At 45.1% G+C, this 57671-nt stretch carries 48 protein-coding genes and 1 other annotated feature (2 of these 49 cut by a window edge); of the genes, 23 read left to right on the top strand and 25 right to left on the bottom strand.

Annotated elements, in window-relative coordinates; genetic code table 11:
* From C1X04_RS12080 to C1X04_RS12070, 3 genes are all read right to left on the bottom strand, one after another.
* On the bottom strand, positions 1–684 hold the 5' portion of the coding sequence (locus C1X04_RS12080) for an ABC transporter ATP-binding protein (protein WP_137170056.1). The gene continues 171 nt to the left of window position 1, outside the view; 684 of the gene's 855 nt are visible here — the first part of the coding sequence; the start codon lies at positions 682–684; its stop codon lies off the left edge, out of view.
* 3 nt (positions 685–687) lie between these two features.
* Positions 688–1740, bottom strand: coding sequence for an iron ABC transporter permease (locus C1X04_RS12075; RefSeq protein ID WP_110573643.1), 1053 nt, complete (start codon positions 1738–1740; stop codon positions 688–690).
* A 354-nt stretch (positions 1741–2094) separates the two neighbouring features.
* Positions 2095–3195 carry an ABC transporter substrate-binding protein gene (locus C1X04_RS12070; protein WP_137170055.1) on the bottom strand — a complete coding sequence of 367 codons (1101 nt, stop codon included), beginning with the start codon at positions 3193–3195 and terminating at the stop codon, positions 2095–2097.
* Between the two features lie 347 nt (positions 3196–3542).
* Between C1X04_RS12070 and C1X04_RS12065 the strand changes: the two genes are divergently transcribed.
* Entirely contained in the window at positions 3543–4262 is a 720-nt protein-coding gene (locus C1X04_RS12065; RefSeq protein ID WP_175404939.1) for a 4'-phosphopantetheinyl transferase, read from the top strand.
* A gap of 4 nt (positions 4263–4266) precedes the next feature.
* Here the strand turns inward: C1X04_RS12065 and C1X04_RS12060 are convergent, their stop codons facing one another.
* Positions 4267–5742: a glycoside hydrolase gene (locus C1X04_RS12060; RefSeq protein ID WP_254682254.1), complete on the bottom strand. Its 1476-nt coding sequence runs from the start codon at positions 5740–5742 to the stop codon at positions 4267–4269.
* 106 nt (positions 5743–5848) lie between these two features.
* On the opposite strand from C1X04_RS12060, the gene C1X04_RS12055 reads away from it, so the two are divergent.
* Positions 5849–6373 carry a lipocalin family protein gene (locus C1X04_RS12055; protein WP_137170053.1) on the top strand — a complete coding sequence of 175 codons (525 nt, stop codon included), beginning with the start codon at positions 5849–5851 and terminating at the stop codon, positions 6371–6373.
* A gap of 2 nt (positions 6374–6375) precedes the next feature.
* On the opposite strand, the gene C1X04_RS12050 is transcribed toward C1X04_RS12055, so the two are convergent.
* Entirely contained in the window at positions 6376–6927 is a 552-nt protein-coding gene (locus C1X04_RS12050) for a hypothetical protein (protein WP_137170052.1), read from the bottom strand.
* A 274-nt stretch (positions 6928–7201) separates the two neighbouring features.
* Here C1X04_RS12050 and C1X04_RS12045 point away from each other — a divergent pair, with 274 nt between their 5' ends.
* On the top strand, positions 7202–8530 hold the full coding sequence (locus C1X04_RS12045; protein ID WP_137170051.1) for a DUF3422 family protein: 1329 nt from the start codon (positions 7202–7204) through the stop codon (positions 8528–8530).
* A 90-nt stretch (positions 8531–8620) separates the two neighbouring features.
* Here C1X04_RS12045 and C1X04_RS12040 read toward each other — a convergent pair whose 3' ends face one another.
* From C1X04_RS12040 to C1X04_RS12020, 5 genes are all read right to left on the bottom strand, one after another.
* Positions 8621–9376 carry a GntR family transcriptional regulator gene (locus C1X04_RS12040; protein ID WP_110573631.1) on the bottom strand — a complete coding sequence of 252 codons (756 nt, stop codon included), beginning with the start codon at positions 9374–9376 and terminating at the stop codon, positions 8621–8623.
* Positions 9377–9441: 65 nt separating this feature from the next.
* Entirely contained in the window at positions 9442–10557 is a 1116-nt protein-coding gene (locus C1X04_RS12035; RefSeq protein ID WP_137170050.1) for an ABC transporter ATP-binding protein, read from the bottom strand.
* A gap of 34 nt (positions 10558–10591) precedes the next feature.
* Complete coding sequence (locus C1X04_RS12030; RefSeq protein WP_110573627.1) at positions 10592–11455, bottom strand: carbohydrate ABC transporter permease; 864 nt, start codon at positions 11453–11455, stop codon at positions 10592–10594.
* Between the two features lie 10 nt (positions 11456–11465).
* The gene (locus tag C1X04_RS12025; protein ID WP_110573625.1) at positions 11466–12401 is read right to left on the bottom strand and encodes a carbohydrate ABC transporter permease; all 936 of its coding nucleotides are present in this window, start codon (positions 12399–12401) and stop codon (positions 11466–11468) included.
* Between the two features lie 116 nt (positions 12402–12517).
* Complete coding sequence (locus tag C1X04_RS12020; RefSeq protein ID WP_110573623.1) at positions 12518–13813, bottom strand: ABC transporter substrate-binding protein; 1296 nt, start codon at positions 13811–13813, stop codon at positions 12518–12520.
* 216 nt (positions 13814–14029) lie between these two features.
* On the opposite strand from C1X04_RS12020, the gene nagB reads away from it, so the two are divergent.
* The 6 genes from nagB to C1X04_RS11990 all read left to right on the top strand — a co-directional run bounded on the left by nagB (position 14030) and on the right by C1X04_RS11990 (position 18678).
* A complete protein-coding gene (gene nagB / locus C1X04_RS12015; RefSeq protein ID WP_110573621.1) occupies positions 14030–14830 on the top strand; it encodes a glucosamine-6-phosphate deaminase in 801 nt (266 codons plus the stop codon).
* Entirely contained in the window at positions 14827–15708 is an 882-nt protein-coding gene (locus C1X04_RS12010; protein WP_110573619.1) for a BadF/BadG/BcrA/BcrD ATPase family protein, read from the top strand. The genes nagB and C1X04_RS12010 overlap by 4 nt, the downstream gene beginning before the upstream one ends.
* Positions 15705–16868: an N-acetylglucosamine-6-phosphate deacetylase gene (gene nagA / locus C1X04_RS12005; RefSeq protein ID WP_137170049.1), complete on the top strand. Its 1164-nt coding sequence runs from the start codon at positions 15705–15707 to the stop codon at positions 16866–16868. The genes C1X04_RS12010 and nagA overlap by 4 nt, the downstream gene beginning before the upstream one ends.
* 215 nt (positions 16869–17083) lie before the next feature.
* Positions 17084–17293, top strand: coding sequence for a cold-shock protein (locus C1X04_RS12000; RefSeq protein WP_110573614.1), 210 nt, complete (start codon positions 17084–17086; stop codon positions 17291–17293).
* A 215-nt stretch (positions 17294–17508) separates the two neighbouring features.
* On the top strand, positions 17509–17997 hold the full coding sequence (gene msrB, locus C1X04_RS11995) for a peptide-methionine (R)-S-oxide reductase MsrB (protein WP_110573612.1): 489 nt from the start codon (positions 17509–17511) through the stop codon (positions 17995–17997).
* 108 nt (positions 17998–18105) lie between these two features.
* Positions 18106–18678 carry a fasciclin domain-containing protein gene (locus C1X04_RS11990; protein ID WP_110573610.1) on the top strand — a complete coding sequence of 191 codons (573 nt, stop codon included), beginning with the start codon at positions 18106–18108 and terminating at the stop codon, positions 18676–18678.
* 90 nt (positions 18679–18768) lie between these two features.
* On the opposite strand, the gene map is transcribed toward C1X04_RS11990, so the two are convergent.
* The 4 genes from map to trpB all read right to left on the bottom strand — a co-directional run bounded on the left by map (position 18769) and on the right by trpB (position 21876).
* Positions 18769–19542, bottom strand: coding sequence for a type I methionyl aminopeptidase (gene map / locus C1X04_RS11985; protein WP_110573608.1), 774 nt, complete (start codon positions 19540–19542; stop codon positions 18769–18771).
* Position 19543: 1 nt separating this feature from the next.
* Positions 19544–19750 carry a ParD-like family protein gene (locus C1X04_RS11980; protein WP_137170048.1) on the bottom strand — a complete coding sequence of 69 codons (207 nt, stop codon included), beginning with the start codon at positions 19748–19750 and terminating at the stop codon, positions 19544–19546.
* A gap of 81 nt (positions 19751–19831) precedes the next feature.
* Positions 19832–20617, bottom strand: coding sequence for a tryptophan synthase subunit alpha (trpA, locus tag C1X04_RS11975; protein WP_137170047.1), 786 nt, complete (start codon positions 20615–20617; stop codon positions 19832–19834).
* A complete protein-coding gene (gene trpB, locus C1X04_RS11970) occupies positions 20614–21876 on the bottom strand; it encodes a tryptophan synthase subunit beta (protein WP_137170046.1) in 1263 nt (420 codons plus the stop codon). The genes trpA and trpB overlap by 4 nt, the downstream gene beginning before the upstream one ends.
* 265 nt (positions 21877–22141) lie before the next feature.
* Positions 22142–22258 (top strand) — a sequence feature (His leader region).
* Between the two features lie 69 nt (positions 22259–22327).
* Between trpB and hisG the strand changes: the two genes are divergently transcribed.
* The 3 genes from hisG to C1X04_RS11955 all read left to right on the top strand — a co-directional run bounded on the left by hisG (position 22328) and on the right by C1X04_RS11955 (position 25061).
* A complete protein-coding gene (hisG, locus tag C1X04_RS11965) occupies positions 22328–23227 on the top strand; it encodes an ATP phosphoribosyltransferase (RefSeq protein ID WP_137170045.1) in 900 nt (299 codons plus the stop codon).
* Between the two features lie 193 nt (positions 23228–23420).
* On the top strand, positions 23421–24377 hold the full coding sequence (locus C1X04_RS11960; protein WP_137170044.1) for a diguanylate cyclase: 957 nt from the start codon (positions 23421–23423) through the stop codon (positions 24375–24377).
* A 123-nt stretch (positions 24378–24500) separates the two neighbouring features.
* Complete coding sequence (locus C1X04_RS11955) at positions 24501–25061, top strand: TetR/AcrR family transcriptional regulator (protein ID WP_137170043.1); 561 nt, start codon at positions 24501–24503, stop codon at positions 25059–25061.
* A 57-nt stretch (positions 25062–25118) separates the two neighbouring features.
* Here the strand turns inward: C1X04_RS11955 and C1X04_RS11950 are convergent, their stop codons facing one another.
* Positions 25119–26345, bottom strand: a complete 1227-nt coding sequence (locus tag C1X04_RS11950; protein ID WP_110573595.1) for a multidrug effflux MFS transporter — start codon at positions 26343–26345, stop codon at positions 25119–25121.
* A gap of 252 nt (positions 26346–26597) precedes the next feature.
* Between C1X04_RS11950 and C1X04_RS18890 the strand changes: the two genes are divergently transcribed.
* The 8 genes from C1X04_RS18890 to C1X04_RS11910 all read left to right on the top strand — a co-directional run bounded on the left by C1X04_RS18890 (position 26598) and on the right by C1X04_RS11910 (position 44883).
* Positions 26598–26954 (top strand): tail fiber protein, encoded by a 357-nt coding sequence (locus C1X04_RS18890; RefSeq protein ID WP_137170042.1) that lies wholly within the window; start codon positions 26598–26600, stop codon positions 26952–26954.
* Positions 26955–26962: 8 nt separating this feature from the next.
* The gene (locus tag C1X04_RS11940; protein ID WP_137170041.1) at positions 26963–27382 is read left to right on the top strand and encodes a hypothetical protein; all 420 of its coding nucleotides are present in this window, start codon (positions 26963–26965) and stop codon (positions 27380–27382) included.
* Positions 27383–27676: 294 nt separating this feature from the next.
* The gene (locus C1X04_RS11935; protein ID WP_110573591.1) at positions 27677–29257 is read left to right on the top strand and encodes a TolC family protein; all 1581 of its coding nucleotides are present in this window, start codon (positions 27677–27679) and stop codon (positions 29255–29257) included.
* 50 nt (positions 29258–29307) lie between these two features.
* Positions 29308–29988 carry an efflux RND transporter periplasmic adaptor subunit gene (locus C1X04_RS11930; RefSeq protein WP_217494969.1) on the top strand — a complete coding sequence of 227 codons (681 nt, stop codon included), beginning with the start codon at positions 29308–29310 and terminating at the stop codon, positions 29986–29988.
* Positions 29989–30102: 114 nt separating this feature from the next.
* Entirely contained in the window at positions 30103–40695 is a 10593-nt protein-coding gene (locus tag C1X04_RS11925) for a DUF4347 domain-containing protein (RefSeq protein ID WP_137170039.1), read from the top strand.
* 3 nt (positions 40696–40698) lie between these two features.
* Positions 40699–42051, top strand: a complete 1353-nt coding sequence (locus tag C1X04_RS11920) for an efflux RND transporter periplasmic adaptor subunit (RefSeq protein ID WP_137170038.1) — start codon at positions 40699–40701, stop codon at positions 42049–42051.
* Positions 42052–44163 (top strand): site-2 protease family protein, encoded by a 2112-nt coding sequence (locus tag C1X04_RS11915; RefSeq protein WP_137170037.1) that lies wholly within the window; start codon positions 42052–42054, stop codon positions 44161–44163.
* A gap of 216 nt (positions 44164–44379) precedes the next feature.
* Positions 44380–44883, top strand: a complete 504-nt coding sequence (locus tag C1X04_RS11910; protein ID WP_175404937.1) for a hypothetical protein — start codon at positions 44380–44382, stop codon at positions 44881–44883.
* On the opposite strand, the gene C1X04_RS18490 is transcribed toward C1X04_RS11910, so the two are convergent.
* The 4 genes from C1X04_RS18490 to dbpA all read right to left on the bottom strand — a co-directional run bounded on the left by C1X04_RS18490 (position 44880) and on the right by dbpA (position 48262).
* Positions 44880–45035 (bottom strand): hypothetical protein, encoded by a 156-nt coding sequence (locus C1X04_RS18490; RefSeq protein WP_175404936.1) that lies wholly within the window; start codon positions 45033–45035, stop codon positions 44880–44882. The genes C1X04_RS11910 and C1X04_RS18490 overlap by 4 nt on opposite strands.
* Positions 45036–45131: 96 nt before the next feature.
* A complete protein-coding gene (guaD, locus tag C1X04_RS11905; protein WP_137170036.1) occupies positions 45132–46433 on the bottom strand; it encodes a guanine deaminase in 1302 nt (433 codons plus the stop codon).
* 87 nt (positions 46434–46520) lie between these two features.
* The gene (locus tag C1X04_RS11900; RefSeq protein WP_137170035.1) at positions 46521–46883 is read right to left on the bottom strand and encodes a hypothetical protein; all 363 of its coding nucleotides are present in this window, start codon (positions 46881–46883) and stop codon (positions 46521–46523) included.
* Positions 46880–48262 carry an ATP-dependent RNA helicase DbpA gene (dbpA, locus tag C1X04_RS11895; RefSeq protein ID WP_137170034.1) on the bottom strand — a complete coding sequence of 461 codons (1383 nt, stop codon included), beginning with the start codon at positions 48260–48262 and terminating at the stop codon, positions 46880–46882. Before dbpA ends, C1X04_RS11900 begins: the two co-directional genes overlap by 4 nt.
* A gap of 195 nt (positions 48263–48457) precedes the next feature.
* On the opposite strand from dbpA, the gene C1X04_RS11890 reads away from it, so the two are divergent.
* Positions 48458–49942 carry a bifunctional diguanylate cyclase/phosphodiesterase gene (locus C1X04_RS11890; protein WP_175404935.1) on the top strand — a complete coding sequence of 495 codons (1485 nt, stop codon included), beginning with the start codon at positions 48458–48460 and terminating at the stop codon, positions 49940–49942.
* Positions 49943–49989: 47 nt separating this feature from the next.
* Here C1X04_RS11890 and C1X04_RS11885 read toward each other — a convergent pair whose 3' ends face one another.
* The 6 genes from C1X04_RS11885 to C1X04_RS11860 all read right to left on the bottom strand — a co-directional run bounded on the left by C1X04_RS11885 (position 49990) and on the right by C1X04_RS11860 (position 56505).
* Entirely contained in the window at positions 49990–50925 is a 936-nt protein-coding gene (locus C1X04_RS11885; protein WP_137170032.1) for a LysR family transcriptional regulator, read from the bottom strand.
* A gap of 49 nt (positions 50926–50974) precedes the next feature.
* Positions 50975–51985 carry an ABC transporter ATP-binding protein gene (locus tag C1X04_RS11880; RefSeq protein ID WP_137170031.1) on the bottom strand — a complete coding sequence of 337 codons (1011 nt, stop codon included), beginning with the start codon at positions 51983–51985 and terminating at the stop codon, positions 50975–50977.
* A complete protein-coding gene (locus C1X04_RS11875; RefSeq protein ID WP_137170030.1) occupies positions 51985–52983 on the bottom strand; it encodes an ABC transporter ATP-binding protein in 999 nt (332 codons plus the stop codon). The genes C1X04_RS11880 and C1X04_RS11875 overlap by 1 nt, the downstream gene beginning before the upstream one ends.
* A gap of 1 nt (position 52984) precedes the next feature.
* Positions 52985–53923 carry an ABC transporter permease gene (locus C1X04_RS11870; protein WP_110573562.1) on the bottom strand — a complete coding sequence of 313 codons (939 nt, stop codon included), beginning with the start codon at positions 53921–53923 and terminating at the stop codon, positions 52985–52987.
* Positions 53920–54900 (bottom strand): ABC transporter permease, encoded by a 981-nt coding sequence (locus C1X04_RS11865; RefSeq protein ID WP_110573560.1) that lies wholly within the window; start codon positions 54898–54900, stop codon positions 53920–53922. Before C1X04_RS11865 ends, C1X04_RS11870 begins: the two co-directional genes overlap by 4 nt.
* A 75-nt stretch (positions 54901–54975) precedes the next feature.
* Entirely contained in the window at positions 54976–56505 is a 1530-nt protein-coding gene (locus C1X04_RS11860) for an ABC transporter substrate-binding protein (protein ID WP_110573558.1), read from the bottom strand.
* A 234-nt stretch (positions 56506–56739) separates the two neighbouring features.
* On the opposite strand from C1X04_RS11860, the gene C1X04_RS11855 reads away from it, so the two are divergent.
* Both C1X04_RS11855 and ylqF read left to right on the top strand, forming a co-directional pair.
* Complete coding sequence (locus C1X04_RS11855) at positions 56740–57360, top strand: ACP phosphodiesterase (RefSeq protein WP_137170029.1); 621 nt, start codon at positions 56740–56742, stop codon at positions 57358–57360.
* A gap of 262 nt (positions 57361–57622) precedes the next feature.
* Positions 57623–57671: the beginning of a ribosome biogenesis GTPase YlqF gene (gene ylqF, locus C1X04_RS11850; RefSeq protein WP_137170028.1), read on the top strand. It continues 968 nt past the right edge of the window; only the first 49 of its 1017 coding nucleotides appear in the window; the start codon lies at positions 57623–57625; its stop codon lies off the right edge, out of view.

The following is a 57671-nucleotide window of genomic DNA, read 5'->3' as shown; positions in this document are numbered from 1 at the left end:
CAAAGAAGGTGTGAGAATATCACTTGGGTAACCATTGGCAACGAGCTTACCATCTTTGAGAACTAAGAGGTTGTCAGCATATTGCGCGGCAAGATTTAGATCGTGAAGCACCATGATGGTAACCCAGCCTTGTTCTTTGGTTTGCGCATCTAGATGATCAAGAAGAACGTGCTGAAAGTGCAGATCCAATGCGCTGACAGGCTCGTCTAGCATGAGGATTTTGGGTTTACGCATCAAAGCTTGAGCGAATAAGATCATCTGGCATTGGCCACCACTCAGCTTATTGACCTGTCGATCGGCAAGATGCAGCAGGCCAATTTTATCTAAGGCAGAGAGCGCTTCTTCGATAACGCTGTCATCCAAGCGAAACCCTAGAGTATTTAATTGTCCCAGTAACACCACTTCTAAAACGCTTAACTCAACATCAAGACGAATGTCTTGGGGCATATAGCCAAATTGTTTGCGCCATCGAGACAGCTGCTTGCGCTGAAGTGTTTCGTTTTCAAAAGACACCACACCGGATTTAGCTTGAATGTCGCCAAACAACGTTTTTAGAAGTGTGCTTTTGCCTGTACCGTTTGGTCCGATAATCACGTTTACTTTACCTGGCTCTAAAGCAAAGGACATATCATTTGCTAGAACGAGGGTGTCTAAAGTGACGTTAAGGTTATTTACTGTCAGCATAGTTTAGCGCCTTTTACCTAAAATCAGCCAAAAGAAGAAGGGCACACCAATGATGGCAGTGACAATGCCGATTGGGAAGAGTGCGCCAGGCACGATTACTTTAGACAACACTGATGCACTAGAGAGTAAAAACGCCCCTATAATAAATGACAAAGGCAAAAAGAAGCGTTGATCTTCTCCTACTAACATCTTCGCGATGTTAGGCGCCACAATGCCGACAAATCCAATAATGCCTACAAAGCTGGTCACTGTTGCCGTCATAACGGCAACGATTATTAAAGTACGTAACCTAAGTTGAGTGATGTTCACTCCAAGGCTTTTGGCTCTTTCTTCACCTAAGCGCAATGCGGTTAGCTTCCACGCATCTCGTATTAAAAAGAACATACAGATGACCGTCACGCTGATAATAATGACAAGATTAGACCAAGAAGCTTTTGATAAGCTGCCGAACAGCCAAAATAGGATTTGTTGGCTTAATTCTGGAGAAGAGACAAATTGTACAAGTGATAGCAGTGACTGGAATAAAAACAACAATGCGATACCAGCCAAGATAAGTTGGCCTGAGCTGATGTGTCTCATGGTTGCTAGGGCAAATAAAAACGCGGCCGCTAGCATACAGCAAATGAAGGCCCCTAATGGAACGGCAATATTTGTATTGATGCCTAAAGAGCCGAAATACAACATCATCGCAGCACCAAAGCCCGCCGCGGCCGCCATTCCTAAGGTGTAGGGGCTCGCCATGGAGTTATTAAGTAGAGTTTGCATTTCAGCGCCACCCACACCTAATACGCCACCCACAACGATCGCCATAATCGCGATTGGTAGGCGTAAGCTGGAGACAATGACTTGTGTTGTTGCATCTACTTCGACAGGAAAACCAATAAGATTCAATAGCGCTTTAGCCACATCTTTAACGTTTAGCAAAGAAGGGCCTGTTGCGATATCTAATACAAAAGAAAAGGCAAGAACGGCGAGTAAGATGCTGATGACTGTCCAACGACGTTTTTCACTGTGTCGTTGCTTTGATACGGCATCAGAGATTAGGGCTGATTGCATTATTATTTACCAAGAATATGTGTGCTTTTGGTGTATCGCTCTAGTTGGGCTATGTGATTAATAGCGTTATTTGAAGCATCTGCTGCTTCTAGATGTTGAACATTTGTATAAAGCCCTATCGATGGCTAATCTCATGGTTATACGCAGATCCATTAATGAGCCTTTTTTATTGAGAATTATTTCTGTTTGGAATCTTACGGATAGATGAGAATTAATCAAGAACTTTATTACGATTTAAAGTGCATTTAAGAGTCATTTCAATATAGAGCAAAAGCTGGGCCTAAAAAGGGCCTGAACAGGCCTATAGAGGAGAGAGCGTATGCTCCTCCTTTATAGGCTGAGTTGAGGCATATTTTACTCTGATATTTGGGCGGTAAAGGTGCCTGTTGGCATGATGGGTAAATACTTCTTATAAAAGTTTAAGTATTCCTGCTCTGGGTCTATGTCCTTGAATAAACTAGGGTACATAGATTTAGCGATAAACTGAACCATAGAGGCATCTAAAATAGAACGGGAAGCACCTTGGTAAATACCGTATACGCGGTTGTTTTTTACTGCTGGCATTTGGTCCCAGCCAGTGCGAGCTTTATAACCCGCGAGACGAGATTCAGCCAGTTTTCTATCGACACCTTGTCCCATGGCTATTGCATCGCCTGCCATACCTGATTCTGTGCCTGCTAGAAATACAACTTCAGGTCGAGAAGCCAGAACCTGCTCCGGGTTCATTGGTCCCCACCACTCTACAAATGGTGCAGCAATATTATCGCCTTCCATCATGGTAATCACTGCCCCCCACATATTTTTACCATAAGTGAAACTATATTGACTCGGGCCTTTATTGCCAAACTCAACATAAGTGCGTGGTTTTGGTAGTTTAGCGGCTTTTATACGCTGTAAGGTTGATTCTATAGTGTGTTTATAGTCATCTGCGATTTCTTGAGCACGTTTTTCTTGCCCAGTTAATTCACCAATAATTTGTGTGCTCTTGATGTGGCGCTCTAGTGTTTGAGCATTGTAATCGACAACCACAATTGGAATGCCTGCATTTTCTAAGCGTTCGGCATCCGTACCAAGGCCTTTATATTGCCAATCAGCTAGAAGAACAACACTCGGCTTAAGACTGATGACTTTTTCAATAGAGAAAGTTTGAGCTTCTACTTCTCCAACATCAGGGATGCTCTTTAACGAAGGACGATAATTCGTATAAAGGCTCCAGCTTGAAGGGCGCCATCCTTCCCACGTGTCACGAGAAATTCCAACTACATTATCTAATGCGTTTTCAGTACCTATGGCCATGTAATCTTCAGCGTAAAAACCTAAGATGACACGCTTGGCAGGTAAGTCTAGTTCAACTTTTCTACCCAAAACGTCGTTAATGACCGTCATTTTTGCTTGAACGGAACCAGCAAAAATAGAGATGCCTAACGCTAAAATAAGCAGTACACGTGGATTCATTAAAGAATGTCCTTTTATTGAGAATGATTTTTGTTTGAGATATTACGGATAGGCGAAAATTTAGCAAGATTTTTCAAGATATTAATAAGATTTAAGATGTTTTTAAGAATCATTATCATATTTAGGGTGTGGGGAAGCTTGCATAGCGCTAAAAAAACTTATAATTAATGGGGGACATTGCTCAGCAGGCTGGTATTCAAGTGATATTGTTCTTTGACTCCGATATGCCGAACCATGTCACTACGCAGGATATCGTTGTAGACAGTGGAGTTACGTTAAACACCTAGTAAGGTTGTTATAGGATGAATCAAGCGTTTTTCTCGCTTGGTAAGGGAAATTTGCTCCGTATGATCTTCATATTGAGCTTTTATATGGATGTTAAAGTGAATTGCTATTCCCAAACGCAAATACTGTTGTTTGGTACTCATGTTTTATATGCGAGCCATCTTATTTTTAAAGAAGAGTCTTTGGTTGCGACAGACTATGAAGCCTCTATTGCAAAGCCGTCAGGCTATAGCAATTGGAGAGCTAAGCGTAAAACAAGCTTTTTAGCCGGGCGGCTTGCTGTTCGTCATCGGCAAAGCTGTTTAAATTTGCCTCTGACAGATATTCCAAAGGCTAAAGACGGCTCACCAGTTTGGCCAGAAGACTACATAGGCAGTATTTCTCATACTGAGAAGCAAGCCGTTGCGGTGATATTGCCAAGATCAAAACAAGCGATTCAACACATTGGCATTGATCTAGAGTTGCTTGATGATGCGGATAAGCTTGATGCGGCTAATCTAATAGGTTTAGCGTCTGAGTTTGAAATACTAGAAGCAATGGGCGTGGAGAAAAAACGATCGACCTTATTGTTATTCTCGCTCAAAGAAAGTGTTTACAAAGCCTTATTTCCTCTGGTTGGTGAGTTTTTTGACTTTCTGGACGTCGCTTTGGTTGCCACTGATGATGAGGCGTTCGAATTTCGGGTTAGGCGTCAATTAAGCTTCGTTGTCGGATCCGGTTTTACTTTACATGCTCGCTATAAAATACAGGATGACCATATTATGACTTGGGCCTATTGTTGACAGCTTATACGGTAAAACACCAAAAATTAATGCTGTATGGGCTGACGAGATTGAGCTTAGATAATTTAGGGAAGTCTTTGAGTTTCACTTTGCCATTTCTGAATTTTGGTTTTAGGCCGTTGATGCGTATCTTTTTTGACGTAAGTGAATCTGCGGTAATCTCAAAGCGTTTCTTTTTCGATCCAAAGCCATTGCATTGTAGAATTTTTGGGCTGGCCGACATGTTGATAATGAGCAGGGTGCATTTGCCTGCTTTTTTGGCGCTATGGCAATAAACTTGTACATAAGGGTCATCACTTTGCACATCAAAAACATGTTCTCCCATGAGCTTGCCCCATAGCCAGCTTACCCAATAATCTGGGTTGGGGTTGAGAGTTTGTCGGTTGATAAGTGCGTAGTCGCCGCCAATTAAGCTTTGTCTTATCATGACTTTTTGACCGATTTTCGCGCCCCTGCCAAGTTGGTCAGCCCACCAAAAACAAGAAGCAAAGCGATCTGATAATTTTGCTTGTCCGCCACACTGGGCTGAGCCTGTTTCCCCGGTCCATAATTGGGCGTTGGGTTGATGCTGATGGCGAAGTTTCTCTAATTGGCGCGAATATTTTTCATAATCTAAAAGAGAATTTGGCGAAAGAAGGTTGCTGATTGAGGCCGCTCGGGTTTTGACAGGAGAGCGGCTGCTTTGAAATGGGTAATAGTGCCAATCTACAATGTCGAGAGATTCTTCTAGGGACTCTAGAAACGAAGCGGATAGGTTGCTAAATGGCTTTATGGCTTCACCAATTCGGGGCCAGAAAGCACTGCCTGGGCCAGCAATTTTGCTATTGGGGCTATATTGTCGAACACAACGAATAAAGACATCATAATCTTTGGCGAGACTTTTCGCGCTTGGTTGGGATGTGAGGCCATGAAATGCCCAATAAGCATTTAGCTCATTACCCAGCTCACAAATGTCGATGTTTTGCCCGTGAGCTTGGCTGTATTCCAAAAGTGATTTGACTTCGTAGGCTTGCCAGTTGCCTTGTTGACGGCGATCGAATAGGCCATATTTCATGGTAAACATAAGACCCAATTCATTGCGCTGACAAAAGTCATGCAGCTGATGCCACATTTCTTGGGTCACAATAAGCGCCTCAGGGTTGTCTGTTGTAGAGGGGGTTGTGAAGTAATGGATATTGTCGGCTTCCGAACCACCAACGCGCACGTACGCTGCCCCTAAAGCCTGTACTAATAAATCGAGTTTTTCTTGCTGTAAATCGAGAGGCTCGACCCGTTGGGTGCCTAATCCTCGTTGTGTCCCTTGGCTACCTTCCCACCAAAAGCCACCAGCAAGTACCGAGATATCAATAGAGAAAGATAAGTACCTAGGTTCTATAGTGGTAATAGGCGTGGTGCTGTTAAGATGAACAACAAGTGATTTGTTTTGACGAATGTTGCGTCTATTTTGATGCAAAGGTCGTAACAGTCTAGAGCTAAACAAGAGTCTTCTTCTCTATTAAAAGGTTTTCTTTAGACTGCAATAAATATATGACATTTATGTGATGCTACTATTTAGAAGCGCATTTTGATTTTTAAAGGACGCGGTTATGAAACTTTCAATTTGGATTATGACTTTTTTATTAGCTGGCTGTACCAGCGCACCTAAAAATATTGATCCTGTGACGCAGTTTCAGTTAGAGCGCTATTTGGGAACTTGGTATGAAATTGTTCGCCAAGATCATGCTTTTGAAGAGGGTTTGTCAGAGGTTACTGCAACGTATTCTATGCGAGAAGATGGCGGAGTAGCGGTTTTGAATCGAGGTTATTCGGCCGAAGATAAAGCATGGCGAGAAGCTGAAGGGCGGGCTTATTTTGTTAACTCTTCCAATGTAGGGCATCTGAAGGTATCGTTTTTTGGGCCTTTTTATGGCGCTTATGTTATTTTCGAACTGGATCAAAAAGACTATCAATATGCCATGATATCCGGTCCTAGCCGTGATTATTTTTGGTTGTTATCTCGCACACCAACTATGCCTGAAGCCGTGAAACGTCGGTTATTAGCAAAAGCAGAAGCGTTAGGTTTCCCCATGGATAAGTTGGTGACAGTGGTACATACCCCAAAGGGGACGTGAGATCAAAACAATGTGCAGGTGACCGATTGCTTAGCCGCCTCACTTGAGCAAACTTTAGCGTAAGCCTCTGGGGTTTGTATCAGGGTATAATGGGCATTTGAGTCTCTACATAGAGCAAGAAATTCCTCATATTGGTGGTTGAAGTTGTCTTTGGTTATTTCATAATCAATGATGGCATCATTGCCGCCCCAATTACTGCCGACATTTTCCGTTTTCGTACTTTGAATTAAATAGGTGATCTCATTATATCTAAGGCGAACTTGATGACAAAAAGCGCTATTAGGTGTGGTTTCGTTGCATTCAGTCATATCAATCTCTAGCAGCTCTTTTTCTGCTTGATAACGATCTAACTGATCCTGTGATCTATTTTTGCCTCTGTGATTTTGCTCCGCTCTAAGAGACAGCGCTTCTAATCTATTTTTAGCTTTATTGAGGCGGTCTTCTTTCACTAAGCATTTTTTTCCAAACTCTACCAAGTCGCTACTGTGCGAAAGGCCACTCACCATAGCTAAGCTAAGTGTTAAAAGGCTAGACTTTATGATTGGGATCGTCATTAGGGTAGTAACCTGCTTTTTATCTTGAATTCATGTGACTCTAGTATAAGCCTAGGTTTGTTTTGTGTCCTTACCTTGATCAAGCAGCGATGCTGTATAGAATTAAGGTTTAGTATAAATCTTAATGTCTAATGATATGCTAGAGCGATAAGAAGAGGCAAAAGCTCAATACTGAAGATATCGCCCTATAGATTATAGGTTTTATTTCCTAAGCGTTTATCTTACTGGTAATTTTGCTGAACAGACATTAACCAATATTAGTTGGAATAATACAGTGAATCAGGTTAACAACTCGTACGGATTGGATGTGCATCCATTACGGGACTCCTTGTATGCAGAATTGCATTCTCGTCCTTTCCAAGTTCTTCCTAGCCCAGCCAGAGTAAGCTATCTTGCGGTCATTTTGAGGCCGGAGCAAAAGAAAGCTGAGTTCGAACATTTTTGTGCGCTTTATCAATATTTTACTGGCACGCCTCCAAAAGAAGATGGGGCCTGTATTGAAGTGGATTTCGGGCATTGTAAAATACGTCGCGATAAGCATTTAGAGTTTACGTCTTACATCATTACCCGTGGTCAAGTTGATTCCAGTCTTGGCTTTTTTGATCAAAATGCTTTGTCATGTTTGCCTGTGGATTGGCTGTCTGCCATCCCAGGAGCCGTCATTGCCGCTTTTCATATAGCGATTGAAGACGCACGCACAATACCAGAGCCAGATTTAGCCTTGGTAAAAAGTCACTTTGAAGGAATGCGCTTAGTAGGGAGTCGTCCGCAAAATGGCGATGCGCAAGTTTGGACGAGTTTTCAGCTGCACAGCGATGGCTGTGGTCGCTTTTTGATTTATAACAAAAACATGAGCGACAGCCAGTTAGGCCGAATGGTGCAGCGGGTTATTGAGATCGAAACCTACCGATTAATGGCATTATTGGCTCTGCCTATGGCGCGTAAATACAACGCGGAGCTGGTGGCTATGGATCAAGAGCTAGCGAACACCACTGCCAGCTTATCTGATGCAACAGAGACTCTTGATGAGCAGGCTTTGTTGGGTGAGTTAATTGAAATGGCAGCTTGGGTAGAAGCAACTCGAGCGAAGACCTCTTTTCGGTTCAGTGCCACAAGGGCCTATCATGAGCTAGTACTAAAGTGTTTAGCAGAACTAAAAGAGGACGAAGTGTCAGGGCACTTGACCATCACCGAATTTATGACACGCCGACTAACGCCAGCAGTAAGAACTTGTAACACGGCAGGGAACCATTTAGAGAGCCTTTCGACTCGTATCGACCGAGTGTCGGATATGATGCGCACCCAAGTAGAAATGTCGATTCAATCTCAGAACCAGCAGTTGCTAACCTCTATGGATCGTCGCTCTAAAATTCAGCTTGCCATGCAACATACGGTTGAAGGCTTGTCTGTTGCAGCGATTAGTTACTACAGCGTAGGGTTATTGAAGTTTTTGATCGAAGCCGTGTACGACAAAGGCGTTAGTTTTGATAAAAGCCTAGTGATAGGTTTGTCAGTACCTCTTGTGGTTGGCAGTGTGTGGTTTGCGACACGAAAAATCCATAAACGCTTTTTGCTATTAGCGAAAGCAAAAGAGGGAGGCTAGATCTTGCTCTATGTAACAATTTAAAAAGGCTTTCTACAACGCTAATAGAAAGCCTTTTTTATGTGGAACAGTTCACGGCTTTAAAGCTTTTTAGATCGTATTATGAATTTCTGCCACGAAATCATAGGAATCCCCAGGAAACCATGAACGCGTAAATTCAATGGGCGTGCCATCTTGCGTGACGGCGGTACGTTCAATGTAAAGCACAGCGCTAAGCTCTGGGATATCGAGCAACTGGGCTCGCTGTTCATCAATACTTATTGCTCGTAAGCGCTGGAATGCACGAACAGGGCGGCAGCCTTGTTGCTCTAATAAATCGTACAGTGACCCTTCCATCGCAAAAGGGTTAAGAATGTAATTGCTTGGAATCGTTGCTAACTCAAGTGCCATGGGTTTGCCGTCGGCGTAACGCAAACGATAAAAACGCACAACCTCCTGCTCTGCAGATAATTTCAGTGCTTTGCATTCATCTTCATGGGGCATTCCCAAAGATCGATCTAGCCACTTAGACGTAATGGCTTTGCCGCGAGCTTCCATAACTTCGGTAAAGCTGCGTAAGTGGTTCAGTGGTTGCTCAACCCGTTCGCTGACAAAAGTCCCAGCACCTTGACGTTGCGTTAATACATCCTCTTTCACTAACTCGTCGATGGCACGGCGTACAGTAACCCTTGATACATCAAGATATTTAGCCAGATCACGCTCTGGTGGCAGCGTATCACCGCCAAGCACTCGACCTGCAGAAATAGACGCTAAAATGGCTTTTTTAACCTGCACATAGAGAGGAATACCTTTTGCTCTCAGTGCTTCGCCAGCGCCAAATAATTCATTAACGCGATTTTGGTTCATAGTTAGTGTCCTGAACGGGAAGGGGTTCCCGTACTTGTTATTGCTAAGGGCTAAATATTCCAGGGTTAAAGGGGAATAGTCGCAGTCGTATGGGCGTTAACCCTTTTTAACGCCTTGCCTTGATGATCAAATAAATACAAACGATTAGGTTGAATGCCAAATGTGATTTTATCACCCGCTTTGTGTTGATTATCGCCATCGACCTTAAGCACCATTTCGCCTTCCTGACCGATATCGACATACAAATAGGACAGTTCACCTAGGTGCTCTATCAAAGTAACTGTGCCTTCAACGGTATTGTGTTCGCAGTCGAGCGCAATATGTTCTGGTCGTAAGCCAAGTTGCACTATGTCACCTTTGTTTAGCGATGTCGTATCAATGCAAGCCTGAATGGCACGGCCGGATTCTAGCACAAGTTGCGTGTTTTCTGGGGCAGGTTGACTGATTTTGGCTGTTAAAAAGTTCATCTTTGGCGAACCAATAAAAGCAGCAACAAATTGGGTTTTGGGGTGGTGATATAAATCCAAAGGTGCGCCAACTTGTTCTACACGTCCCTTGTTCATGACGACGATTTTATCGCCTAATGTCATGGCTTCAACTTGGTCATGAGTCACATACACTACGGTGGCTTTTAGTTCCTGATGAAGTTTGCCAAGTTCGACACGTGTTTGAACCCGTAAGGAAGCGTCTAAGTTAGATAAAGGTTCATCAAATAAGAAGACTTTCGGGTCTCGTACAATGGCGCGGCCTATGGCGACACGCTGGCGCTGGCCACCAGACAGCTCTCGAGGTAATCGTTCCAGTAGATGATCAATCTTTAGCTTTTTTGCTGCCTCCATTACCTTGTTGTTCACAAAGTGTTTGTCTTTGCCTGAGATTTTTAAGCCAAACGCCATGTTTTTGAACACATTCATGTGCGGATATAAGGCATAGGATTGGAATACCATAGCAATACCACGTTTGGCTGGTGAGCGCCCATTAACGCGCTCTTCGTCGATATATAAGTCGCCTTCTGTGATGTCTTCTAATCCAGACAGTAAACGTAATAAAGTCGATTTTCCGCAACCGGATTCGCCAATCAAAACGACAAATTCGCCGTCTTTTATATCAAGGTCGATGCCATGAAGTACGTCCACATCGCCAAAGCGCTTTTTGATATTGTTTAGTTTTACACTTGCCATGAAATAAACCTCCAACGGTCAAAGATAGAAAGTATTATTTGACCGCTCCGCTGGTTAAGCCGCGGATCAATTGTCTTGAAAAAATGGTGTATAGAATCAGCACAGGAACGATCGCCAAAGTTAACGCTGACAAAACTGAGTTCCAGTCGGTGACGTATTGCCCCACAAATTGCTGTACGCCAAGGGTAATAGTGCGAGTTTCTTCACCTGGCGCGAGTATCAGCGGGAACCATAAATCGTTCCAAATCGGAATCATGGTAAATACAGCCACGGTCGCCATTGCGGGCTTCAGTAGCGGTAAGATGACACAAAAGAAAATTTTGTATTCACTAACGGAATCGCAACGGGCAGCCTCGGTAAGCTCCTTGGGAATAGTGCGCACAAACTCTGACAAAATGTACACAGCAAGCGGTAAGCCTTGGGCTATGTACACCAGCACCAGAGCAGTGAGTGTATTCACAAGGTCCAAGCTCACCATTAGGCTTAAGATACTTACCGTACCCAATCGAATGGGGATCATGATGCCCATGGCAAACAAAAAGGTAATCAGCAAGTTGCCTTTGAATTTGTATTCCGTCAGTGCCCAAGCCGCCATAGCACCCAGTAAAAGTACTAAGCCAACCGCCAAAATTGTGACGACTAAGCTGTTCCACGAATACAAACCGAAGTCAGATCTCAGAAGTACTTGTTGGAAGCCCACCAAGGTAAAGGAGTCACTGTCTGGCAAGCCGAGTGGGTCGCGGAAGATAGCCCGACGCTCTTTGAAGGCATTGATCACAACAACAATAATTGGGAAAAGTGCAATTACGGTATAGGCCAATAAGACTGCATGTATCGTGACGCTTTTTGGGACTTGTCTTATTCCAGAGGCGGGCATTAGCCGATCTAATAGTTTCATCATAGCCTCCTTAAAATTGGAATCGCTGAATGCGACGTTGAATAAAGAATAGGAACAACATAACGCCCACCAAAATGATTAAGAACATCAGTGTAGCCACCGCGGCACCCATGGAAGCGCTGCCTTGTTGTAGCTGGAAACCAAAGAAGGTTCGGTAGAAGAAGGTCCCCATTAAATCCGTTGAAAAGTTAGGTCCAGCAAGAGCGCCTTTCACGGCGTATATCAATTCAAAAGCATTAAAGTTCGCCACAAACGTCAAAATCGAGACCATGGCGATGGTCGGTAAAATCAATGGTAATTTAATGTGCCAAAATGTTTGGAATGAATTGGCGCCATCTACCACGCTGGCATCGACAATATCATCAGGAATATTCAACAAGGTGGCGTAGATCAACATCATCGGAATACCGACAAACTGCCAGACGGAGATAAAGGCTAAAGTAATTAGCGCGCTGCCTTCTTTGCCAAGCCATGCATCGAAGTATTGGCCAAGGCCAATATTATAAAGAAAGTCTTCTGAAATGCCCCAGATAGGGCTTAATAACAACTGCCAAACAAAGCCGATGATAACCACAGATAACATGGTTGGCATAAAAATGAGTGTTCGATAAGTGCCAGAGAGACGTAATTTTGGTGTGCTTAATAATACCGCCAGAAGCAGACCTATCGGATTTTGTACAAGCATATGGATCGCAAAAAATTTAAAGTTATTGCCGAGTGCATTCCAGAAAGCTTGTGACCAAGTATCGTCCGTTATCAAGGTGATAAAGTTTTGCAAACCGACAAAGTTGCTTTGTCCTTGTTGCTCGTTGTACAGGCTTAATACCAGTGTATCGAGCAAGGGGTAAACACTGAAAACAACGTAAATCAGCAATCCTGGCCCAAGGAAAAACACCAAGTGCCATGGGAAAGGTTTCTTTTCGTCATGTTGGTTGGATGGCGTCATAGTTCATCTCAAAAGGTTATTAATCTTAACCCCTTCCCGGCCTCCCTTAGCAAGGGGAGGAGCAGGCTAGTTTTATTCCCTCCCCTTTATCTTCAAGGGGAGGGCTAGGGTTTCACTTATTGCTGAGGTTTGTACCATTGCTCCAAACCGTCCTGTGTTTCTTTGGCGGCTGCTTCTGGTGTCATGGTGCCATTGATAACCTGAGCACTAACATTCCATAGTTGGTTTTCTAAGTTTGGCGTACCACGAGATAGGATTTGATAAGAGTTACGAATGGTCGACTCGCACTGCTGACGCCAGCTCATAAACTCTTGTGCAACAGGGTCTTTGATGTCGATTTGGTGATTAGACAATGGGAAGAAGCCTGGTACCGCATTCGCATAAAGTGTGGCGAATTCTTTGCTAGCCATCCAATTTAAGAAGACTTTAGCGGCTTCTTTATTCGTCGAGTTCGCATTAATGCCAATCCCCATATCGGTATGATCACTGATGTAACAAGTGTCTCCTGATTTCGCCACAGGTGGTGGGAAGGCGCCAAATTCAAAATCCGCCTGATTGTTAAATGTCTGAATGTCCCAAGAGCCCGCTGGGTAAATGGCTGCCCGGCCTAAAGTAAATAGGTTTTGTGAATCAGAATATTTTTGCGCTTCAAAACCTCTGCCCAGATACGGTTTCCACTCGGAAAGTTCTTTCCAAGTGTCCACATAGGCTTTGTCAGTTAACTTTGCTTCGCCTGTTAATAGTGCCTTACGACCTTTTTCGCCTTTCCAATAGTTCGGGCCAATGTTCTGGAACCCCATTGTGGCTGCTTCCCATTGGTCAGCAGTACCCATAGCTAGCGGAATGTAACGGCTTTCAGTCTTGATGGTTTCTAGAGTGCTAAAGAATTCATCGCGTGTTTTGGGAATCGATAAATTGAGCTCTTCAAATATTTCTTTGTTATAAACAAAACCATGTAAAACAGAAGCAACAGGCATACAGAATTGGTCTTTACCATCATCTGTTACCCAAGCACTTTTCGCTACATCGGAGAATTGTTTTAAACCTTCTAAATCATTTAAGTTGGCTAGGTAACCATCTTTATAAAGGTCGAGAGCGGTATCGAATGGACGGCAAGTGATTAAGTCACCAGCAGAACCTGCTTTTAATTTTGCTTGCAGTGCCGAGTTGTATTCAGTTGGAGGGGTTGGTGCGAAGTTAACTTTTGTGTCTGGGTGGCTTTTGTTGAAGGCTGGAATAATAACATCTGACCAGATGTTAGCATCGTCACTACGCCAACTTTCAATAGATAAACCATCTGCCGCTTGCGCGATACCAGTACTGCTAAGCAGTATCGCCGCTAGGCAAGTGAGCTTTGTAACCGTTTTTGCTTCCGGTTTTTTGTGAAGTAAAGCGGAACGAACATTTAACATGAGTACTCTCCGATTGTGTTTTCCAATTGTGATGTGGTTGCTTTTTTATTAGTCTCTAAAGTCTTATTGGTATCTTTTAGGTATTTATTTTTTTAAAAATTAGCACCAATTATTCGTTCAGGCAAATAAATATGACAGAATTGTGGAAAGTAATTTGATCTTGCGTTTTAATTGGTCTTATATTGGTTTGTTTTCGTGGCTGAAAAGAGGGTTCTTATGCAAGTCATCATTCTTCCATCCGCTCATGATGTGGCCTTGTTCGCGGCTGATCGTGTCGTTGATGTGATTAATACCAAAACGAATCCTGTTTTAGGGTTAGCGACTGGGTCTACACCCATTGCTTTGTACAAAGAGCTGGTGGCGCGTTATCAATCCAGGCAAGTATCGTTCCGGCACACCATCAGCTTTAATTTGGATGAATATATTGGTATTGCCGATTCTCATCAGCAGAGCTATCGCACCTTTATGAATCAACACCTGTTTGAATCGATTGATATTGTCGCAACGAATACATATGTTCCATTGGCCGAGAGCCAAAATGCAGACACCTTAAAGAAAAGTGCGCAAGATTATGAAGTGAGTATTCAGCAAGCGGGTGGGATTGATTTACAGATTTTGGGCATTGGTTTAAATGGTCATATTGGCTTTAATGAGCCTACTTCTAGTTTTGCTTCGCGCACGCGCATCAAAACCTTGTCTGAATCGACCGTTGCTGCGAATAAACGTTTTTTTAAAGAAGGCGAGTATCAGCCGCATTTAGCGCTAACCATGGGAATTGGTACTATTTTAGAAAGCAAGTCAGTGCTGTTAATGGCCACTGGTAAAGCGAAAGCAGAGGCGGTTAAAGCCATGGTTGAAGGCCCACTTTCTGCCATGTGTCCAGCGTCAGCACTGCAACTGCATGAATTGGCAACCATAGTATTAGATGAAGAAGCCGCTAGTTTGTTAACGTTAAAAGAATATTACCAATGGTGTGAACAAAAACGTCAACAATTGCACGAGGGAAGTTTGGCATGAGCGGTTTATATATTGGTGTGGACGGCGGTGGTACTTTTTGCCGTGCCCGCTTGGTTGATGGTGATGGCAATGTTTTAGGTGAAGCCGTCGGTGGCTCAGGTAATCCAAGAATCGGTATTGAGGCGGCTTGGCAGAATATTATCAACGCCTGTCTTGAAGCGTGCCATCAAGGCAATATTTCTCCCGAAGTTTATGCAAAAATTACCTTAGGTTTAGGTTTAGCGGGTGCCAATCAGCCACTGGAGCAAGAGTTGGTGATTGCTCAAAAATCACCGTTTGGGCAGCGTTACTTATTGACCGATGCGCACGCGGCTTGTTTGGGGGCCTTTAATGGCGAAGATGGCGCGTTATTGATATTGGGCACAGGCAGCTGTGGGGTTGTTTATCAAAATGAACGATTCAATATTGTTGGTGGCTGGGGTTTTCCCTTATCTGACCAAGGTAGTGGGGCGCGTATTGGTCTTGCTGCTTTAGAGTATTCACTAGCGGCTTTGGATGGAATCTCTCCATCGACACCTTTTACCGACAGCATTAATGCTGAGTTCTCTTTATCGGCAGAGGAATATGTCTTGTATCAAAACAGAGCTCCATTGCCAAAAGAATACGGTGCGTTTGCAGTTCAGGTATTTCAGTTTGCCCAGCAGAAAGACCCAATTGCCCTGAAAATTATCCAGCAACAAGTGGAGTGGGTGAGTCAATACCTAGACGCTTTGATAGCTAAAGGTGCTCAGAAGATTGTTTTAGTAGGCGGCGTATCAGAGGCCATTTTAGAATATTTGCCAGAGCGTTTTTCGCCTTACTTTTGTCAGCCAAAGGGTGACGCTATGGCGGGTGCCATTTTGATGGCTAAAGCTCAAATAGGAAGGAAAGCAATATGATGGAACATAAGTTAACAACCTTGTTTGCCAAGCGTTTGTTCGATGGAGAGAACTGGCTCACGAATCAAAAGGTGACCTTTAAAGGGCAAGTGATTGACTCTATTACATCTGTTGCTGATTTAGCTGTTGAGCAATCCACTGAAAATACAGACGTGGTTGATATTCTGGCGCCAGGGTTTATTGATGTGCATGTCAATGGCGGTGGCGGCGCCTTGTTTAACCATACGCCGACCATTGAAGCATTAGAGCGCATGGTGGCTGTGCATGCTCAATTTGGTACTGTGGCTATGATGCCGACATTGATTTCTGATGATTACGAGATCATGTCGCAAGCACATCAAGCGGTTTGCCAAGCTCTTAAGCAAAATATGGCGGGTATTTTGGGGATGCATTATGAAGGTCCTTACCTTAATCCCATTCGTAAAGGTGTTCATAATGAATCTAAGCTGCGCAAACCCACAGAAGGTAAACTTGCCACGTTATTAGAAGTGAGTCGAAGTGGAAAGCTCATGGTGACATTGGCACCAGAGCAAGTGCCAGAAGGTTTTATTGAATGGTTGGTTTCTGAAGGGGCTATCGTTTGTGTTGGGCATTCTGCAGCGAGTTATGATCAAGCAAGACAAGCGGTGATGAGTGGTGCCCGCGGCTTCACGCATTTGTTTAATGCCATGACGCCTTTAATTAGCCGTGAGCCTGGTGTGGTTGGTGCAGCTTTACAGACCGATATACCAACTTGGTGTGGTTTAATTGCCGATGGGCATCATGTGCATCCTGCAAGTATGCGAGTGGCAATTGCAGCAAAAGGCTGTGAACATATGCTTTTAGTAACAGATGCTATTCAGAGTGTGGGTTCAGATGAAAAAGAAATGCCATTTTTAGGTAAAAAAGTATTGCGCAGTGAGGGCAAAGTCACCACTGAAGATGGTACGTTAGCGGGCTCCGATTTAGATATGGCAACCGCTGTACGTAATGCCGTTAACCTAATAGGCCTGTCACCAACGGAAGCCTTGCAAATGGCGTCCTTAAGGCCTGCTGAGTTTTTAGGGATAGCTGGTGATTTTGGTCGTATTAAAGCGGGATACCGAGCGAGTCTTGTCGGTCTAAGCGAAGATTATTTTGTCAAATCAACATGGATTGATGGGCAAAAGGTGTGGGGGTAGGTAGTAACTTATTTTAATTAAGTTGGAATAAAGCTATCTATCCAAAGTTAATCTCTATAGTATGGCGGCACAAGCTAGAAAGAAGTCTAAAATTATTAACTCTGCAATACGTTGTTTTATTCATAAAATCCTCGTCCTGAAAGTTTCTAAGTACAAGTCTATTTTTTTTGCAAAACCGGCCCCTAAAGGGCTATTTAAAACTCAGGTGATTATTTATGTCTAATACAGTGAAAGGAACCGTTAAGTGGTTCAACGAAACGAAAGGTTTTGGTTTTATCGAGCAAGAGTCTGGCCCAGATGTGTTCGCACATTTCAGCGCTATTGTAAGCGATGGATTCAAAACTTTGGCTGAGGGCCAACAAGTAGAATTCGTTGTGACTGCTGGCCAAAAAGGTCCTCAAGCAGAAAATATTACAGTACGTTAATTAGCGACTAAGAATATTTAAAAAAGGGTAAGTTCTTCGGAGCTTACCCTTTTTTGTGTTTGAAAAATCACGCCTTCTTACGGAAGCGCGAGTACCAATTCGTTGCGCTCTTTACCTATCTAATTGAAACTTTCCTTTAGGTTTTTACGTATTTATATGTATCTGTTGCTTTGTAGTCATATTGCAACAACCTAAGACTAATAAGGAAAGATGCTATGAATCGTCGAAACTTTCTCGTAACAACTGCTTGTGTTATCGGTGGTGCTCATTCGTTCAGTGCGCCTGTCATGGCTGCCAGTTCAACCTCTGATGAAGATTTTGAGGTGGTACTCAGTAAGAAGCAGTGGCAAGCAAAGCTAAGTGATTTTGAATATCAGGTAATGAGAGAAGAAAAAACGGAGCGTGCTGGTAGCAGTCCTTTACTGGGTGAAAAGCGAGAGGGAACCTATCATTGTAAGGGCTGTGATCTTCCTCTTTATCCCAGTAAGACTAAATATGAGAGCGGCACAGGCTGGCCAAGTTTCTATGATAGTTTGCCAAATGCGATAGGAACAAAAGAAGACAATGGTTTCTTTATGAAGCGTACAGAAGTTCATTGCCGTCGATGCGGTAGTCATTTGGGGCATATTTTTGATGATGGCCCGCAACCAACAGGATTACGCCATTGCTTAAATGGTATTTCTTTAGTTTTTAAGCCCGCGTAAATACGATTTCTAAATTATTTTGAAAAAAAATGAAACCTTTTTAAATTTGCTACGTATCTCTTTATAACCATGGCGAATTGTTATGGACAAACAAACTGGAGAATAACAATGAAATTACTAAGTCTTGTTTCCGCTGCAACAATTGTGACGCTTGCTGGCTGCTCTGCTGGTGGCATGAAAACGACTGATGAAAATACAAACCCAATGGTGGGCGGCGCGCCAATGTATGCGAGCAAAAACATCATTGAAAATGCGGTTAATTCTAAAGACCACACGACATTAGTGGCAGCTGTTAAAGCCGCAGGTTTGGTTGAAACACTTCAAGGTCCAGGTCCTTTTACTGTCTTTGCGCCAACCAATGCGGCGTTTGATAAATTACCAGAGGGTGCTGTAGCCGGTTTGTTGAAACCAGAGAATAAAGCCGCCCTAACTAAAGTGTTAGCGTGTCATGTGGTAAAAGCGGATGCTTTGTCTGGCGCTATCAAAACCATGATTGATGATGACATGGGCAAACACCCAGTGCCTACCATTGGCGGCTGTACATTAATGGCTACTTATATGGGTGATAAAATCATGCTGGAAGATGAAAACGGCCGTGTTGCTCACGTAACTATTGCTGACGTTAAACAATCTAACGGTGTGATCCATGTAATTGATACTGTGCTTTTGCCTAAGCAATAAGCCAGTACCAAAACACAGATTTAGCCCAAAAGCCGGTATTTAACTAATAAGGTTGGCAGGCTAAACGATGAAACCAGTATCTTTACCCCTTTAGATGCTGGTTTCTTCGTTTCTTAAGGTCAAAACTTCATAACCTGTTTCTGTGACCAAGATGGTATGTTCCCACTGTGCGGAAAGCTTTTTGTCAGCGGTAACGACGGTCCAGCCATCTTTTTTCGTCTTAGTTTTGGCTTTCCCTTGGTTGATCATGGGTTCGATAGTAAAAGTCATGCCTGCTTCCAGTGTCATTCCTGTTCCTGCTTTGCCGAAATGCAGAACTTGTGGTTCTTCGTGCATTTCTCGGCCAATGCCATGACCACAGTATTCTTTGACCACTGAATAGCCTTTGCTTTCAGCTAAGGTTTGGATGGCTGCGCCGATGTCGCCTAGCGTGGCCCCCGGTTTTACTTTTTTAATCCCAGCCCACATGGCGTCATAAGTCGTTTTGACTAAACGTTTGGCAATAGGATTGGCCTCGCTCATGACATACATTTTGCTGGAATCGGCGATAAAGCCGTTCTTTTCTAGGGTAATGTCTAGATTGATGATGTCTTTTGCTTTGAGTTTATGGCTGTCGTTTGGCACACCATGACAAACGACTTCATTTATTGAAGAGTTTAAGGAAAAGCCATAATCGTATTGTCCAAGGCTTGCCGGCCTGGCGCTCAGTTCATTGCGAATGAAGTCTTCTACTTTATCGTTGATTTCTAAAGTCGATACGCCTTCTTTGACGAAGTCATCGAGCATATGAAATACGCTGGCCAGTAGCTTGCCAGACTCACGCATGAGTTCGATTTCTGTTGCTGTTTTAATATGAACTTGCATGCTACTTCACAGCTTTGAGTGGCGTTTCAGCATTTGCGCTGGCGAGTTCATTGGCGATCAACTCGGAAAAAGTAAGGTCTGGGTTTAGCTCGGCTAAACGTCCCATTTTTATCCAGAATTCGGCCTGTGCATTGATGGAGCGAGACATGACGTGGCTGCTTTTGCGAATGTCGTCATGGAGGTCGTCGGAGATTTTAATAATACCCATGGGATATGATCCATATATAAAGTGTATACGGATCATATATTCATGATTTGATCTTTTCAAGTGCTAATTATAAATGCGCTTTTAGTGAAACAAGTCTTTTATCAGCTTAATGCCTGCTTCTTGTCCGCCTTGGTTGTACGCATCTAAAAGTGCAGAGCCAAGAATCGCGATGTCGGCCTTGCCAATCAGTTGCTCTATTTGCGCACGTTCACGCAGGCCAAAACCGACGCCCATTGGTGCGCTGGCGTGTTGTTTGATTTGTGCTAAATAGTCATCAAGAGATGTCTGCTTGGCTTTGCCTTCATGGCTAGAGTGACCTGTTACTCCAGAGCGCGCCACGCAATATAAGAAACCGCTGGCTTGACTGGCTAGCATAGCTAATCTCTCTGGTGGCGTTACTGGTGTGACCAACCAAACTGGATCGATGTGATTGGTTTTACAAGCGGCTTGATAGGTTGCTGCTTGCTCAATCGGCAAGTCCGGTAGGATCAAGCCTAGAATGTTTTCTTCCGCCGCACGTTTGGCGAGCTTGTCTAAACCAAAGCGGTACATCGGGTTTAGGTAGCTCATCAACACAATGCGGCTGTCAGGGAAATTCTTTGCTAGCTTACCAAGTTGCGACAGGCAAGTGTCTACATTCAGATCTTGCTCTAATGCTTTATGGCAAGCCGCCACAATGCTTGGACCGTCTGCTACTGGGTCGGAAAAAGGAAATTGCACTTCGATAAAGTCGACACCTTCCTGCATTAATCTTTCCATCCAGCTTAAGCTTTCCTCAACACTTGGGTAGCCATACACCACATGAGTCATGGATAGAATAGGTTTTTGTTGGCGCTTTTCTTCAATAAAGGTCGCTAACTGGCTCATGCTTTTTGCTCCTCATTGTCGGCGTGGTTGGTTGGGTAGGCCGCAAGGTAATCGGTTAAAAACTGCGGGAAGGTTTCGTCTTGTACCGCTTTCGCCACGTTAAAGATGTCTTTGTCGCCACGACCTGAGAGGTTAATGACAATTTTTGAATCTTTTGGCAAGTTCGGTGCGTCTTTAAACGCACCTGCCAAGGCATGAGACGATTCTAAAGCAGGGATAATACCTTCTTTTTTCAGTAATAATGTACAAGCAGCGATTACGTCATCGTCCATTGCATAAGTCATTTTCAATCGGCCTGTTTCGGCAAGGTGAGCAATGATTGGGGAAACACCAACGTAATCTAAGCCTGCGGCAATCGAGTGAGTTTCTTGCAGCTGTCCTGCGTTATCTTGCAAGAACATGGTTGCAAAGCCTTGGGCAATACCTGGCTGACCAAGGTTATGAGAAAGGCGAATAGAGTGCTCGCCAAGTTCTAAGCCTTTGCCGCCTGCTTCGACGCCAATCATTTCCACATCTTTGTCATCGAGGAAAGGTAAGAACAGGCCACAAGCATTCGAACCACCGCCAACACAAGCGTATAAGCGATCCGGGAATTGACCGAATTGTGCGACGCTTTGCTCACGTACTTCATTGCCAATAACAGATTGGAAAAACGCCACCATTTCAGGGAAGGGCGCGCAACCACAGGAAGTGCCGATTAAATAATGGCTTTCTTCGTGGCTGGAAGACCAATCGCGTAGTGCTTCATCCAGTGCATCTCGCAAAGTTTGCGCACCCGTGGTAACTGGTACAACCGTTGCACCTAATTGTTTCATCCAGAACACATTTGGGTACTGGCGTTCGATGTCCTTTGCGCCCATGTAAATAGTGCACTCAAGGCCTAAACGCGCTGCAACAAGAGCGGTGGCGATGCCGTGTTGTCCCGCGCCTGTTTCGGCAATCACGCGTTTTTTGCCCATACGTTTAACCAATAACCCTTGGCCAATCACGTTGTTCATTTTGTGTGCGCCACTGTGATTTAAATCTTCACGCTTAAGGTAAATTTGTGCGCCGCCAAAGTGCTCGGTTAAATTTGCACAAAACGTCAGAGGTGTAGGGCGGCCAGAAAACTGCTGCCATTGTTTATTAAGCTCAGCGAGAAACTCTGGATCGTTTTTGGCTTCTTCGAACGCATGTAAAATTTGCTGTTGGCTCGAATAAAGGATTTCAGGAATATAGCTACCGCCGTATTGCCCGTAGAAACCGTTCTCGCTTTGCATGACTTGCTCCTAAATAACTATTTATTTAACTATACCGTTTAGTTAATTTAATACGGCATTGATTAGCCGTCAAGTGATTTGGTTTTAGTTTTTTGTTTGTTCTTATTTTGACTTCAGGAGAATGAGAGATTTGATCTGCTTGCATTTTTGAGATCAATTACTTAGTGTACATCAAGAGTTTTTGTTTCGTCTTGGGAGGCGGCTTAACTCAATTTTGTATCTAACATGTAGGAATCAATATTTTGAAAAATTCTTTGCAATCTATCCATCACCACCATAAAGCTTAACCTTTCAGGTCTAGGCTGGAAGGTTTAATTTACCTTCCAGTGGAGCAGAATTTTTCAATTAACCTCCGGAAGGTAACTTTCGGGGGTTTTTCATTTTAAGCCCCCCATGAAATGACTGACAGGCAACTTTGCCAATGACAATTTGAAAACAAAATGGGGAAAACATGATTGACAATAATCGACTGCGTATTGCGGTACAGAAATCGGGTCGCCTTAGTGATGATAGTATTGCTTTACTAAATGCGATTGGTATTAAGCTACAAATACGAGATCGTTTGCTGATCGCACATTCAACCAATCAACCAATCGATCTTTTGTTGGTGCGTGATGATGATATTCCTGGGTTGGTCATGGATGGGGTAGTGGATCTTGGTTTTATTGGCGAAAACGAGCTAGAAGAAAAAATGCTGGAACGCAAAGCATCAAATAAGCCCTATGACTATCAAGAGCTACGTCGTTTAGATTATGGTGGTTGCGGTTTGTCCATTGCGGTGCCAAACGAGTTAGATTATCGCGGTGTAGAGTCTCTTTCTGGGAAAAAAGTCGCTACGACCTATCCTTATCTCTTAGAGCGATTTTTCAAAGAGAACAATGTTGCTGCGCAAGTTGTGATGCTAACTGGGTCAGTGGAAGTAGCACCAAGGGCTGGAGTGGCCGACGCTATTTGTGATTTGGTGTCCACGGGGGCAACATTGGAAGCCAATGGTTTGCACGAAGAAGACATTGTCTTTCGTTCAAAAGCGACATTTATTCAGCGTTCGGGAGATATGGCGCCAGAAAAGCAGGCATTAATTGATAAACTGTTGCCACGCATTGATGGCGTCACCCAAGCTAAAGAAAGTAAGTACATTATGCTACACGCGCCAAAGGCCAACTTGGAACAGGTAAAAGCTTTGTTGCCAGGTTCGGAAAACCCTACATTGTTGCCCTTGGCTGGTAATGACAATGTCGTTGCTATTCATGTGGTGAGCCCTGAGAACTTGTTTTGGGAAACCATGGAAAATCTAAAAGCGTTAGGTTGTAGCTCAATATTAGTTATGCCTATTGAAAAAATGATGAGCTGATTCCTTGGGTTAATATGTCATTTCCTACAGAACAACACCTTATGTTTTTGATAGGGTGTTGTTCGGTTCTGGTATATTTAGTCTATCAAGAGTGATCGCGAGCTCAATTAATAACCTCATCGTCTAATAACGGGTTAATGCTCAATTTACTGCTACAATTTGAGTGAGCCAATTTTTTATAACAGGACGCCTTATGATTAAGCCTGACATCCCAAAAAATGAAGCTGAGCGATTGCACGCATTAAGAGCATTGCGAATTCTTGACACCTCTCACGAAGAAAGATTTGATCGCATCACTCGGATGGCTAAGCGAATGTTTAATGTTTCTATCTCGTTGATTAGCCTGATAGATGAAAGCCGCCAATGGTTTAAATCACGACAAGGGCTTGAGGTGATTGAAACACCGCGTGATGTTTCATTTTGTGGTCATGCTATTCATCAGGATGGTTTGTTTATCATTACCGATGCGTCAATTGACGAACGATTTTTTGATAACCCACTTGTTACCGATGCGCCGAATATTCGTTTTTATGCAGGCTACCCTTTGAAACTTCGCCAAGGAATTAATATCGGCACTTTGTGTATCATAGATAGCAAGCCAAGGATATTTGATGAAGAAGATCAGTTATTACTGAAGGACTTAGGCACGATCATTGAGCAGGAAATTCAATCGATTCAGCTTGCGACCTTGGATGAATTGACATTGATATCGAATCGACGTGGCTTTATGACCATGGTCAATCATATGCTCAAAGTGTGTCAGCGCGATAAAAAAGCGATGTCTTTTGTTGTCTTTGACCTTAATAAGTTTAAAGCGATAAATGATAACTATGGACACCATGAAGGTGATTTTGTATTGGCTAAATTCGCTCAGATAATGCTTGAGTCATTTAGTGAATACGATGTTATTGGTCGGTTGGGTGGTGATGAATTTGTTGCTATGTTGAGTGACCGTACAGATGAAGAGATTAGTGTCTTTTTAGAGCATTTTGCGGCATGTGTCGATGAAGTGAATGATAGTTTGAAAAAGCCTTATAGGATTCAATACAGCGCAGGTGTTACGCATTTCCCGTATGATACAGACAAATCGATCGAAGAGATGATTCAATGCGCCGATGCCGTCATGTATCAACAGAAGAAAAATAGGTAGCGTCCCTTTCATTTCTATAATTTGTTATTATCCGCTTATGTTGCTTTTTTAGAAATAGAAAGTACCGACACATCAATGGGTTAGAATTCCGTTAGATGAAATAACACTTGTTAAGAGGCTGTAATGGCAAGAGGAAGACCCAGTAAGAAAGCGCATATTGTGAAATCTGCACGCGGATTATTTACTCAGCAGGGGTATCAAAGCACCAGTATTGATCAAGTTGTGGCGACAGCAGGCGTGTCAAAGCCGACTGTGTACAGCAACTTTCCCACTAAGTTAGTGTTATGGGAAGCTGTATTTGCTGAACTGATTGAGGAATCTCAGTATGAAATGCAGGCGGTATTGGATGGGCTTAATACCCATGCTAAACAAGACTTCTTTACTGGTTGGGTGAAGCTGTGGGAGACGTGGCTGGGTTTGCCTGAGCGTGTAAGAGTTTACCGTATTTTATTGGGCGAACAGCACAAGATGATGGCTTCGACTCTTTTGATGTTTGATGAATTTGAAGGCGTATTGGACTCGGCTTTGTTGGCTTGGTTGGGGTATTTTTCGATGTCACCAAATACATTATTTATACTAAAGGCTGTTACGAAAGAAGCGATATTAACACCTGTTTTGATGAATCGAGCTTCAATGAGTGCAACGGAATTAAAACGCCAACTTGATCCGCTACTTGTGTTGTAACAGCTGTCATCAGTTTTAAAAAAGGTCAGATAACAAATTTATCTGACCTTTTTATGTTTAAGCTTCTGTTACTTGCGCATGACCATCTTCAACTCTGAATAAGAGGAAAACGGCAAGCAATCCAAGAATCGAAAAGCCGCCTGAAATTGGCATTAGAGTGTTGTTGTACATTTGACCAATGATGGTACCAATGCCCATTGCCATGATTGAAGATACTGAGCCTATAACGGCGGAAGCAATGCCTGCTACATGCCCCATAGGTTCCATGGCAAGGGAGTTCAAGTTGCCGAATAACAGGCCAAAGCAGAAGAACAGAACTGCTGCATAGATCAGGAACATCCACAGTGAAATACTGACAAAGCTGTGTAGTGCAAAGAAAAGCATAGAAGCCACAACAACTAAGCATGTTGCTCGAAATGCAATGTATTTGGCACCAAACTTTTCAACAATCCGAGAGTTTACCAAAGAAGAAAAACCCAGAACGAGAGCCAGCAAGCCAAAATAAAGAGCGAATAATTCACCCGTTTTGAATTGCACTTGGAAAATCTGCTGAGACGAATTCAAATACCCCATGAAGCTACCAAACATGAGTCCCATGCAAACAGTGTAACTGGCAGTCGCTTTGTTGGTGATGACTTCTTTAAAGCCTTCTACAAAGCCTTTTTTAGAAAATGGAATGCGATGTGCTTTGGGTAATGTCTCTTTAAGACGCAGGCCGATCCAGACGATCAGGATGGCTGCATAGACTAGATACATTTCAAAAATGCCGCGCCAATCGGACACCAATAAAATAGCTTGCCCCAATGTAGGTGCAATGGCAGGTACCAATACGAAGATCATCATCACCAAAGACATGATGCGCGCCATTTTGTCGCCATGGTACAAATCGCGCACTAATGAAATGGCTGAAATATAGGGGCCAGCAACGCCTAAACCTTGTATGAATCGGCCTAACATCAACACTTCTAAGCTATCAGCTTGATAGCACACGACCGTACCAACCAAATACATAGCGAAACCACCAAACAAAATGGGGCGTCGGCCTGACGAATCAGAAAGTGGCCCGCAAATCAGCTGACCCAAAGCCAAACCTAGGAACAGCATGCTAATAAGCAGTTGAGGCTGGTTTTCCGTTACCGCACCCAGTTCGTTGCCAATAATACCAAGAGCAGGCAAAAGAGCATCAATAGAAATGGCGGTGATCGACATTAAAGTGGCGACAAGAAGGGTGAATTCTTTTGACCCCATGCCCGCAGAGGATGTGTTGTTGTGTGCGTTTTCCATAGTTTACCTAGCTAAATGGTTTGAGAGCGAGTCCAGTGCTAACGCTCTTTTTTAGAAGATCTATTATAACTTTTTATAGTGACGAAAAATTGACTATTTCAACATTAATCGAGGAAAAATTATTGCATTTTTACTTTATGGGAAAGGCTACTTTTATTTGCTCCCTCAAATATTTTATGTACTAAACTTGCAAAGGCTGGTTAATGCTTATAGCTGGCTTGATTGAATGGTTAATAATTCTAAGGATTGAATATGAAGAATAAAACTCAGTTATCATTATTTTCTACTGGGACTGTCGCTTTTTTGCTGACTGGTTTTTCCCTTACCTGGTCACCAGAAGCTGAGGCTTGTGGGCCGGAATCGTATATAGGTGAGGTGTGCCTTACTGCTGCGAATTTTTGCCCTGAAAGGACAGTGGAAGCCAATGGAGCGCTTATGGATATATCGGCTAATACCGCCTTGTTCTCATTGCTTAGCTGCCAGTATGGGGGGATTGTCGTACGACTTTCGCCCTGCCTGATTTACGAGGAAGGGCACCAGTTCATTATGGTACTCCTCCAGGTGGCGCCAATCGTCCGTGGGGGCTGTCTTATGGTTATCAAAGTATAGTACAAAGTGTGTCTCAATTAGCAGAACATACCCATACTGCGGTAGTTGGCTCTAGCGGGGGGCAGGGTGAGGCCTATGCCTCTGGTGTTGTCAGCTTACCTGTTACAGCATCAGCGAAAATAGCGACGTCTGTTGCCGTTAATGCATCAAATACACCAGAAGATCATGCCGTGCTCGGTCCTACTGGGTCACCTTTAGCGAAAGCATACAGTGAGCCTGGAGCGGTAGCGGATCTGACCATAGGATCAGAGGGCGCAGTAACAGGAGTCGCGACGGGACTTGTAAAACTCCCGGTCACGGGAAGTGGCGGAATCAATGCGGTTGTCATAAAAAGTACTGGAGGCAGTGCACCTATGCCTGTCGAGGGTCCTAGACTGGCAATGCATTATTGTATTGTAGTTGATGGTATCTACCCGCCAAGAGGGTGAGAATAAAAAGGGATGTTCCACCGGAGCGTATTCAGGTGATCATCCCAGTTCACATTTCTTTATATCATTTTTTCTGATGAGTAACAATTTTTGGTAGGGTAAAAATATGCATAAAAAAGAGATTTTTTTGTTTGATATGTGCAAAGAATATTTTATAGTTGCGCTTTAAAAGGTCCGTCAAATTGTTATTTGATTTTAATATGGATGTTAAAATTTTATGTTCACTCTAAATGTTCTTCCTCCCCGTGAATGTACTTTTCAATCTCTGATTTTATTCTCTTCTAAGGAGTTTTTATGTCTTCTCGACTAATGTTGGGTCGTTCCGCATTGGCTGTTTTTGTATCTTTAGCTGTTGCTGGGTGCTCGGTAGTGCCAAAGCAATTTTCTAATCAAGAAGTGATGGCGAATGCAGCGGAAAATGCGGACTTATTAACGCAAGATGTAGCTCCTATCAATGGCCCTATTGGTCTGAGCGAGGCATTTGCGCGGACCATTAAATTCAACCGCGATGCTCGGTTAAAGGCGTTTGAAGCGGTTGTTTCTCAAGGTCAGTTGGCAGTCGATCAGTTCGACATGTTACCGGATTTGGCTGTTCAAGCAGGGTATAACCGACGTAACAATTATGCCGCTTCGGCTTCCGTGTCGTTTTCTGGCGATGAGCCTGCTTCACTTGGCAGTAACCCGAGTTATTCCGTTTCGTCTGATAAAAGCACAGTCAATGCGAGTATTGGTGCAACGTGGGATATTTTAGATTTTGGCTTGTCTTATTATCGTTCTAAGCAGCAGGCAGACCGCTTTTTAATTTCCAAAGAGCGTGAACGAAAAGTCGTTCATACTATAATGGAGCAAGCTCGCAGTGCCTATTACCGCGCGGTATCTGCTGAACGCCTTTTGTCTAAAATTAATCCGCTTATCATACAAGCGCGTACCGCTTTAGCCGACTCAACTCGATTAGAAAGACTTCGTGCGCAATCGCCTATGGAAGCCTTGTCTTATCAGCGTTCCCTGTTAGAAACCCTGCGAACATTACAAGATATTCGCAAAGACCTAATGCCAGCCAAAGCCGAGTTGGCCACCTTAATGGGGTTGAACCCCGCAGCGGATTTTGAGCTTGCTGATGTAAATAACCCTGATTTTATTACACCGCGTTTGAATATTGCCATTGATGATATGGAGCGTACGGCATTAGTTCGCCGTCCAGAACTTCGTGAAGCGCAATATCAGGAGCGTATTACTCAGGAAGAGGTGCGCTCAGCCTTCCTTTCTTTGTTCCCAAGTTTGAATTTAAATGCCAGCGTTAACTACAACGATTCAGATTACCTTCGTAATAATAACTGGACATCCGCTGGTGTTGGGGTCAACTGGAATTTAATGAATGTATTCCGCTACGGCAAAATAGAGCAGCTAAACAAATTAAAAGTGGCAGCGAGTCAACAGCAAGCTCTTGCTGTGTCGATGGCGGTCATTTCACAAGTGCATATTGCGGATATTCAATTTAAAGAAGCGGGCGACAGTTATCAGTTAGCCACTCAATATTTGGATGTAGCGCAACGGATCAAAACGCAAATCGATTCTAATCGAAAAGCGCAAAGTATTGGTGACCTTACGGTGATCCGAGAAAATCTCAATGCCTTGTTAGCCGAGTTACGTCGCGATGTCGCTTATGCAGAATTGCAAAACAACTTTGGGAAGGTGCTGGTGTCTATGGGCTTAGATCCTTTGCCTGAAGGCTTTGGCGGCATGAACCTAGAGCAATTATCTGAGGCTTTTGGTCAGCTTCAAACGAAATGGCAGCAGGGTGAAGTCAGCGTTGTGAGCCAAGAAGCGATGCAGGCAGCAGTAGTTGCTCAACAAAATACGGCGTTAAAAGACTGATGCGATTGATAAGCAAAACAATGGGCCTGATGCTTATCGCCGGCTCTTTTATGATGACCTCTATTGAGGCGTCGGCCGAGGAGCGCGCTCGCGGCATACTGGTCGCGAGCGATAAAGCCAGTTTGTCTAGTGAGCTGGCGGCGAAAGTGATTGCAGTGCCTAAAAAAATGGGGGAGTCCTTTAATAAGGGTGATCTGCTTGTGCAGCTTGATTGTCGTTTGTTTAACGCACAGCTGGAAAAAGTCGAAGCCGAGACGAAGACGGCGCGGGCAAAGCTAGACAACGTGCAGCAGCTTAATCGTTTAAATTCCATCGGCACACTTGATGTAGTCATTGCTGAAGCCGATTTACAAAAAGTGCAAGCTGAGCGAACTATGGCGCAGTTGAATGTGGAGCGCTGTGATATCAAAGCCCCTTTTGCAGGCAGTATAGAGCAATTGGATGTTCAGCCTTTTGAAGTGGTGCAGCAACAGCAAGCTTTACTGAAAATCGTTGGGCATGAGCGCTTGGAGGCTGACATTATTGTGCCTGCTCAATGGATGACCTGGTTAACATTAAACAAGGCGATTAGCTTGCAAGTGGAAGAGACTCAACAGCGTTTACAAGCCGTGGTCAGTCATATTGGACCCAGTGTGGATCCGACCAGTCAGACTATCCAAATTCGTGCCAGCATTAAAAATGTACCCGTTAGAGTACTGTCTGGTATGAGTGTGGTGGCGGAGTTTCAGTGACCCTAATGTGTTTAAAAATGCGTAGAGACGCACAGTAGAAAGTAAGAGTTTGAGCATATTTAACATAAGCAGACAGTGTCTACTTATTAAGAATGACCCATCGAGGTGGCGAGTATGAAAAAGCAAGATTCCAATACACAAGGCAAAAAAATGTCAGGTAAATATTCGGCTGGTAATAAAACGCAGGCGCGTAAGCCGCTGATCACTGCTTTGGAGCCTCGACTCTTGTTAGATGGTGCGGCAGTCGCTACCGCGGTGGATGTGATTAGTGATGCTCAGCTTCATCATGATGCGTCTCAAACAGATAGCCATCAAAATACTGACAAATCCATAGTTGTTGCTCCGACAGAAGTACGAGCAGTAGATCCTGCGCAAAATAATGGGCGAAAAGAAGTTGTCTTTATTGAGAGCAATGTGGCCGATTATCAAAGCTTAATGGATGGGACAAAAGCCGGGGTAGAAATTGTTCTGCTTGACTCGACTCAAGATGGTTTATCGCAGATGGCGGAGTGGGCCAAAACACACAGCGGTTATGATGCCATTCATCTTATCAGTCACGGTTCGGAAGCCAGTGTTAATCTTGGTGCTTTGAGTTTAGATAGTTCTGCCATTCGTTCTCGTTCTGCGGATTTAGCCCAACTGGGCGCGGCGTTGAATGAAGATGGCGATTTGCTGCTTTATGGTTGTGACGTCGCCAGTGGTGAAGGGCAAGATTTTATTACGACATTAGCGCAAGCGACACAAGCGGATGTGGCGGCGTCAGATGACCTCACTGGCGCGACCAGCCTCGGTGGTAACTGGGTGCTTGAGAAAAGCACAGGCCAGATTGATGTTTCCACCTTGCAGGATGTGAATTATCAAGGCACGTTAGCGAATGTTACTTTTGGATTTGAGTCAGGCGTTTCGGGTGTTGGAAGCAAGACAGTAACGCAAGACAAGGGTGGTGAAACCCTTACAGTGACAGCGAATCAAAACATTTTTGATAGCTCGTATACAGGGAACCATTTGGATGGAAGCACATCAATAGCAACCTATGTTGGTAGTCCATTTCCAAATCAGCTTGACTTTTCTATTACAGGTAAAATATTTGATTTTAGCTCTATAAGAATAGCTAACTGGGGATCGAATTCAGATGGTTTAGTTCTTACTTTTACGGCATCAAATGGCACTGATTTCCAACAGACTATTCCTTACGGGGCAGATGTTTATTCGGTTGATCTTAGTAATAATAGTAGTTTTCAAGGTATTTCAAGCGTCACCATCACGACAACAGATCCAGAAGGAATAGCAATCGATTTTGACTCGGTTGTGTTAAGCAATATTGCCTCAGCTAGTGACAACACGCCCCCTAATGCCCCATCAACACCGGATTTGTCTTCGGCATCCGATACAGGTACATCCAGTACGGATAATGTTACCAGTAAAACCACACCGACTGTCACGGGGACAGCAGAAGCAAATTCTACAGTAAAGCTTTACGATACAGACGGAACCACTCTGCTTGGTTCAACAACGGCCAATGGTTCAGGTAACTGGAGTATCACCAGTTCAACACTGTCTGAAGGAAGTCACACGTTAACTGCAACAGCAACGGATGCTTCAAATAACGTGAGTTCGGCTTCGTCAGGGCTCACTATTACTATTGATACAACGGCACCGACCACAACGATTGCCTCGGCAGCGCTTTCGGCTGATACCGGAACAAGCGGAGACTTTATTACCAATACAGCCCAACAGACAATCAGTGGAACCTTATCCGCTGATTTGGCGTCTGGTGAGAGCGTTTATGTTTCCCTTGATAATGGTGCTAACTGGACGGTAGCAACGGCTTCGATAGGATCGAATACTTGGTCTTTAACAGGACAGGCGCTAACTGGGTCAAACACCTTGAAGGTGAAAGTCAGCGATACGGCGGGAAATGACGGAACTGTATACAGTCAAGCTTATGTGCTGGATACGACGGCACCGACCACAACGATTGCCACAGCAGAGTTTTCGGCTGATACCGGAACAAGCGGAGACTTTATTACTAATACAGCCCAACAGACAATCAGTGGAACCTTATCCGCTAATTTGGCGTCTGGTGAGAGCGTTTATGTTTCCCTAGATAATGGCGCTAACTGGGCGGTAGCGACAGCTTCGGTAGTATCGAATACTTGGTCTTTAGCAGGACAGACGCTAGCAGGGTCAAACACCTTAAAAGTGAAAGTCAGCGATACAGCGGGCAACGACGGAACCGTGTACAGTCAAGCTTACATATTAGATACCCAATCCCCTGATGCGCCCAGTGCAGCCGATCTAAGTGCTGGCTCAGACACGGGCAGCTCTAATACGGACAACATCACCTCTGATACCACGCCCACTGTGACAGGTAGCGCTGAAGCAGGTAGCACGGTGACACTTTATGACACCGACGGTATCACTGTCTTGGGTTCGACCACGGCGGATGGTTCAGGCAATTGGAGTATTACCAGCACAACACTCAGCGCTGGTGAACACACCCTAACAACTAAAACCATCGATGCAGCCGGCAATGTGAGTATTGCATCCGGTGGCTTAACGTTGACTGTTGATACCACCGCGCCGACGCTGACCAGCTCTTCGCCAGCTGATGATGCGACCAATATCGCACCAAGCAGTGATATTAGCTTAACCTTCAGCGAAGACATTTACTCAGGTAGTGGATTGATCACCCTGATCAATACCTCCACCGGTACCACAGTCGAGACGTTTAATATCGCTACCTCTAACCAGATCAGCATGGCAGGCAGCGTATTAACGCTGTCACCGACCCATGATCTTGCCGAGGCGACAGGTTATGCGATTCAAATAAGCAATGCAGCACTGACTGACAAGGCGGGTAATGCCGTAGCAGGTATCATTGATAACACCACATTAAACTTTACCACGGGTGTTACTGACAGCCGAGCACCGACATTCTTAGCGGTACAACGCACAAATGACAATGTCATTACCGACACCACAGCGAGCTTTACCTTGCGCTTCGATGAAGCTGTTAATGCCAATACGGCGGACTTCATCCTCAGCACCAGTGGCAGTGTCGTCGGCACCATTAGCTCGATCAGTGGTAGTGGCACCAACACGCTTACGATCAACGTATCAGGCATTGCTGGGGTAGGGACCATCGGCGTCAACCTTGCTACCAATCAGGGGCTACAAGATCTTGCTGGCAACGTACTACCTAGCACAGAGCCTGCGGTCAGCGAGTTATATAGCGTCGATACACAAGCGCCGACCTTAGTGTCGATCAATCGCTTAGACGCGGCGACGACCTCAGCAGACAGCGTGCGTTTTGTCGCAATCTTCAGCGAACCCATGGCAGGGTTAAGTGTGAGCGATCTTGAGCTGACTGGCAGCGCTGCCACAGGCGCGAGCATTGTGAGCGTGACCGGCACAGATAACGGTTTTGTGATTACTGTGGATAGTGTAGCGACAAATGGCACCCTTGGTGTACAGCTGGCAAGCAGTGCCTCAGTCACAGATGCTGTAGGTAATGCCTTGGCGACGACCACCACTAGCGCTGTAAATGAGCAGTACACCATTGATCAAATGGCACCGACCGCGACCGCCATTATACGTACCAATCCGGAGCTAAGCAGCGCTGATACCGTGACCTTTGATGTCACCTTTAGCGAAGCAGTGTCTAATGTCAGCGCCGATGACTTTACCATCAGTGGTGATGTGACAGGAACCATCACCAATGTGACTGGCTCAGGAGCGGCTTATACCGTTACGGTGGCAAATATTTCGGGTGATGGCGCGCTTGGCCTTGATTTTACTGCTTCTCAAAATATCGTTGATAAAGCGGGTAATAGCTTTGCTGGCAGCGAGCCAAGCACCGATGAAAGCTACACTATCGATAATACCTTACCGACTGTGGCTAGCATTAGTCGTGGGATGGTCAATCAGATCGCGGCCGGCAGCAGTACCGATGTGGTCTTTACGGTCGTGTTTAGCGAAACCGTGTCGGGTGTGGCAGCAAGTGACTTCACGGTAACAGGAAATGCCATCAACACTGGCGTAAGCAGTGTGTCCAGTACTGATGGTAAGGTCTTTAAAGTGACTGTGGCAGGAGTGAATGGCTCCATCGGTCAGACCGTTGGCTTGAATTTCACTGGTTCGGCAACCGATGCGGTGAGCCAAGCCTCTAGTGCACAATTTACCTCTGGCGACAGCTACACCATCGCTGGCACCTTGCTTAACGAAGGGGCGCTGACCCAAGCGCAGCTAGATGCGATCGTGGATCTTAACCGTGAAGGTAGCTTGCTAGCGCAATCCGTTGAGAATGCCACGCAAGTGATTATTGTGGATTCACGTGTACCGGGCTTAGTGGAACACGCGAAAACGGCTAACCCAGAGGTGGATATCTGGTTGCTAGACGGCTCCCGCTCGGCGGTTGGGCAAATCAGCGAGATCCTCGCGAACTACAGTAACTTGGACGCCTTGCATATCCTTTCCCATGGTGGAGTAGGGGAAATCTACCTTGGCGCGGAAACTGTTTCTGCTGATGCCATTAACCAAAACAGCGCTACCTTTGCAGCGTGGGGCAATGCCCTAAGCGACAGCGGCGATATCCTACTTTACGGCTGTAACGTCGCACAAGGGGACACCGGCGTCGCCTTTATCAACCAACTTGCCCAAGTGACAGGCGCGGACATCGCCGCCTCTGATGACCTAACTGGTTCTGCTGAATTAGGTGGGGATTGGGTGCTGGAGAAGTCTACTGGTGAGCAAGATATTGCATCCATTAAGGTCATAGAGTTTAGCTCAACATTAAGTACAAATTTGACATTTGATGGTTTCAGTAAAATAGGAGGAACTTTCCAACCTTCTGTAACAGGAACCTATGGCGCTTGGACCTTTACCATTTACGATACATTTAATGATACGAACGGTTTTGGCTCAGTACCTGAGCTGGTGCCAATATCCGATAGTTCCGCAATCACAGGTACCTCTGCTTATTTGAAGGGTACAGGGACTGGTGATGCTGGCGAGACAAGATATGTGGATATGGAGTTATCCAGCGGTGAGGCCTTTACTCCTAGTAGCATTAAACTAAAGGTAAATAACCATCCTGAAGTGCCCATGATGGCTGTGACCCTGACGGCTTTTGATGATTCAGGGAATCAGCTAGGCACATATACCTCAAGCTTGCTTGCAAATGGAGAACAGTGGAATGTTAATTTCTCCGATGGCAACTTTCCAGCTTTCAGTGGGATAGATAAATTACGCATTTCCATTCCGACCAATTATGTTGCTATTGATGACTTTAATTATTCGATTGTTTCAGGTAATACGGCTCCAACGATCTCTGGTGCGCCAGCCTCTATCACTACAACAGAAGACACGGCATCGAATATTGATCTTTCTGAGGTGGCTTTCGCTGATGGCGATAATGATCCATTAACCGTGACCTTGTCGGTGAATAACGGGACGTTTTCTACACCAGCGGATGGATCTAGTGTTGGGTCCGGTGTCACTGAGACATTGGTAAATAGCACGACAATTACCTTAGTGGGTTCGGCAGCAGATATTAATACCTACCTAGATACAGCTTCGAATATCCAATACACCGGTGCGGCTAACGCGTCTGGTACCAATGTAGCAACGCTCACTATTAGTGCTAGTGACGGCACGGCGAACCTTGCTTCTGATCCGACTGTTAGTATCAATATAACCAACGTGAATGATGCGCCTACGGTCGCCAGTGTACCTGCAACAATCACAGTAACAGAAGACACGGCTTCTAATGTGGATCTTTCGAGCGTGGTATTTGCGGATGTTGACGGTGACGATCTAACGGTGACATTGTCTATCGACAACGGTAGTTTCTCGTCACCTGCCGATGGTAGCAGCTTTGGTAGTGGTGTTACCGAAACCTTGGTGAATAGTAAAACTATTACTCTTTTTGGGTCAGCGACGGACATCAACACTTACTTGAATACGGCTGCCAACATTCAATACACAGGTGCAACCAATGCCAGTGGTAACAGTGCGGCAACGCTGACCATCAGTGCTAGCGACGCAAATTCGGCAACACTCTCTAGTAACCCGACCGTTAGTATTGATATTACCAGCGTGAATGACACGCCAACCATTTCTGGCGTTTCTGCTAATCAAGCTGTAAATGATACGGCAACGGTTACGCCATTTAGCAGTGTAGTATTAGCCGATGTGGACAGTGCCAATCTTTCGGTAACTGTAGCCCTGGATACCGCGGCGAAAGGAGCCTTTACTGCTGCTTCTTTAACAGCGTCTGGTTTTACCGATAATAACAATGGCACATACTCGTTAGCCTCTACCTCTATTGCCTCGGCTCAGGCGGCTTTACGACAGTTGGTATTTAGCCCAGCGGATAATCGTGTTGCTCCTGGTTCAACCGAGACAACGACTTTTACGGTAACAGTAAACGATGGTACGACTAATACAAGTAATACCACGACGACAGTCGTAAGCACGTCTATCAATGATGCACCTACAGATATAAGCCTGTCGGATGCGTCGTTTAGCCATTCCGAAGGCTCTAGTGATGTGGTGGTCGGCAGCTTCTCGGCAATGGATGCAGACACAGGGGAAAGCTTTACTTACACCTTAGTGTCTGGAACAGGCGATACCGATAATGGCAAGTTCAATATTGATGGCGCCAATCTGCGTGTGACGGACCGTGCGAATGTGCCAGCTGGTACTTACAGCGTTCGTGTGCAGGTGAACGATGGCGATGCCACCTACGAAAAAGCCTTTACGATTACGGTAACTGACGATCAAGCTCCGACCATTTCTAGTGTTGTGCCAACAGACAACAGTACGGGCGTGTCGGTGGCGGATTCGATTGAGATGACCTTCGATGAAGAAGTATCACTGGGTAACGCTGGTTCCATTACACTCTACGACATCACAGGTAATGGCGCTAACTCATTGACCATCGATGTAGCAAACCATAACGGTCAATTGAGTATTGTTGGCAACAAACTAACGATTAGTCCTACCGATAACTTAATCGCGACAAATCAATACGCGATTCAACTTTCTTTAGGAGCTTTGCAAGATAGTTCAAACAACGAGTTGGCGGCGATAACGGATACGACGAGTTTTAATTTCACCACGGGCAGCGTCGATACGGTGCCGCCAACGGTGGCACTGGCGGATATATCTGGGCCGATTACAGCAGGTTCGGGCTCTGTTGCGATTCACTTTAGTGAGCAAGTAACAGGCGTCGACCTGAGTGATTTCTCTCTTACCAAAGACGGTATTGCTTACAGCCTAAATGGCGCTCAGTTGTCAGGTAGTGGTAGTGAGTATTCTATCGATTTATCGGGGGTTACGAATTCAGCGGGCAACTATGTATTGACGCTCAATACTGCAGACATCATGGATACGTCTGGCAATGCCTTGCTTGCGGAAGCGAGTACGAGCTTTGTGGTTGATGTGGCAGCGCCAACCAGTGTTGCGATTGTCCGCGCAGGGGATGAAATCATAAGTGGCGACTCAGCCACGTTTACCGTGGTATTTAGTGAGGCGGTGCAGGGGGTCGATGTATCAGATTTTAGTCTATCGGGCACGGCAACAGGCGGTACGATTGATTCGATTACCCGACTCTCTGATTCGGTCTACTCTATTACCATTTCTGGGATCACGACTGACGGAACGTTAGGAGTGGATCTTAATAGCACTGGTACAAGTATTTCTGACCTTGCGGGTAATGCCATCTCTGGCGGCAAAGAAGGGCAACAAATCACCCGAGATACCTCGGCGCCAAGCGTGGTGGCTATTAATCGCGATAGTGCTGAGTTGACCACTGGTGGAAGTAGTACTTTCACAGTGAGCTTTGATGAGGCAGTCACCGGTATCGATGTCAGTGACTTTAGTTTATCTGGCAGTGCCACAGGCACGATCGCCTCAGTGACAGGCTCTGGTGCCACCTATCAAGTGACCGTCAATAACCTTTCAGGTAATGGCTCGTTACGTTTAGATCTGAATGCCATAGGTACCAACATTACCGATAGCGCGGGTAACGCAATCGCTTCAGGCTTTATAGAAGGCGACAGTCTAACGCTTGATAATGTAGCGCCTACTGTCGCCTCAGCCCAGAGCTTTGCTTTAGACGAAGGCATGGCATCAGGCACTGTGATCGGTCAAGTGAAAGCAAGCGATGCCAATGGTATTGATCAGTTCGCGATTCAGTCAGGTAATGAAAGTGGTTACTTCAATATCGACGATGATGGCGTATTGACATTAACCAGCGCTGGCGCGGCGGCGTTAGACTATGAAAAGGTGACAGCGTATACCCTTTATATCGTAGCGACCGATGCAGCAGGGCATGAGTCCTCAGCCATGGCGATTTCGATCGCCGTTCAAGACATAAACGATAATACGCCACAGTTTACCTCAGCTGCGACGGCCACATTAGCCGAAAACAGTGGCGCAAACGCAAGCGTTTACACCGCCCAAGCGACGGATGCTGATGCGAGTGCAGCGTTTAATAGCGTCACCTATGCCCTAAAAGCCGTAGGGGACTACAATGCATTTACCATTGACTCCGTGACGGGTGAGGTCGTGCTCAAGGCCGACGCAGACTACGAAACCAAAGCCTCTTACAGCTTTACGGTCATTGCCTCAGACGGGCAGCGCAGCGCAGAAAAAAACGTAGCGTTATCAATTGCAGACCTTAATGACAACGCCCCTGTGTTGACCTCGGGCGCGACAAGCTCTGTGGACGAAAACGCTGCCACGTCGACGGTGATTTACACCGCCAAAGCCACTGATGCGGATGGCACAGCGGTCAACAACACCTTGAGCTACAGCTTATCGGGCGCCGATGCCGATAAGCTGAATATCGATGCCGTCACAGGAGAAGTGACGCTAAAAGCCAGCGCGGACTACGAAACTCAATCCAGCTACAGCTTCAATGTAATCGCCAGTGATAATCAAGCGGGTACTGAGGATGCGACTCAAGCCGTGACCGTGAGCGTCAACGACTTAAACGACAACGCACCTGTCTTCACTTCTGGCTTAACAGGCTCAGTGAATGAAAACGCTGCCACGTCGACGGTGATTTACACCGCCAAAGCTACCGATGCGGATGGCACAGCGGCCAACAACACCTTGCGCTACAGCCTCTCGGGCACCGATGCCGATAAGCTGAATATCGATGCAGTAACAGGAAAAGTGACGCTAAAAGCCAGCGCGGATTACGAAACCCAATCCAGCTACAGCTTTAATGTAATCGCCAGTGATAATCAAGCGGGTACTGAGGATGCGACTCAAGCCGTGACCGTGAGCGTGGTGGATATCAACGAAGCGCCTGTTGCCAATAATGACAGCGCGAGTGCCACGGAAGCTGGCGGTGTGAATAACACCACAGCGGGCAGCTCTGCCACAGGCAATGTCCTAAGCAATGATACCGATATCGACGGCATCGATAGCAAAACCGTAATCGCCGTCAGCAATGGCACCACAACAGGTACGGTTGGACAAGCGCTTGTAGGCAGCTACGGCTCGTTAACCCTCAACGCAGATGGTTCTTACACCTACGAGATCGATAACGATATTGCGACGGTACAAGCCTTGCCAGCAGGTGCATCGCTGACGGAATCATTCAGTTACACCATGGCCGACCAAGGATCACTTACGGCCCAAGCGACGTTAACCATCACCGTCAACGGTGCCAACGATGCGCCTGTGGTCAACACCAGCTTGGACAATGCACAAGGCACTATCGGACGCAGCTTAGCGCCGATTACCTTGCCGGCCAATCTGTTTAGCGATGTGGATCAAGGTCAGACTGCCACGCTCACCTGGAGCGTCAGTAACTTGCCGCAAGGGCTAAGCTACGACAGCAGCACACGCGTTATTTCAGGTACGCCAGTAACTGGCGCAGGGCTTAATACCATCCTAGTGACCGCCACCGACAGTGCGGGCAGCTCGGTAAGCACTAGCTTTTTGCTGGAGCTGTACAGTGCGCCAGTAGATACATCACTGAACACACCGCCACTAAGCATGCCACCTACGCGTCCTGCGGCACCGACCACAGGCTTTGAGGCTCCTGAGCCAACCTTAACGATCGGCGCCTTACCACAAGGCACCGTGAGTGATGGCGAAGCGCAAAATCGTGGATTTATTGCTGAGCTGACCGCACCAAGTGCGACAGTACCGGCACCAAGTATGTCTGCGCCGCCAGCACCACCTGCGCCGCCAGCACTTGAAAGCGCTGCCATCAGCCGCGTATCAGTCAATGTCGATCAAACCGGGCAAGTACAATTCAGTCAGCAGCAGATCAGCAATGATGCCTCGCTCGCCGTAGCATCGCTCACGCCAGACGCCCAAGGGGTCAACATCACCTTGGCGGATGACATCGGCGCGACTAACTACTCTGCGACCTTAGCTGATGGCACTGCATTACCGGACTGGGTGACCGTCGATGCCGCGACTGGCGAGATCTCCATCAATCCACCAGCGGGCGAGACACGCGTCAATTTGCGCATTAGTGCTCAAGGCCTTGATGGCAGTACGCGAGTGCTGGAATTGGATCTAGACTTGTCGGAAGCCATTAACGCGCCGCAAACGCCAGCGAACGTAAATCCTGATAACCCAGCGCAAGCTTACTTAATGCTGGACCAGCAATTGGAGATGGCAACCCAAGAGTTAGAGGGGTATGGTAGCGATTTGATGAAGTTACTGGTGTCTTAAAACATGTCGGATCAGGCCATTGCTCAGCTATTGCAGATCGAGCAACAAGTACGTCAATGCGAAACCAAAACCGAGCTAGCCTATGTCATGGTCAACCTGACACGCTCGCTGGTGGCCTACGAGCAAGCTGCCCTGCTATTAGGCGGCGAGCTCGACACGCTCAAAGTATTTGCCTTGAGCGATGTCGCCTTAGTAGATCGCACCACACCCTTTTGTGCCTGGCTAGAAACCGTCGCCCAGCATGAGTCCAGCACTGATACCGAATCCGCCAGCGCTGTGCGCACCCTAGATCCGCACGGCTGGCCAGAGGCATTGCAAACGGACCAAGCCGAGTTTTCCGCACCGCACATATTATGGTTGCCGATTGGCATCCCTGCCAAAGTCAACCAACGCTTAGGCGTAATGTGTCTTGCCAAAGCTACGCCTTGGACAGAGCGCGAAATCGGCCTGCTGAAGCATTTAGCCGCCACCTATGGTCACGCACTGCAGTTGTTTAGCCAGCCGTCTCCTTGGCACAACACCTGGGACAAGCTGCGTACGCGCAAGGTCGCCACAGCTATACTCGTCAGTGTGGTCATACTAGGATTTGTCCCGGTCAATCTGACGGTACTGGCCCCTGGCAGCATCATCGCCAAGGATGCCGTCTCAGTGACCGCGCCACTACAAGGTGCGGTACAAAAGGTCATGGTCAAACCAGGCGATGCGATTGCCCAAGGCGACTTATTGGTACAAATGGATGCCACCGAATTCCAAGGGCAATTCGACGTAGCCCAGCGCGAGCTAGAGCGCGCTCAAGCGGCCCTGCGCACCACCGAGCAAGCGGGTTACGTGGATCGTCGTAAAAAGTCCGACCTGCTTGAGCTTGAATCACAAGTCGCGCTCAACACCATCGAGCGAGACTTTTATCAAAAGCGCCTCGTGCAAACTCAGCTGCTGGCCAGTACCAGCGGTATCGCCGTGTTTGATGGGCCGGATCAATGGCAAGGGCGCCCTGTAGTCGTCGGCGAGCGAGTGCTGTCGATCGCCGATCCCAAGCGCATCCAACTAGAAGTACGCGTGCCCGCCAAAGACGCGATTTCATTAAATCGCGGTGATGAGGTGACCTTTTATATGGATACCGACCCACTGAACCCGATCGAGTTTAAAGTGTTGTATTCTTCCTTTGAGCCCAACCAAACCCCCGAGCAAATCATCGCCTACCGTGTGGTGGCCGATCCGGCGGATGACAGCGAGACATTCAGCGCGCCGCGTATAGGGTTGCGCGGCACTGCCAAGCTCTACGGCGAAGAAGTTTCTTTGGCGTATTATCTATTGCGTCGCCCGATTACCTTTTTGCGCCAGCGCTTAGGGTTCTAAATGCCATCCGACGCTGCCACCCCCTTACCGCGCCTGCGGCAAAATCTAAGACTGTTGCCCGCCTCGCCGGATGAAGAAGGCGAGCCAAGATGGCAGCTGTTTGATGCCCTGTCGAATAAGTTTTACTTCCTCTCGCGTACGGCCTTGTACTTATTTCGTGAGTGGCGCCACGCCGAGGATCAAGTAGCGCTACTGGGGCGAGTAGCAGAGCGCGGCCTAGAGGTGAGTCAGCAAGAGCTCGACTACTTTATACGCTTCTTACAGCAAAACCATTTGCTTGAAGTATCGGATTGCAAGAGCGTCGCCGAGTTCAGTGCACAGCAAGCCCAGCGTAAAACGCATGTGCTGATGTGGCTACTGCATAATTATCTATTTATCAAAATCCCACTGCTGCGCCCAGATCTCGTCCTGACACGACTCTACCAGCGCTGTTATAAAGTCTTAAACTTCCCAATGCCGTGGTTAGCCGGCGGTATCGGCGCGCTAGGCCTAGTCATGGTGTTGCGCCAATGGGAAACCTTTACCCACACACTGCAAAACTTCTTTAGCCTGTCGGCGATTGTGTATTACGCCGCCGCATTAGTATTAGTCAAAACCGCCCACGAGCTAGGACATGCGTTAGTCGCCAAGCGTTATGGTTGTCGCGTCAGCTCCATGGGTGTGGCCTTTTTACTGATGACACCGATCCTCTATACCGACACCACCGATGCTTGGCGCTTGCGCTCCCGCTATCAAAGGCTGGATATCGTCACCGCTGGCGTCAGAGTCGAAATCTACATTGCCTGTTTTGCCACCTTTTTATGGGCGATCGTGCCCTCAGGCAGCTTGCGCGATGTGATGTTTTTCGTGGCGACCACTAGTTGGATATCATCACTGCTGATTAATATCAGTCCTTTTATGCGTTTTGATGGCTATTATGCTTTGTCTGATTTTCTCGGAATGGAGAATTTACAACCACGCTCTTTTTTAGTTGGAAAGTGGTTCTTGCGGGAAAAACTATTTGGATTTGGTTTTGCGCCGCCAGAACCTTTAAATCGAAAAAAATGCCTTTTGATGGTTTCCTATGCTTGGGGGACTTGGGTGTATCGCTTTTTCCTTTTCATTGGCATCGCTGTATTGGTGTATTACTTTGCCTTTAAGTTATTGGGAATTGTGTTGTTTTTAGTGGAGATTTTGTGGTTTTTAGTATTTCCCATTATCAAAGAAATTGGTGTTTGGCTTACATTGAGAAAATTCATGACGATAAATAAAGCCAGTATTGTGACCTTAAGTGCTGTTTTACTTATGTTTGCGGCTTTGCTTGTACCTTGGCAAAATCAAATAAGCGCCCCTGCGGTGATTACCTTTGAGCGTCATCAAACCTTTTATCCCAGTGAGCCATCAAGGGTGGTGACTTGGCAAGTTGCAGTAGATAAAAAGGTTAAACAAGGTGAATTGCTAATGTTATTAGAGTCTGCTGAGGTTGAACAAGAGATTCGTTTGACTCAGGTGAAGCTTGAAGCGTTGCAAACTCAATGGCAACGAGCCAGTTCCGGGGCATCATCAAGTAGTACAAAACTTACCTTGCAAACACAAATATCACGGGAGCAGTCCCAATTACAGTCCTTGTTAGAGCGCCGTGAGCGTTTGGTCTTTCAGGCTCCTTTTGATGGTTATATCGGTGAAACGCTATCGCTTAAAAAAGATGACTATGTAAATGAAAAAATGCCGTTAGCGACCTTGTACGATGTCCAGAGTGGTATCGTAAAAGCTTATATTAGCGGTCGTTCTGTGAGTCGTTTAAAAATAGGCAGTGAGGCGAGATTTATTGGTAATGATGGTACGAAACTAGACACCAAACTGGTTGTAAATAACGTACTTCCCACTGCAATTACTCACCTTAATTATCCTGGTTTATCTTCTGTGTATGATGGCCCCATTGCCGCACAGAAAATGCAGGATCAAATTATCCCTGATACGTCTATCTATGAAGTCCTTTTATCTTTTAAGGATACATCGTCCATTTCCCGCCAAGTGTATGGTCGAGTGGATTTATCCGTTGAACCGACAAGTTTCTTAGTAGAGGGTGGACGTTATCTTTATGGTGTTTTTATTAGAGAGTCTGGGTTTTAGCTTATGAGTACAAGCATCACTGATTGGGGTGAAGAGCAGGTTGATGCCATAGTAAAAGATTTGGCGTATTTATCTTTACCCAAGAATTTTTAGCGAGTCACGTATATTATCGTTATAGAAGCGATATCGTATATTAGGCATATGAAGTGACTTAGAATGCTTGTAATAAGTTGATGTTATCATCACTTTAATAGTTGCTGGTTGATAGGAATGTCTATGCATAACAGTGAGAAAGAAAAAATAGAGCTTGAACATCAGGCTGCTAAGCTTTTCATGCGTTGTTATGAGCGTAATACGGGTAAGCCTATTCGCCATATTTGGCACAATGATCCGATCCGTCCTGATGTCTCTTGTATGCTGGAGGGCGAGCGATTGGATTTAGAAATTGCCCATCTTTATGGTTCTGAAGAGGAGGCTATGGCGATTCTGGGGCGGGATTTAACCGATAAAACTCGTGCAACTTTGCAGGTCCTGGAAAATGAGCCAGCAGATGAACGTTTGTTGCGTTCGCTTAATAAGATTTTAGAAAGCAAGTCGAATAAAAAGTACGACTCAAAACGCGTTTGGTTGGTGATTCGCAATACTCACCCAGCTTGGAAGCAAGCGGATATTAAAGCCCTTGAGCATCTGATTACGATACCTGAACCCCACGCCTTTGAAAAAGTATGGATCTTAGGTGATATGGAAGGCAAGACGGGCATCGTTAGACTGTACCCCTAACGAGGTTTTTTGTCTTTTGTTGGCTTTTTGCTTTGTTCCAAATGCTTCTTGTGAGCTTGGTATTTTTTAAGTGCAAATAACCCCATGACCAGTGCTGCAGAAAAGAAAATAATGGCAAAAGCACCCAGTGCGATGGTCGCTTGAGTTTGCATAATCGTAGATCCTGTAAAAAGAATGGTGCAAAATTATATAAAAAAGCGGCTCTAATGTGAGCCGCTGTGTATTTTGGTCGAATAGATGCGGTTTAGCTAGCGTTGATGAACGCATTTACCCGCGGAATAGGTTGCTTGGATCGCTCTATCATCACCAATCGTCATGAAGACGAACAAACTTTCTTCGATGCCTTTTGATAGGGCAAGACGGGATTCCAATAAAGGCGTGCCTTTCTTGTCTAGGATGACGAAATCCGCTTCGCTTCCAACAGCCAAATTACCGATTTTATCTTCAAGACGTAATGCTTTGGCACCACCTAATGTAGCCAGATAAAGGGACTTAATTGGGTTAAGGTTTTCGTTTTGCAATTGAATCACCTTGTAGGCTTCGTTCATGGTTTGCAGCATGGAGAAGCTAGTACCGCCACCCACGTCAGTTCCCATACCAACATTGACCTTGTGTTCTTCTGCTTTATTGAGTTTGAATAAGCCGCTACCAATAAATAGGTTTGAGGTTGGGCAGAAAGAGATCGCCGAGCCGGTTTCATGCAGGCGATGGTATTCGCTGTCACATAGGTGAATACCATGGGCAAATACCGAACGTTCGCTTAATAGCTGATGTTGGTCATACACGTCTAAATAGTTTTTACTGTTCGGGAACAAGTCTTTTACCCAAGCGCATTCGTCCACGTTTTCGGATAAATGGGTGTGTAAATAAACATCGTCATATTCATTTAATAGCTTGCCAGCTAATTGCAATTGTTCATCTGAACTTGTTGGAGCGAAACGAGGTGTGATGGCGTAATGCAAGCGGCCTTTGTTATGCCATTTCTCAATTAACTCTTTGCTTTCTTGGTAGCTGCTTTCGGGCGTGTCGGTCAAGTAATCCGGTGCATTGCGATCCATCATTACCTTGCCGCAGATCATGCGCAAGTTTTGTGGCTCACAGGCTTCAAAGAAGGCGTCTACTGATGTTTTATGGACAGTACCAAAGACCAATGCAGTGGTGGTGCCGTTGCGGAGCAATTCCTTTAGGAAGCGGTCTGCGACATTTCGTGCATGGGCTTTGTCTCCAAATTTGCTTTCTTCTGGGAACGTATAGGTGTTTAGCCAAGTCAGTAACTGTTCGCCGTAAGAGCCGATCATATCCGTTTGTGGATAATGAATGTGAGTATCAATAAAGCCTGGTGTGATGATGGCATCTGGATGGTGTTCAATGATGGTGTTTTCTGGAAGTGTGGCAAGTAAATCTGCTGCGTTCCCTAGCGCATGAATTTTATCGTCTTGAATGACTAATAAGCCATCTTCAAAGTATTCGTAAGCGGCATCGACACCCATGTCTTTAGGGTCAGCGATGCAGTGAACAATGGCGGAGCGCCACGCTTTCAAATGGCTCATATATCTCTCTTAAGTGTTTACTAAATGATTTAAATTATAAAGGTTGACCGAATGGTTATACTTTAGCAGGTCTCTTTTGTACTTTCATCAAACCTTAGGGTTTGATTTAAGCAACCGACTAATGAGTAATCGACCTAGTACTGTAAGAGTAACGCCAAGTGTATTGGCATAGAAATCCATCCATTCAGCATAACGATTCACGTAAGGTTGAATCAGTTCAATCGCACCACCTGAACATAGGACAACGACAGACAATAAAAGAAAACGCTTAATGGGGCCAAACGCACATAACAGTGCCCAGCCTCCAAAGCCGATTATATGGTGGAGTTTGTCTGTGCCGGGGGCGGTAGGGAGCTGATCGATAGGTGTTAGGGTGGCAAAGCCAATAATCAGTGCGCCAATAACAAAACCGACAGCTTGCGCTGTCGGTGAGGTGAGCTTTTGGATCATCGCAGGATGCGCGCTCGAATGTTTTTACCTTTGATTTTTTTGTTCTCGAATTCTTTTACAACGGTTTTTGCGACATCATTGTCTACCGATACATAAGCGTGAAAATCAAAAATATCAATTTTTCCTACTTGAGATTTATCTAAGCCAATTCCAGCGGTTAACGCGCCAAGAATGTCGCCTGGGCGAAGTTTGTTTTTACGACCAGCATCAAAAGAGATGGTGGTTTTTTGTGGGATCAGTCGATAGTGCGGATCGATAGCGTCAAGCTCGATGAAGTTCGCTGTGGTATTAAAGCGAGTTTCAATGTCGCGTACTTTGTAATCGTCTTTAGAGGTGACTAGGTTAACCGCAATACCGGCAGCCCCTGCACGACCTGTTCGACCAATTCTATGAGTATGTACGTCTGTGTCTCGGGTGGTGTCATAGTTCACCACAAGGTCGATTTCTTTCACATCAATACCGCGAGCCGCTACGTCAGTAGCCACTAATACGCAGCTACTTTGGTTGCTGAAGCGAACGAGTACTTGATCGCGCTGTCTTTGCTCAAGGTCTCCGTGAATAGCTTGAGCGGCTACTTTATGATCTGCTAACCAATCCGCGACCACTTGTGATTCCGCTTTGGTATTACAAAATACGATTGCTTGGCGCGGTTCGAAATGCTGCAAGGCCGCCAACAAGGTGGTGCACTTATCCGCGTTTTCGCTGCGGACAAAAAATTGTTCGATATTCGGTTTTAGGTCTTCTTGCGCTTCAACTTTGATCTCAATTGGGGACTTTTGAAATTCGCCACTAATCGCTTCAATACCATCGCCGTATGTTGCAGAGAATAAAAGGGTTTGGCGATTGCTTGGAGTTAACTCAACCACTTCACGAATGCTGTCTACGAATCCCATGTCTAGCATGCGGTCGGCTTCATCTAAAACCAATGTGTTAAGCGCATTTAACTTAAGTGTGCCTTTGCGAAGGTGCTCCATCAAGCGACCAGGCGTACCAACGACGATATGAGCGCCATGCTCCAATGAGCCGATTTGTGGTCCAAAAGGCATGCCGCCGCATAGGCTTAATACTTTTATGTTGTCTTGATAGCGTGCCACTTTTCGGATTTCTTTTGACACTTGATCAGCCAGCTCGCGAGTTGGGCACATGACTAGTGCTTGTACACCAAAAAAGCGAGGGTTGATTTTTAGTAACAGGCCAATGGCAAATGCCAGGGTTTTACCGCTGCCAGTTTGTGCCTGAGCGAGAATGTCTTTCCCTTCAATAATGGGAGGTAAGCTCTGCTCTTGAATAGGAGTAAAGGTCGTGAACCCCATATCCGAAAGTAGGCTGTTAAGCTTAGTGGGAAGTGTCTTGGTAAGAGCGTGTTGAAATTGGGTCACAAAAGGCCTGTATATTAGAAAAATAATAAGCAAATAATATCAGAAAATACGGCTAAATACTTTGCTTCGCTAATTATTAGGTGTTGGTGCTATTATTTATAGGTAAAGTTAACCGTCACAAAGTTGATATTATATTAAAGGGCATTTCATTTACGGGCTACTAGCGAGTCAATAATGGCTGATTCAAGGGAAAAAGTGAAAAATAAAAATCTGCATTATATTGTTTTTATTAGTGTTTTCATATCCGGCATGCTCGTAAGTGTTGCGCCTTGGGAAGTGAACCCTTTATGGGTCTTTGGCTTGTTGGCTCTCGGCTCATCTTTGTACACTAAGAAACTATTATCTACTTATTACGCTGCTTTGGATTATGCCAAGAAGCGGATTGAAATAGACGAGTTAACGGGCTTGCTAAGCCGTTATCAGGTGCAACAAAAGCTCACTGAGCTAATCGCTTTTTGTCAGCAAGAAGATAAAAAGTTGGCCGTGATGATTTTGGATTTAGACCACTTTAAGACAATCAATGATGCGTTTGGTCACGAACTAGGTGATAAGTTGTTGGTTAAGGTGTCAGAGCGGTTAACGTCTATTTTACCTGAAAATACAGTGGTTGGTTATTTGGGGGGAGATACTTTTTTGGTCTTGTTGGTACAAAACGATGATAAAGACGTCTCCCAACTTAGTGGGTTATCTAAAGATATTATTCACAAGATAAGTCAAAGCTACTTTGTCGAAGGGTTAACGCTCGACATAGGCTGTTCTATTGGTATGGCTCTTTATCCTGAGTTTGGTTTAGATGCCGTTACATTGATAAAAAATGCCGATATGGCTGTGTATCGAGCGAAGAATTCCGGCAGAGCGACACATCACTTTTATGACTCTGAAATGGGGCGGAGATTTGCTCGTAATGTGCGAATAGAAACACGATTACGCCAAGGCTTACAGCAAGAAAGTCTAGAGCTTCATTTTCAGCCTAAAGTGGATTTGGTTACTAAGTCTTGCGTTGGTATGGAGGCCTTGTTGCGCTGGAAGGATGAAGAACTTGGGGTGGTTTCTCCTGCCGAATTTATTCCTATTGCGGAACAAAGTGGCATCATTTTACCTTTGGGGGATTGGGTATTTGAACAAGCGTTTCGTCACATTCTTGAGTGGCAAAAGCAAGGAATTAATGTCCCACCCATTGCGATTAACTGCTCGGCTGCACAGTTAAAACGAGTCGATTTTTTGCCTAAATTATTAGCCTTGTTAGATCGGTATAAAGTCGACCCTGCGCTGCTTGAGATTGAAGTGACAGAGTCGATTTTAATTGAAGACCCAGAAGGTTGTGCGGAACTGCTACGACAAGTCAGTCGTCTTGGTATAACCTTAGCGTTAGATGATTTTGGTACGGGCTATTCTAGTTTAAGCTATTTGAAAAACCTTCCATTTGATTCCGTCAAAATAGATCAGGTATTTATTCGTGACATCATGAATGATGAAAGTAATGCCGCGTTAACAAATGGGATTATCCGCTTAAGCCATAGTTTAGGTTTGAAAGTTATTGCTGAGGGGATTACTAACGTTGAGCAATTGGCGTTGCTGCGAGAGTATGGTTGCGACATTGGGCAAGGCTATTTGTTCAGTAAAGCCTTAGGTCCCCAAAACATGGGGAGTGATCCTATTTTGCTCGCATTGAATGAATAGGGCTGCTAATCAGCCCATTCATCTATAACAAACCGTGACGTAACGGTCTAGAGTGATCCGTTACGGGCGATTTTATTCTTTATGGCTTCCCAAAATTGATTTAGGTTGGGGTTTTGATTGAACCTAGATCGATACATGCGTATTTCTAGAGGGATATTCCAATTCTCTTCACCTGCCAAAGCCACCTTGCCATAGTTCAATGTATCTAGCATGAGGCGTTTGGGGATCCAGCCAACACCGTAACCTTCTTTCACCATGGCTTTAATGCTGACGGAGTGATAATTTTCCGACAGTGTTTGTAGCTGCGGGATTTCTCGCTGGCGTTGTAAGTGATGATGAATCACTGGCTGCAAGAATGAGTTTTCATAATAGCCAATGTAGGGCAAAGGTTTGCGTTTTGCTCCTGGTAGAGTGAACTTGGGTTCGCCGTTGGTATCGGTCGCACTGCATGGAATGAGCGTTTCTTGAGCGATAACAATATGCTCATATTGTTCATCATCAAGGGCTCTAATAAAGTTAATAGCAGGGTGCCAGTAACACAACATGATATCGCATTGCTGATCCATCAAAGAGTTGACAAAATCGATGCCAAGCCAAGAGCTGGATTTCATATTAATGTCGAGCTCCATATCGATTTGCTCGCAAAAAGGTTCTATTGCTTCTTTATAAAAGCTAAGGAACAGGGTTTGCGTCGTTACAAAGCGTATCTGTGACTCTTCTTGCTTACGAATTTCTTGGCAACGTTCTTTTGTGTCTCTTAATTGTCTTGTTATGAGTTCTGCACTCTGCAGAAATACTTCCCCAGCAGGGGTTAATGACAACGGCAAAGTGTTACGGTCGATCAGCGTTACGCGCATCTCTTCTTCAAGTAATTTTATGCGTCGACTGAACGTAGGTTGGGTGACGTTTTGTTCATCTGCTGCACGCGAAAAATGACGTGTTTTCGCAAGAGCGATAAAGTCTTCAAGCCATCTTATTTCCATGGAGCCTCCCGACGATCAGAAGACATAAAATGCAGTGCAATTAGGAGTGTCATAGTCGACCCTCCTCAATGGCGTGGCAAGCAACGCTGCTGCCATCGCTTTGCAATGTCATGCTAGGAGAAGACTCATAGCAACGTTGATTTGCATATGGACAGCGTGCCTGAAAAACACACCCTATAGGCTTCTCTGTTGGTGTTGGTACTTCACCAATGAGTCTAATCGGTTGGGCTGTGTTACTGTCTAGTCGAGGTATGGCAGATAGTAACGCTTGTGTATAAGGGTGCTTTGGTGAGCTAAATAGAGTGCTCGTTGGAGATAGCTCACAAATTCTGCCTAGGTACATAACAGCGACGCGAGTTGCAAAATGCTCAACAACCGCTAAATCATGAGTGATAAACAGATAGCTGAGGTTGCGCTCTTCTTGTTTATCCATCATCAGATTGAGAACCTGGGCTTGCACGGAAACATCCAGTGCTGAAAGTGGCTCATCCGCGACAATAAAGTCGGGCTCAACTGATAGAGCGCGAGCCAGACTGATTCGCTGACGTTGTCCGCCAGAAAACTCATGAGGATAGCGATCGGAACTGGAAGCCGAAATACCTACGGACTCTAAAAGCTCATCGATTTTTTCATCCACACTCGATTGCGACAATTGCGGATTATGAAATGAAATTGGCTCGCTGAGTGTCTGATACACCGTCATTCTAGGGTTGAGTGATGCATACGGGTTTTGAAACACCATTTGCATACGGCGTCTAAAAAACATGCGTTGACGGTTGTTTAGTTGATCGATGCGCTGATCTAGATAATGAATCTCACCGGCACTAGGCGGCGCTAGTCCCATAATGACGCGTGCCAGTGTTGATTTGCCACAGCCTGTTTCACCAACCACGCATAAGGTTTCGCCTTGATTTATGGTTAGGTTAACTCCGTTGAGTGCGTGAACGCTGTCTTTGTGTCTGGCTAATTTTCCTTGGCGAAGGCGCCACTGTCCGAGCCAGCTTTCATTGGTTGAAAAGGCTTTTTCTAGGCCGCTGATTTGAATAAGAGGCGTTGCCATTACAAGACCTCCTTATCTGTATCAGCGAATTCATTTAGCATGTCTTCTATCATAAAACACGCCACGCTGGACACACCGCTGTAAATGAACTGTGGCTGCTCTTGTTTGCATTTTTGAGTAGCGTAAGGGCAGCGAGGATGAAATGCACAGCCCGTAGGGCGTTCTGCCAGCGATGGCATGCTGCCTTGTATTTGATTGAGTCGTTGGCCAGGAATGGTCATCTGAGGAAGTGCATTCAACAAGCCTTGGGTATAAGGGTGTTGTGGGTCATTAATTATTTCCAGAGTAGGCCCTTCTTCCACAATGTGGCCAGCGTACATAACTAAGGTACGCTCAGCCACTTTTGAAACCACACCAAGGTCATGGCTAATCAAAATGAGCGCGACACCATTGTCTCGGCAAATGCTCAAAAGTAACTGCAATATTTCGGCTTGAATGGTGACATCCAAAGCCGTGGTTGGTTCGTCAGCAATGATGATATCTGGGTTCAGTAATAAAACAGCCGCAATGATAACCCTTTGTCTCATGCCACCTGATAATTCATGAGGGTATTGATCAAAGCGTTTTTCAGGGGATGAAATTTGCACATTATGAAGTTTTTCGATGGCAATATTACGGGCGTCTTTATAAGAAATGTTAGTGTGGCTGCGAATGGTTTCAACTAATTGGTTGCCAATAGTGAGCACTGGATTTAACGTCATCATAGGATCTTGAAAGATCATTGCGATGCGCTTGCCGCGAATTTCTTGTAACTGACGCAAATTCATTGTCGTTAGTTCTTTGTTTTCTAGTTTGATCGAGCCCGACTCTATATATCCAGGCTTGCTAATCAAATTAACGATAGAGAATTCTAGGATCGACTTGCCCGCGCCTGATTCCCCGACGATGGCGATTCTTTCACCTCTATTAAGTGTGAAGCTGACGTCAATAAGGGCAGCGAGTTCGCGCTTTTTCATATGAAAATTGACGTTTAAATGGCTAACGCTGAGTAAATTCATATTAATCTTTGTACGCCCTTGGGTTTAAATGATCGCGCAACCAATCTCCTAGCAAGTTCATGGCTAATATCAAAATAATGAGCGTGATGCTTGGGATGACACATATCCACCATGAGCCAGCAAACATATAGGCAAACCCCTCTGAAATAAGCGAGCCGAGTGACGGTTCGGTGGCAGGCATGCCTAATCCTAAAAAGGACAGGGCAGCTTCAGCCACAATGGCGTTAGCTATTTGTACCGTGAAAATAACCAAAATAGGTGACAGGGTATTGGGTAAAATATGTCGGAACATAATGCGCTTCGAGCTGATTCCCATTACTCTGGCGGCATCCACATACTCTTGTTGTTTTTCAGCCAATACTGAGGCGCGAATGGTTCTGGCAAATAGTGGCCATTCGGTTAAGCCAATAACCAGAATAAGAATGACCATAGCAAGCTGCTGATAGCGAGCCATACCAAATAAAGATTGGAAAATAGCTAAAAAAACAATTGCCACCATCATGTTTGAAAAAGACAGCTGAATATCAGCACAGCGCATCAGAAAGTTATCAATACGGCCACCTAAATAGCCAGCAACTAAACCAATGCAGATACCAAGTGTTACTTGAATCAGAACGGCACAAATTCCTATCGTGAGTGACAGTCTTGTGCCGTACAAAATGACGGACAGTAAGTCTCGGCCTTGGGCATCGGTGCCCAGCAAAAACTGACTGTTCCCACTGATCCAGCTAGGAGGGAGTTCAGAGTTAAGAAGATCCATAAAAGCGGGATCTGAGACATCATAGGGCGCGACTAAAGGAGCAAGTAAAGCCACAAGGCAATAAAAAACAAAGATGATAAGCGCCATCATTGCAAGCTTGTCGCCCACCACGCCAGACCAAATATGATTCCAACGACTGCCTGCGATAGGGTGGGTGAGGTCCTTTTTTGGGTGCTTCATAAACCATGACTCGCTAAGCGTACAGTTGGATTAAATAACCCATAAATCAAATCAACAAAGGTATTTGTGATAACGAAAATGCCTCCCACCACTATTAAATACGCAGAAACCAATGGTGTATCGACTCGGCTAACGGAATCCATGAATAAAAAGCCCATACCAGGCCACTGGAAAATAGTTTCAGTAAGTATGGTGTAAGCTACTAAAGTACCTGCTTGAATACCGCCAACAGTGATCACGGGGAGCATGGTGTTTTTTAGCGCATGAATAAAGTAAATGCGTCGGGCAGATAGGCCTTTTGACCAAGCAAAGCGGATATATTCAGATTGTAAGACGTCCATCATTTCAGCACGGATTAAGCGAACAAAAATAGGCATTAATGCAATGGCTAATGACAAACTAGGCAGAAGTAGGTGACTGAGTCCATTTTTGTTAAATAGACCGCTTTCCCATAGCCCTAAAACTTCAGTAGTTTGTCCTCTGCCAAAGCTGGGAGCAATATTGAGTTCTATCGAAAAAATGTACACCATCAGAATAGCGACAATGAAGATGGGGACGGAAAGGCCAATAGAACTTGTCACCATGAGCAGTCTTGAAAGTATATGTTTGGGTTTAATTGCGGCCATGACACCACAAGGGGTGGCAATCAGGATCACAATTAATATCGCGCAAAAGGCCAGCTCTAATGTGGCTGGTAGCTTTTCCAAAATGACGTCCAGCGCAGGCTCTTTGTAATAATAAGAGGTGCCAAGGTCACCCTGAATTGCGCCTTTAGCAAAACGCCAATATTGAATGAGAAACCCATCATTCAAGCCAAGTTCGTTACGTAATTGGTTGCGTTCTTCTGGTGATACGGTCATGGCCACCATTTGTTGTACTGGGTCACCTAACTTGTCCTGAATGGAGAAGCTAATCAAACTGATAATGATCATGACAAAGCAAGCTTGCAGTAAGCGCCGTAGTAAAAAAATCAGCATAGGAAAGGTATGTATCCACTTATCATTAAGGCTGTGTTTAGGGGCAGTATACCTTTAATGTGATTGGTGTACTCTCTATTCTTCAATGAATAGATCTCCTATATGCGGGTAGTTTTGATCATTGACTATGTCTTTTATATTGACGCCGTCTTTGGCCGCCCAAGTCAGAGATTGCCAGTAAAGAGGCACGACGGCAGAATCGTTATAAATTTTCCACTCGATTTGCTGTAAAAGTCGCAGGCGTCTCTCTGGGTTCATTTCTCTGTTTGCTTGACGGATATCCGCATCGATTTCAGGTCTGCAATATTCACTGGCATTATAAGCGCCCATGCCCGTATTGGTATCTGGACAAGCAATAATAAATTCAAATAAATTATTGGAATCCATTGTGTCTGATTGCCAGCCGAGCATCATCATGTCTGCGCTGCGATTATCATACTCTTTAAAGTATTGCGCTTTGGGAAGGGTTTTTAATTCGACAGTAATGCCGATTCTGGAAAGCATGGCACTGATGGCTTGGGCGACTTTTTCATCACTCATATAGCGGTTGTTGGGTGCCATCATGCTAATGCGGAAGCCTTTTTCGTAACCGGCTTCTTTCATTAATTCTAGTGCTTTTTCAACATCGTATTCTGGCTCAAGGCCGTTGATGTGTCCGAGAAACCTGTCTGAACTTAACTGGCCCGCTGGTGTAGCGTAGCCTTTTAATATTTTATCAACGATTAGCGCTTGGTTGATGGCTAAATTGATGGCTTTTCGTACTCTGACATCCTGAAACTCTTTGCGTCTATTTTGGTTCATGTGAAGCAATAATATGCGCGTACTTGGCAGGGTGACGAGCTGGATGCCTGAGACTTTTTTTGCCCGTTCGATATCAATCGGTGAGACTGGAAAGATAAAGTCCACATCTCCTGAAAGTAGCGCCGCAAGCCGAGTGGAGTCCGTTCGGATGGGCGTGAGAATAATCTTGTCGGCGTTGCCTTTTGAGTTTTTATCCCAGTAATTTGGATTTCGTGTTAGCTCCATCCAGCTACCTAATTCACGATTGTCTAGAATGTAAGGCCCTGTTCCAGACACATTGCGAGAAGCAAATGTTTCACCGTATTTAATGATTTGATCTTTCCCCTGATAAAAGGCTTTATCTATTGGAAAGACATAGGTCATTATATTCAGTAATAATGGGTTGGTATAAGTGGTGTGAACGTCAATAGTATATTCATCAACCATTGTGACTTTGTCTATTGTGTCGAACATGGCGCGAAAATCGGGCGATTTTTTTAAACGTTCTATGGTGTATGCAACATCTTTTGATGAGAAAGTATTGCCTGTACTAAAGACAACATTCTTTCTTAGGAAAAAACGCATTGTATGGCTGTCGAGTCGTTCCCACTTGGTGGCAAGGCGAGCTTCGAATTGCCCGTTTTTATTCCATCTGAGCAATGGATCAAAAACAAGATGAGAGAATTGCAGTGTGCTTTCTGATAATTGTTCATGAGGGTCTAATGAAACAGGGTCCGTGTCATAGGCTATTTTCAGTGTTGTTGCCACTGCCTTGTTGTATAAAAGTAAAGCCAAACAACAGGCTATAATAACCTTTATCTTCATTGTTTCTGTCTCGTTAGTAGGCTGAATGTTCGAGTGTGGTGTTTGGTACCTAACAGACCTCGGCTTGGTGTAATGTAGATCCTAGAGGAATGTTAAATCTTGACCATAAAGATGACAATTGGCCATTTTTGCAAAAAAAAGAGTAAAAAGACAGTAAGACTGCTATTTGCTGGCGTATTTAGATAACAATGTCGCGTAAGCTTTCGCTCAATTTTCCACTACTTGCAGGTCGTCATGAATTATTTTGCACATCTTCATATTGCTTCTCTTACTCATACATCATGGGTAGGTAATCTGCTGGGGGATTTTTCGGTTGAGGTGGAAAGTCTTGATACCGACCTGTGGATCGGTTGGCAGCTGCATCAGAAAGTGGATGTGATGGTGGATAACCACGAGGCCAGTGTGTTGTTTCGTTCTATGCCGAGAAAAGGGCGTCGTCGCTTTGCTGGAATCGTTCAAGACATTGTGATGGATTATTGGCTCATACAATATTGGGATCGCTTTAGTTCTGTTCCGTTAGATGCTTTTTGTGATCAAGCATTATTTGGCTTAGTGCAAGATAAAGAGCGTAGTCCAGAACGTTTGCAGAACATGATTCGTTCATTGGAAAACGAAAACTGGTTGGCAAATCTGGGCACCATTGATGGTGTGGAGAAGGCAATTTATTCCATTATGCGACGCTGGCGTCATGGCGAGTATTTGGCTGATTTTGTAGAGGACTTAGAGCTGGTAATCAAACAGGCAGAAGCGCCGTTCTTACGCCTGTATCCTGATTTACTAAAGTTTGTAGATGAAGAAATGAAAAAAAGCCGAGGCCACACACAGCCTCGGCTAATGGGCTTGGCGACTCTCTAGTAGAAAGTCAGCCCAATCGAGAGAACAACCAGACTATGCGTTAAGCTAGGTGCAGATTCCTTGCTTTGCTTAATCTGGAATGGACGAGTATAGATAGTTTGTTTAGCGCTGCCTTGATCTGAGTCAGATATAAGGCGCCCACAGTACTAAAATAGCCATGGCAGAGTAATGTTTTTTCTTAATAGAGTATTTTCTCTATCTTGTAAGAACTTATGGTAGAATTCGCCACCGAAAAAAGCGTGGTTGAAATGGGAGAGTTAGGTTGAGCGTTCAGTGGTATCCAGGGCACATGAATAAAGCGCGTCGAGAGA

It is taken from the genome of Marinomonas sp. FW-1 (genome assembly GCF_005222245.1).
Taxonomy (GTDB): Bacteria; Pseudomonadota; Gammaproteobacteria; order Pseudomonadales; family Marinomonadaceae; genus Marinomonas; species Marinomonas alcarazii.
This window is presented reverse-complemented; position numbering and strand designations above follow the sequence as displayed.

Coding starts and splice junctions, on each gene's coding strand:
- C1X04_RS12075 (WP_110573643.1), bottom strand. CDS start 1,740: ATGCAATCAGCCCTAATCTCTGATGCCGTATCAAAGCAACGACACAGT.
- C1X04_RS12070 (WP_137170055.1), bottom strand. CDS start 3,195: ATGAATCCACGTGTACTGCTTATTTTAGCGTTAGGCATCTCTATTTTT.
- C1X04_RS12065 (WP_175404939.1), top strand. CDS start 3,543: ATGATCTTCATATTGAGCTTTTATATGGATGTTAAAGTGAATTGCTAT.
- C1X04_RS12055 (WP_137170053.1), top strand. CDS start 5,849: ATGAAACTTTCAATTTGGATTATGACTTTTTTATTAGCTGGCTGTACC.
- C1X04_RS12050 (WP_137170052.1), bottom strand. CDS start 6,927: ATGACGATCCCAATCATAAAGTCTAGCCTTTTAACACTTAGCTTAGCT.
- C1X04_RS12040 (WP_110573631.1), bottom strand. CDS start 9,376: ATGAACCAAAATCGCGTTAATGAATTATTTGGCGCTGGCGAAGCACTG.
- C1X04_RS12035 (WP_137170050.1), bottom strand. CDS start 10,557: ATGGCAAGTGTAAAACTAAACAATATCAAAAAGCGCTTTGGCGATGTG.
- C1X04_RS12030 (WP_110573627.1), bottom strand. CDS start 11,455: ATGAAACTATTAGATCGGCTAATGCCCGCCTCTGGAATAAGACAAGTC.
- C1X04_RS12025 (WP_110573625.1), bottom strand. CDS start 12,401: ATGACGCCATCCAACCAACATGACGAAAAGAAACCTTTCCCATGGCAC.
- C1X04_RS12020 (WP_110573623.1), bottom strand. CDS start 13,813: ATGTTAAATGTTCGTTCCGCTTTACTTCACAAAAAACCGGAAGCAAAA.
- nagB (WP_110573621.1), top strand. CDS start 14,030: ATGCAAGTCATCATTCTTCCATCCGCTCATGATGTGGCCTTGTTCGCG.
- C1X04_RS12010 (WP_110573619.1), top strand. CDS start 14,827: ATGAGCGGTTTATATATTGGTGTGGACGGCGGTGGTACTTTTTGCCGT.
- nagA (WP_137170049.1), top strand. CDS start 15,705: ATGATGGAACATAAGTTAACAACCTTGTTTGCCAAGCGTTTGTTCGAT.
- C1X04_RS12000 (WP_110573614.1), top strand. CDS start 17,084: ATGTCTAATACAGTGAAAGGAACCGTTAAGTGGTTCAACGAAACGAAA.
- msrB (WP_110573612.1), top strand. CDS start 17,509: ATGAATCGTCGAAACTTTCTCGTAACAACTGCTTGTGTTATCGGTGGT.
- C1X04_RS11990 (WP_110573610.1), top strand. CDS start 18,106: ATGAAATTACTAAGTCTTGTTTCCGCTGCAACAATTGTGACGCTTGCT.
- map (WP_110573608.1), bottom strand. CDS start 19,542: ATGCAAGTTCATATTAAAACAGCAACAGAAATCGAACTCATGCGTGAG.
- C1X04_RS11980 (WP_137170048.1), bottom strand. CDS start 19,750: ATGGGTATTATTAAAATCTCCGACGACCTCCATGACGACATTCGCAAA.
- trpA (WP_137170047.1), bottom strand. CDS start 20,617: ATGAGCCAGTTAGCGACCTTTATTGAAGAAAAGCGCCAACAAAAACCT.
- trpB (WP_137170046.1), bottom strand. CDS start 21,876: ATGCAAAGCGAGAACGGTTTCTACGGGCAATACGGCGGTAGCTATATT.
- hisG (WP_137170045.1), top strand. CDS start 22,328: ATGATTGACAATAATCGACTGCGTATTGCGGTACAGAAATCGGGTCGC.
- C1X04_RS11960 (WP_137170044.1), top strand. CDS start 23,421: ATGATTAAGCCTGACATCCCAAAAAATGAAGCTGAGCGATTGCACGCA.
- C1X04_RS11955 (WP_137170043.1), top strand. CDS start 24,501: ATGGCAAGAGGAAGACCCAGTAAGAAAGCGCATATTGTGAAATCTGCA.
- C1X04_RS11950 (WP_110573595.1), bottom strand. CDS start 26,345: ATGGAAAACGCACACAACAACACATCCTCTGCGGGCATGGGGTCAAAA.
- C1X04_RS18890 (WP_137170042.1), top strand. CDS start 26,598: ATGAAGAATAAAACTCAGTTATCATTATTTTCTACTGGGACTGTCGCT.
- C1X04_RS11935 (WP_110573591.1), top strand. CDS start 27,677: ATGTCTTCTCGACTAATGTTGGGTCGTTCCGCATTGGCTGTTTTTGTA.
- C1X04_RS11930 (WP_217494969.1), top strand. CDS start 29,308: ATGATGACCTCTATTGAGGCGTCGGCCGAGGAGCGCGCTCGCGGCATA.
- C1X04_RS11925 (WP_137170039.1), top strand. CDS start 30,103: ATGAAAAAGCAAGATTCCAATACACAAGGCAAAAAAATGTCAGGTAAA.
- C1X04_RS11920 (WP_137170038.1), top strand. CDS start 40,699: ATGTCGGATCAGGCCATTGCTCAGCTATTGCAGATCGAGCAACAAGTA.
- C1X04_RS11915 (WP_137170037.1), top strand. CDS start 42,052: ATGCCATCCGACGCTGCCACCCCCTTACCGCGCCTGCGGCAAAATCTA.
- C1X04_RS11910 (WP_175404937.1), top strand. CDS start 44,380: ATGCATAACAGTGAGAAAGAAAAAATAGAGCTTGAACATCAGGCTGCT.
- C1X04_RS18490 (WP_175404936.1), bottom strand. CDS start 45,035: ATGCAAACTCAAGCGACCATCGCACTGGGTGCTTTTGCCATTATTTTC.
- guaD (WP_137170036.1), bottom strand. CDS start 46,433: ATGAGCCATTTGAAAGCGTGGCGCTCCGCCATTGTTCACTGCATCGCT.
- C1X04_RS11900 (WP_137170035.1), bottom strand. CDS start 46,883: ATGATCCAAAAGCTCACCTCACCGACAGCGCAAGCTGTCGGTTTTGTT.
- C1X04_RS11885 (WP_137170032.1), bottom strand. CDS start 50,925: ATGGAAATAAGATGGCTTGAAGACTTTATCGCTCTTGCGAAAACACGT.
- C1X04_RS11880 (WP_137170031.1), bottom strand. CDS start 51,985: ATGGCAACGCCTCTTATTCAAATCAGCGGCCTAGAAAAAGCCTTTTCA.
- C1X04_RS11875 (WP_137170030.1), bottom strand. CDS start 52,983: ATGAATTTACTCAGCGTTAGCCATTTAAACGTCAATTTTCATATGAAA.
- C1X04_RS11870 (WP_110573562.1), bottom strand. CDS start 53,923: ATGAAGCACCCAAAAAAGGACCTCACCCACCCTATCGCAGGCAGTCGT.
- C1X04_RS11865 (WP_110573560.1), bottom strand. CDS start 54,900: ATGCTGATTTTTTTACTACGGCGCTTACTGCAAGCTTGCTTTGTCATG.
- C1X04_RS11860 (WP_110573558.1), bottom strand. CDS start 56,505: ATGAAGATAAAGGTTATTATAGCCTGTTGTTTGGCTTTACTTTTATAC.
- C1X04_RS11855 (WP_137170029.1), top strand. CDS start 56,740: ATGAATTATTTTGCACATCTTCATATTGCTTCTCTTACTCATACATCA.